Source organism: Georgenia sp. EYE_87, assembly GCF_023148685.1.
GTDB lineage: Bacteria > Actinomycetota > Actinomycetes > Actinomycetales > Actinomycetaceae > Georgenia.
Window position 1 is genome coordinate 342,903 of the sequence record NZ_JAHXNL010000001.1, and the last position, 57,671, is coordinate 400,573.

General features: G+C 73.7%; 46 protein-coding genes and 4 tRNA genes (2 of these 50 cut by a window edge). 17 read left to right on the forward strand and 33 right to left on the reverse strand.

Annotated features, from left to right (window positions below; genetic code table 11):
* A protein-coding gene (locus tag KZX45_RS01560; protein ID WP_248255951.1) for an FAD/NAD(P)-binding protein crosses the window boundary here: on the forward strand, positions 1–1,283 show its 3' portion. Its footprint begins 709 nt before the window's first position; 1,283 of the gene's 1,992 nt are visible here — the last part of the coding sequence; the start codon falls outside the window, past its left edge; the stop codon is at positions 1,281–1,283.
* A gap of 175 nt (positions 1,284–1,458) precedes the next feature.
* Positions 1,459–1,707, forward strand: coding sequence for a hypothetical protein (locus KZX45_RS01565; protein WP_248255952.1), 249 nt, complete (start codon positions 1,459–1,461; stop codon positions 1,705–1,707).
* A gap of 15 nt (positions 1,708–1,722) precedes the next feature.
* Here the strand turns inward: KZX45_RS01565 and KZX45_RS01570 are convergent, their stop codons facing one another.
* From KZX45_RS01570 to aspS, 4 genes are all read right to left on the reverse strand, one after another.
* Positions 1,723–2,343, reverse strand: a complete 621-nt coding sequence (locus KZX45_RS01570) for an L-threonylcarbamoyladenylate synthase (protein ID WP_248255953.1) — start codon at positions 2,341–2,343, stop codon at positions 1,723–1,725.
* A gap of 60 nt (positions 2,344–2,403) precedes the next feature.
* Complete coding sequence (locus KZX45_RS01575; RefSeq protein WP_248255954.1) at positions 2,404–3,648, reverse strand: glycoside hydrolase family 3 N-terminal domain-containing protein; 1,245 nt, start codon at positions 3,646–3,648, stop codon at positions 2,404–2,406.
* A 134-nt stretch (positions 3,649–3,782) separates the two neighbouring features.
* Positions 3,783–4,520 (reverse strand): GNAT family N-acetyltransferase, encoded by a 738-nt coding sequence (locus KZX45_RS01580; RefSeq protein WP_248255955.1) that lies wholly within the window; start codon positions 4,518–4,520, stop codon positions 3,783–3,785.
* 143 nt (positions 4,521–4,663) lie between these two features.
* A complete protein-coding gene (gene aspS, locus KZX45_RS01585) occupies positions 4,664–6,472 on the reverse strand; it encodes an aspartate--tRNA ligase (protein WP_248255956.1) in 1,809 nt (602 codons plus the stop codon).
* A gap of 246 nt (positions 6,473–6,718) precedes the next feature.
* Between aspS and KZX45_RS01590 the strand changes: the two genes are divergently transcribed.
* The 5 genes from KZX45_RS01590 to KZX45_RS01610 all read left to right on the forward strand — a co-directional run bounded on the left by KZX45_RS01590 (position 6,719) and on the right by KZX45_RS01610 (position 15,394).
* Positions 6,719–8,149, forward strand: coding sequence for an MFS transporter (locus KZX45_RS01590; RefSeq protein ID WP_248255957.1), 1,431 nt, complete (start codon positions 6,719–6,721; stop codon positions 8,147–8,149).
* A gap of 328 nt (positions 8,150–8,477) precedes the next feature.
* The gene (locus KZX45_RS01595; RefSeq protein WP_248255958.1) at positions 8,478–10,298 is read left to right on the forward strand and encodes a glycosyltransferase family 2 protein; all 1,821 of its coding nucleotides are present in this window, start codon (positions 8,478–8,480) and stop codon (positions 10,296–10,298) included.
* Positions 10,299–10,308: 10 nt separating this feature from the next.
* Positions 10,309–11,040, forward strand: coding sequence for an efflux RND transporter periplasmic adaptor subunit (locus tag KZX45_RS01600; protein WP_248255959.1), 732 nt, complete (start codon positions 10,309–10,311; stop codon positions 11,038–11,040).
* Between the two features lie 95 nt (positions 11,041–11,135).
* Positions 11,136–13,100 carry a glycosyl hydrolase gene (locus tag KZX45_RS01605; protein ID WP_248255960.1) on the forward strand — a complete coding sequence of 655 codons (1,965 nt, stop codon included), beginning with the start codon at positions 11,136–11,138 and terminating at the stop codon, positions 13,098–13,100.
* Between the two features lie 248 nt (positions 13,101–13,348).
* Positions 13,349–15,394, forward strand: a complete 2,046-nt coding sequence (locus KZX45_RS01610; RefSeq protein ID WP_374112508.1) for a DEAD/DEAH box helicase — start codon at positions 13,349–13,351, stop codon at positions 15,392–15,394.
* Between the two features lie 125 nt (positions 15,395–15,519).
* On the opposite strand, the gene KZX45_RS01615 is transcribed toward KZX45_RS01610, so the two are convergent.
* The 4 genes from KZX45_RS01615 to KZX45_RS01630 form a co-directional block, all read right to left on the reverse strand.
* The gene (locus tag KZX45_RS01615; protein WP_248255961.1) at positions 15,520–17,139 is read right to left on the reverse strand and encodes a GTPase; all 1,620 of its coding nucleotides are present in this window, start codon (positions 17,137–17,139) and stop codon (positions 15,520–15,522) included.
* The gene (locus KZX45_RS01620) at positions 17,136–18,905 is read right to left on the reverse strand and encodes a dynamin family protein (RefSeq protein WP_248255962.1); all 1,770 of its coding nucleotides are present in this window, start codon (positions 18,903–18,905) and stop codon (positions 17,136–17,138) included. Before KZX45_RS01620 ends, KZX45_RS01615 begins: the two co-directional genes overlap by 4 nt.
* Entirely contained in the window at positions 18,902–20,254 is a 1,353-nt protein-coding gene (gene hisS / locus KZX45_RS01625) for a histidine--tRNA ligase (protein WP_248255963.1), read from the reverse strand. The genes KZX45_RS01620 and hisS overlap by 4 nt, the downstream gene beginning before the upstream one ends.
* A 161-nt stretch (positions 20,255–20,415) precedes the next feature.
* On the reverse strand, positions 20,416–21,159 hold the full coding sequence (locus KZX45_RS01630) for an MBL fold metallo-hydrolase (RefSeq protein WP_248255964.1): 744 nt from the start codon (positions 21,157–21,159) through the stop codon (positions 20,416–20,418).
* A 270-nt stretch (positions 21,160–21,429) separates the two neighbouring features.
* Here KZX45_RS01630 and KZX45_RS01635 point away from each other — a divergent pair, with 270 nt between their 5' ends.
* Positions 21,430–23,496: a DUF349 domain-containing protein gene (locus KZX45_RS01635; RefSeq protein ID WP_248255965.1), complete on the forward strand. Its 2,067-nt coding sequence runs from the start codon at positions 21,430–21,432 to the stop codon at positions 23,494–23,496.
* Between the two features lie 153 nt (positions 23,497–23,649).
* On the opposite strand, the gene KZX45_RS01640 is transcribed toward KZX45_RS01635, so the two are convergent.
* The 19 genes from KZX45_RS01640 to thrS all read right to left on the reverse strand — a co-directional run bounded on the left by KZX45_RS01640 (position 23,650) and on the right by thrS (position 43,741).
* On the reverse strand, positions 23,650–25,977 hold the full coding sequence (locus tag KZX45_RS01640; RefSeq protein WP_248255966.1) for a bifunctional (p)ppGpp synthetase/guanosine-3',5'-bis(diphosphate) 3'-pyrophosphohydrolase: 2,328 nt from the start codon (positions 25,975–25,977) through the stop codon (positions 23,650–23,652).
* A 173-nt stretch (positions 25,978–26,150) separates the two neighbouring features.
* Complete coding sequence (locus KZX45_RS01645; protein ID WP_248256291.1) at positions 26,151–26,699, reverse strand: adenine phosphoribosyltransferase; 549 nt, start codon at positions 26,697–26,699, stop codon at positions 26,151–26,153.
* A complete protein-coding gene (secF, locus tag KZX45_RS01650; RefSeq protein ID WP_248255967.1) occupies positions 26,699–27,814 on the reverse strand; it encodes a protein translocase subunit SecF in 1,116 nt (371 codons plus the stop codon). Before secF ends, KZX45_RS01645 begins: the two co-directional genes overlap by 1 nt.
* On the reverse strand, positions 27,814–30,078 hold the full coding sequence (gene secD, locus KZX45_RS01655) for a protein translocase subunit SecD (RefSeq protein ID WP_248255968.1): 2,265 nt from the start codon (positions 30,076–30,078) through the stop codon (positions 27,814–27,816). The genes secF and secD overlap by 1 nt, the downstream gene beginning before the upstream one ends.
* Before the next feature lie 52 nt (positions 30,079–30,130).
* Positions 30,131–30,613 (reverse strand): preprotein translocase subunit YajC, encoded by a 483-nt coding sequence (gene yajC, locus KZX45_RS01660; protein ID WP_248255969.1) that lies wholly within the window; start codon positions 30,611–30,613, stop codon positions 30,131–30,133.
* Between the two features lie 134 nt (positions 30,614–30,747).
* Positions 30,748–31,749, reverse strand: a complete 1,002-nt coding sequence (gene ruvB, locus KZX45_RS01665) for a Holliday junction branch migration DNA helicase RuvB (RefSeq protein ID WP_248256292.1) — start codon at positions 31,747–31,749, stop codon at positions 30,748–30,750.
* A gap of 13 nt (positions 31,750–31,762) precedes the next feature.
* Positions 31,763–32,377 (reverse strand): Holliday junction branch migration protein RuvA, encoded by a 615-nt coding sequence (gene ruvA, locus KZX45_RS01670; protein WP_248255970.1) that lies wholly within the window; start codon positions 32,375–32,377, stop codon positions 31,763–31,765.
* Positions 32,378–32,457: 80 nt separating this feature from the next.
* On the reverse strand, positions 32,458–33,078 hold the full coding sequence (gene ruvC, locus KZX45_RS01675; RefSeq protein ID WP_248255971.1) for a crossover junction endodeoxyribonuclease RuvC: 621 nt from the start codon (positions 33,076–33,078) through the stop codon (positions 32,458–32,460).
* 105 nt (positions 33,079–33,183) lie between these two features.
* Entirely contained in the window at positions 33,184–33,945 is a 762-nt protein-coding gene (locus KZX45_RS01680; protein ID WP_248255972.1) for a YebC/PmpR family DNA-binding transcriptional regulator, read from the reverse strand.
* 9 nt (positions 33,946–33,954) lie between these two features.
* The gene (gene pdxT, locus KZX45_RS01685; RefSeq protein ID WP_248255973.1) at positions 33,955–34,668 is read right to left on the reverse strand and encodes a pyridoxal 5'-phosphate synthase glutaminase subunit PdxT; all 714 of its coding nucleotides are present in this window, start codon (positions 34,666–34,668) and stop codon (positions 33,955–33,957) included.
* A gap of 58 nt (positions 34,669–34,726) precedes the next feature.
* Positions 34,727–35,281: an NUDIX domain-containing protein gene (locus KZX45_RS01690; RefSeq protein ID WP_308221689.1), complete on the reverse strand. Its 555-nt coding sequence runs from the start codon at positions 35,279–35,281 to the stop codon at positions 34,727–34,729.
* Positions 35,278–36,195 carry a pyridoxal 5'-phosphate synthase lyase subunit PdxS gene (pdxS, locus tag KZX45_RS01695; RefSeq protein WP_308221690.1) on the reverse strand — a complete coding sequence of 306 codons (918 nt, stop codon included), beginning with the start codon at positions 36,193–36,195 and terminating at the stop codon, positions 35,278–35,280. Before pdxS ends, KZX45_RS01690 begins: the two co-directional genes overlap by 4 nt.
* A gap of 158 nt (positions 36,196–36,353) precedes the next feature.
* Positions 36,354–37,577: a PrsW family intramembrane metalloprotease gene (locus tag KZX45_RS01700; RefSeq protein ID WP_248255974.1), complete on the reverse strand. Its 1,224-nt coding sequence runs from the start codon at positions 37,575–37,577 to the stop codon at positions 36,354–36,356.
* 117 nt (positions 37,578–37,694) lie between these two features.
* Positions 37,695–38,306: a hypothetical protein gene (locus KZX45_RS01705; protein WP_248255975.1), complete on the reverse strand. Its 612-nt coding sequence runs from the start codon at positions 38,304–38,306 to the stop codon at positions 37,695–37,697.
* Positions 38,297–39,487, reverse strand: a complete 1,191-nt coding sequence (locus KZX45_RS01710) for a glycosyltransferase family 4 protein (RefSeq protein ID WP_248255976.1) — start codon at positions 39,485–39,487, stop codon at positions 38,297–38,299. The genes KZX45_RS01705 and KZX45_RS01710 overlap by 10 nt, the downstream gene beginning before the upstream one ends.
* Positions 39,487–40,494, reverse strand: coding sequence for a phosphatidylinositol mannoside acyltransferase (locus KZX45_RS01715; protein ID WP_248255977.1), 1,008 nt, complete (start codon positions 40,492–40,494; stop codon positions 39,487–39,489). Before KZX45_RS01715 ends, KZX45_RS01710 begins: the two co-directional genes overlap by 1 nt.
* A complete protein-coding gene (gene pgsA / locus KZX45_RS01720) occupies positions 40,491–41,141 on the reverse strand; it encodes a phosphatidylinositol phosphate synthase (RefSeq protein WP_248255978.1) in 651 nt (216 codons plus the stop codon). The genes KZX45_RS01715 and pgsA overlap by 4 nt, the downstream gene beginning before the upstream one ends.
* Positions 41,142–41,723, reverse strand: a complete 582-nt coding sequence (locus tag KZX45_RS01725; protein WP_248255979.1) for an HIT domain-containing protein — start codon at positions 41,721–41,723, stop codon at positions 41,142–41,144.
* Positions 41,720–43,741 (reverse strand): threonine--tRNA ligase, encoded by a 2,022-nt coding sequence (gene thrS, locus KZX45_RS01730; RefSeq protein ID WP_248255980.1) that lies wholly within the window; start codon positions 43,739–43,741, stop codon positions 41,720–41,722. Before thrS ends, KZX45_RS01725 begins: the two co-directional genes overlap by 4 nt.
* Before the next feature lie 448 nt (positions 43,742–44,189).
* On the opposite strand from thrS, the gene KZX45_RS01735 reads away from it, so the two are divergent.
* The 3 genes from KZX45_RS01735 (at position 44,190) to KZX45_RS01745 (ending at position 47,482) form a co-directional block, all read left to right on the forward strand.
* Entirely contained in the window at positions 44,190–45,515 is a 1,326-nt protein-coding gene (locus tag KZX45_RS01735; protein WP_248255981.1) for an ABC transporter substrate-binding protein, read from the forward strand.
* 66 nt (positions 45,516–45,581) lie between these two features.
* Positions 45,582–46,556 (forward strand): carbohydrate ABC transporter permease, encoded by a 975-nt coding sequence (locus tag KZX45_RS20165; protein ID WP_248255982.1) that lies wholly within the window; start codon positions 45,582–45,584, stop codon positions 46,554–46,556.
* Positions 46,553–47,482 (forward strand): carbohydrate ABC transporter permease, encoded by a 930-nt coding sequence (locus tag KZX45_RS01745; protein ID WP_248255983.1) that lies wholly within the window; start codon positions 46,553–46,555, stop codon positions 47,480–47,482. Before KZX45_RS20165 ends, KZX45_RS01745 begins: the two co-directional genes overlap by 4 nt.
* Before the next feature lie 86 nt (positions 47,483–47,568).
* Here KZX45_RS01745 and KZX45_RS01750 read toward each other — a convergent pair.
* A tRNA-Val gene (locus tag KZX45_RS01750) sits at positions 47,569–47,640 on the reverse strand.
* A 227-nt stretch (positions 47,641–47,867) separates the two neighbouring features.
* On the reverse strand, positions 47,868–48,713 hold the full coding sequence (locus tag KZX45_RS01755) for an aminotransferase class IV (protein WP_248255984.1): 846 nt from the start codon (positions 48,711–48,713) through the stop codon (positions 47,868–47,870).
* Between the two features lie 117 nt (positions 48,714–48,830).
* Here KZX45_RS01755 and KZX45_RS01760 point away from each other — a divergent pair.
* From KZX45_RS01760 to KZX45_RS01770, 3 genes are all read left to right on the forward strand, one after another.
* Positions 48,831–48,903, forward strand: a tRNA-Gly gene (locus KZX45_RS01760).
* A 33-nt stretch (positions 48,904–48,936) separates the two neighbouring features.
* Positions 48,937–49,007, forward strand: a tRNA-Cys gene (locus tag KZX45_RS01765).
* Positions 49,008–49,025: 18 nt separating this feature from the next.
* A tRNA-Val gene (locus tag KZX45_RS01770) sits at positions 49,026–49,100 on the forward strand.
* Between the two features lie 179 nt (positions 49,101–49,279).
* On the opposite strand, the gene KZX45_RS01775 is transcribed toward KZX45_RS01770, so the two are convergent.
* From KZX45_RS01775 to KZX45_RS01785, 3 genes are all read right to left on the reverse strand, one after another.
* Complete coding sequence (locus KZX45_RS01775) at positions 49,280–50,059, reverse strand: DUF1206 domain-containing protein (protein ID WP_248255985.1); 780 nt, start codon at positions 50,057–50,059, stop codon at positions 49,280–49,282.
* Between the two features lie 101 nt (positions 50,060–50,160).
* Positions 50,161–50,886: a phosphatase PAP2 family protein gene (locus KZX45_RS01780; RefSeq protein WP_248255986.1), complete on the reverse strand. Its 726-nt coding sequence runs from the start codon at positions 50,884–50,886 to the stop codon at positions 50,161–50,163.
* A 2-nt stretch (positions 50,887–50,888) separates the two neighbouring features.
* Positions 50,889–51,575 carry a phosphatase PAP2 family protein gene (locus KZX45_RS01785; RefSeq protein ID WP_248255987.1) on the reverse strand — a complete coding sequence of 229 codons (687 nt, stop codon included), beginning with the start codon at positions 51,573–51,575 and terminating at the stop codon, positions 50,889–50,891.
* Between the two features lie 158 nt (positions 51,576–51,733).
* Between KZX45_RS01785 and sulP the strand changes: the two genes are divergently transcribed.
* Positions 51,734–53,422, forward strand: a complete 1,689-nt coding sequence (gene sulP, locus KZX45_RS01790; RefSeq protein WP_248255988.1) for a sulfate permease — start codon at positions 51,734–51,736, stop codon at positions 53,420–53,422.
* Here sulP and KZX45_RS01795 read toward each other — a convergent pair.
* Positions 53,392–54,012: a YgjV family protein gene (locus KZX45_RS01795; protein WP_248255989.1), complete on the reverse strand. Its 621-nt coding sequence runs from the start codon at positions 54,010–54,012 to the stop codon at positions 53,392–53,394. The two genes, sulP and KZX45_RS01795, sit on opposite strands and share 31 nt — an antisense overlap.
* A 196-nt stretch (positions 54,013–54,208) precedes the next feature.
* Between KZX45_RS01795 and glgX the strand changes: the two genes are divergently transcribed.
* Positions 54,209–56,329, forward strand: a complete 2,121-nt coding sequence (gene glgX / locus KZX45_RS01800; RefSeq protein ID WP_248255990.1) for a glycogen debranching protein GlgX — start codon at positions 54,209–54,211, stop codon at positions 56,327–56,329.
* A 35-nt stretch (positions 56,330–56,364) separates the two neighbouring features.
* Positions 56,365–57,671, forward strand: the 5' portion of a protein-coding gene (gene treY / locus KZX45_RS01805) for a malto-oligosyltrehalose synthase (protein WP_248256295.1). It continues 1,198 nt past the right edge of the window; only the first 1,307 of its 2,505 coding nucleotides appear in the window; it begins with the start codon at positions 56,365–56,367; its stop codon lies beyond the right edge, outside the window.

Genomic DNA, 57,671 nt, shown 5'->3' on the forward strand with positions numbered 1-57,671 from the left:
CCGCTCACGGGCTGGTCTACGTCGAGCCGGGCATGCCCGCCGAGCGGGACTGGTCCGTCCTGCCCGCGAGCGAGGACGTGCTCGTCGCGGGCCTCGGCGCCAACTTCTTCGACGTCGTCGCCCAGCTCACCGCAGGGCGCGGGGGGCGGTTCGTCGCCGGGTCGTCGCCCTTCGACCTGACGTACCTCCCGTCCGGCCGGGAGCCGCACCTGCTCGTCGGGTCGCGCCGCGGCCTTCCCTACCGCAGCAAGTCGTTCTACGGCGGTCTCCCTCCGCGCTACGTCCCCCGGATCGCGACCCCGGACTGGTTCGAGACCGCGGCCCGCGTACCCGAGCAGGACTTCGCCTCGTGCATCTGGCCGCAGCTCGCCCGCGAGCTGGCCCTCGCCCACCTGGCGACGTTGCGCGAGCGCCGGCCCGCCGCGGTCCGCGCCACGAGCGACGGCGAGCTCGTCGCCCGGCTCGCCGGGGTGCCGCTGGAGGACCTGACCGGGGTGGTCCGCGAGCTCGCCGACCCCGAGTGGTGGATCGATGTCAGCCGACTCGACCGGCCGGACGTCGTGCGGCCCGACGGCGCGGAGTGGGACGCGTGGGTCGATGGCTGGCGCGCCGCCGAGCTGGACTCGATCACCCGCCCGCTGCTCAGCCCCCGGGCCGCGGTCAACCGTGCCTTCGCAGCCCTGCGCGTCCAGGTGGGCCGCCTGGTGAGCGCGGGGGCGATCGACGCGGGGTCGGTCGCCACCGACATCCAGGGCTGGTTCGACGCCCTCGGGCTGGCGCTCGCCTCGGGACCCCCGCCCGAGCGGACTGCGCAGCTGCTGGCGCTGGTCGAGGCGGGCGTGGTGGAGCTGGTCGGTGAGCAGATGACCGTCACCGTCGAGGACGGTGCGTTCGTCGCGCGGTCGGCGGTCCGGGGCCGCGTGCACCGGGCGCGGGCGTTCGCCGAGACGCGCATGTCCAAGGGCCACGTCGACATCACCGGCGACCCCCTGCTGCGGAGCCTGGTCGACTCCGGCCGCGCCCGCCTGCACTCGCGCCCGACCCCGGACGGGCGGTCGGTGACGCTGCGGTCGCTGGACGTCAGCGCGGATCGCTTCCTGCTGCTGGACGCGGCGGGGGACGCCGACGAGCGCGTCGTGGTGCTCGGCATCCCGGCGGGCGACGTCCAGCCGGGCTCGGCGATCGGGGCGACCCCGGGCACGCCGTCGCCGCTCCTCGCGGGCGCCGACCGGGCCGCGGCGCACGCGCTCGAGCTCGTCCGCCCGCACGTCCTCGTCGGCTGAATCCGCGTCCGCCGCGGACGGCGGCGGCAGTTCAGGAGCGCCGAGCCGGCGGGCGCCGGGGACCGAGCCGGCGCTCGTCGAGGGCTGGGCCGCACCGAGCCGGCTCGACCGGCGCGCCGCCGCCCCGCCGGGTACTGTCGGCGCACCACACTCGTGCGCTGCGCGGACGGGAGAGATGGACGACGACGCCACACCAGGACGGCACGCGCGCCGGAGCCGCAGACGGCTCGCCCGTGCGCTCGCGATGCTGTCCGTGCTCGCCGCCGTCGTCGCCGTCCGGGCGCTCGGCGACGGCGACCCGGGTCCCCTGGCACACGTCTTCCTGCTCGTGGCGATGCTGCTCGCCGCTCAGGCGCTGTGGATGGAGCAGCAGCTCGACGCCCCGGCACGCGAGCCGCTGACGCCCCTGCCGGACGAGGACTGACCGAGCCCGTCGGCCTCACTCGAAGCGCGAGGGGTCTCCCGCGCCGGTGCGCAGCACCTCGGGCGCCCCCGACGTCAGGTCCACCACCGTCGTGGGCTCGGCCGAGTCGACGTCGGAGTCGACGATCACGTCGAGCAGACCCTCGAGCTCCTCCTTGACCATCCAGCCCTCCGTCATCGGCGTCTCCTGCCCGGGCATGATCAGCGTGCTGGAGAGCAGCGGCTCGCCGAGCTCCGCGAGCAGGGCCTGCGTGGTCCGGTGGTCGGGGATGCGCACGCCCACCGTGTGCTTCTTCGGGTGGAGCAGCCGGCGCGGCACCTCCTGCGTGCCACGCAGGATGAACGTGTAGGGGCCGGGGGTCGCCGACTTGATGAGCCGGAACACCGCGTTGTCGACGATGACGAACTGGCCCAGCTGGGCGAAGTCCCGGCAGACGAGCGTGAAGTGGTGCTTGTCGTCCAGGCGGCGCATCAGCTTGATCCGGTCCAGCCCGTCCTTGTTCCCCAGGGCGCAGCCGACGGCGTACCCGGAGTCCGTCGGGTAGGCGATCAGCCCGCCGCGGCGCACCACCTCGACCGCCTGGGCGACCAGGCGCGGCTGGGGGTCCTGCGGATGGATCTCGAGGTAGCGGGCCATCCGCACATTGAAGCGGCTGAAGGCGCCCGCGGCCAGCGCGACGGCGAGATGAACGCCGCGTCAGCGCGCGGCGACCCGCAGGGCCTCGGCCGCGGCGGCGCCGTCGCCGACCTCCCCCGGCGGCCCGGCGGCCGCGGCGAGCTCCGCCTGGAACCGCATCATCGCGATGACGCGACCGGCGGCCTCGTCCACCCGGGAACGCTCGAGCGTGCCGTCCTCGAGCGCCGCCACCACCCCGGCGTGGGCCACGGCGTTGTCCGCGGGGTTGAGCAGCAGGTCCGCACCGGCCCGCAGCGCGCCGACGGCGACGTCGCCGGCGTCGCCGATCTGGGCGAGTGCCCCCATGCCCAGGCTGTCGGTCACGGTGACCCCGGCGAACGCGAGGTCCTCGCGGAGGACCCGGTACGCCTCCGGGGACAGCGACGCGGGGACGCCCGGGTCCCAGGCCGGGACGTCGACGTGCGCCACCATGACCATCGGCACGCCGGCGACGACCGCGTCCGCGAAGGGCGGGAGCTCCGTGGCGGCGATGTGCTCGGCGTCGGCCTCGTGGACCGGCAGGGCGAGGTGGGAGTCTGTGGTCAGGGACCCGTGGCCCGGGAAGTGCTTGACCGCCGGCAGGACCCCGCCCGCCAGGAGACCGCGGACAGCCGGGACGACGGCGGCCCCCACCGTGGCGGGGTCCGACCCGGCCGCCCGCGACCCGATGGTGACGTCCTGCCCGGGCACCGTGACGTCCGCGACGGGCGCCCAGTTGACGGTCACGCCCGAGGCGCGCAGCTCGCGCGCCATCGCCGTGTGCGCGTCGCGCACGAGCCGGGGCTCGCCGGCCGCCGCGGCCTCCCCCGCGACGGCGAACGAGGGGAAGGACGTCCACGGCCCGACGGCGCCCGACATCCGCTGGACGAGGCCGCCCTCGTTGTCGGTGCTCACGACGCCCGGCCAGTCGCGGCCCGAGGAGACGACGGCGTCCTGCACGCCGGCGCCGAGGGCACGGACCTGCTCGAGGGAGGCCACCGAGGCGCCGGTGATCATCACGCCGGCCAGGTGGAGGTCGGCGACGAGCTGCTCGGCGGTGGCGGGGTCGATTCCGTGCAGTCGCCCGACGATCACCTGCCCGGCCACCTCCTCGTCGCTGAGCTCCGCCGCGTCCGCGGTCGCGGCGGCGACCTCGGCGGCCGTCGGCCCCCAGGGGTTCTCGGGCTCGGGCGGCGCCGTCGGGGACGGGGCCGCCGTCGGAGCGGGCGTCGTGGCGGCGGTCGGCCCCGAGGCGGGGACGGAGGAGGTGCACGCGGCGAGGAGCATCGCCGCGGCGAGGGCGACGGTGCCGGCGAGGGCCTGTCGGCGCGCGGGCCGGCGGCCGGTCCCGTGCGCTGCCCTGCACCCGGTACGGTCCGCGGTCCGACGCTCTCTCCACGCGGCTGGCGCGCGGCGCCGGCTCACGCCGCCACCCGCAGGTTCTCGACCCGGTGCCGCACGCTGAAGCCGAGGCGCGTGTAGAGGCGGCGCGCGTCGTCGTTGTCGGACCAGATGCCCAGGTGCACCAGCGGTGCGAGGCCGAGACCCCGACGGGTCGACGCCGCCGTCATGGCGGCCGCGACCCCGCGGCGGCGGCGGGCCGGAAGCACGGTGACGGCCTCGAGGTGCACGCCGGCCCCGCGGGCGCGGGCGTTCGCGGACGGGACGTCGGCCCCCGCCACCCCGGCGAGCACGCCGTCGTCGCCGACGAACCCCCACCAGGTGAGGTCGTCGTCGTGGGGCCGCCGGCCGCGCTCGGGGTAGCCGACCTCCAGGCAGGCGTAGACCCGGTCGAGCCGGTCCGGGCCGGAGAGCTCGCCCACGTGCTCCTCGCCCGGCACCGGACCCGGGGGCACGTCGGCGGCGAGCCAGTCCCACGGCCGGCCCTGCTCCAGCGCGGCGCGGGCGCCGTCGGGCAGGAGCTGCCAGGTGCCGCGCGTGAGCATGACGTGCGCGACGCCGGCCGGCGGTCGGGCGCCGGCGAGCGGACCGCGGGCGAGGAGGTCGGCCAGCTGCGCGGGCTCCCCCACGCCCACCAGCGTCCGCCCGGACCCGCGCGGCAGCAGCAGCGCCGCGGCGCCGTCGTCGGCCCAGGACTCCAGCGGCTGCCAGCGGTGGGCGTTCGCGCGCAGGAACGGCCAGTCACCCGCGGCCAGCATTGACTCTGCCGAGGCAGACGCGGTGGAGGACGCGACCGAGCCGGGCGCGGCCGCGGTTGACGCGACCGAGCCGGGCGCGGCGCTCGGCCGACGCGGCGGGCCGGGCGCGGCGGCCGGGGCCGCCGCACCCGGTCGGTGGACCGTCACCGCGCGGGCGCGGCCTGCTTCGCCGCGATCTCCCGGTCCTCGTCCTGCTTCGGACGTGCGTCCACCCCGGCCTCCTTGCGCTGCTGCGCGGTGATCGGCGCAGGCGCCTGGGTCAGCGGGTCGTACCCGCCACCGGACTTGGGGAAGGCGATGACGTCGCGGATGGACTCCGAGTGGGTCAGCAGCGAGACGATCCGGTCCCAGCCGAACGCGATGCCGCCGTGCGGCGGGGCGCCGAACTTGAACGCGTCGAGGAGGAAGCCGAACTTCTCCTGCGCCTCCGCCTCGCCGATGCCCATGACCGCGAACACGCGCTCCTGGACGTCGCGGCGGTGGATACGGATCGAGCCGCCGCCGATCTCGTTGCCGTTGCAGACGATGTCGTACGCGTAGGCGAGCGCCTCGCCCGGGGACTCCTCGAAACGGTCGATCCACTCCGGCGTCGGGGAGGTGAACGCGTGGTGGACCGCGGTCCAGGCGCTGTGGCCGACGGCGATGTCGTCGTCCTCGCCGGTGGGCTTGAACAGGGGCGCGTCGACGACCCAGACGAACGACCACGCGTCCTCGTCGATCAGGCCCACGCGGCGGCCGATCTCGAGGCGGGCCGCGCCCAGCAGGGAGCGGGCGTCCGAGGCGCGACCGGCGGCGAAGAAGACGCAGTCGCCCGGCTCCGCGCCGACCGCGGCGGCCAGGCCCTCGCGCTCGGCGTCGGAGATGTTCTTCGCGACCGGGCCGCCGAGCGTGCCGTCGTCGCCGACGGTGACGTACGCGAGGCCCTTGGCGCCGCGCTGCTTGGCCCACTCCTGCCACGCGTCGAACGTGCGGCGCGGCTGCGAGGCGCCGCCGGGCATGACCACGGCGCCCACGTACGGGTTCTGGAACACCCGGAAGGGAGTGTCCTTGAAGAACTCCGTCAGGTCGGCCAGCTCCAGGCCGAAGCGCAGGTCGGGCTTGTCCGTGCCGTACTTCTCCATCGCCTCGTGGTAGGTCATGCGGGCGATGGGTCGGGGAATCTCGTGGTCGATGAGCTTCCAGAGCTCGGCGAGGACCTCCTCGGCGACGGCGATGACGTCGTCCTGGTCCACGAAGCTCATCTCGACGTCGAGCTGGGTGAACTCGGGCTGACGGTCCGCCCGGAAGTCCTCGTCGCGGTAGCAGCGGGCGATCTGGTAGTAGCGCTCCATGCCGCCGACCATGAGCAGCTGCTTGAACAGCTGCGGCGACTGCGGCAGGGCGTACCAGCTTCCGGGCGACAGGCGTGCGGGCACCAGGAAGTCGCGCGCACCCTCGGGCGTGGACCGGGTCAGTGTGGGGGTCTCGATCTCGACGAAGTCCTTGCCGTCGAGGACGCGGCGCGCGGCCTGGTTGACCTTCGCGCGCAGGCGCAGGGCGTGGGCGGGAGCCTTGCGGCGCAGGTCGAGGTAGCGGTACTTCAGGCGCGCCTCCTCCCCGACCTGGCCGGCGTCCTCCGCGTGCTCGGAGACCTGGAACGGCAGGGGCGCGGCCGCGTTGAGCACGACGACCTCGTTCGCGATGACCTCGATCTCGCCTGTCGGGAGGTTCGGGTTGGCGTTGCCCTCGGGCCGCGCGGAGACCTCACCGGTCACCTGCAGGACGAACTCGGCGCGCAGCTCGTGCGCGACGTCCTCGTCCCGGATGACCACCTGGGAGATCCCGGAGGCGTCGCGCAGGTCGATGAAGGCGACCCCGCCATGGTCGCGCCGGCGGTCCACCCATCCGGTGAGGGTGACGGTCTGTCCGATGTCACCGGCGCGCAGGGAGCCGGCGGTGTGTGTGCGGAGCACAGGGGTCCTTCCGATCGACGACGCGCACCGCGAGACGGGCGGGCGCGTGATCGATCCTAGTTCCCGCGCCGGCCCCTGCTCGCAGACGCGGGCTTCTCGCACCGGGGGGTGGTCGGGTCGGTCGGCCTGGGGACGTCCGTCGGCCCGGGGACGTCGGTCGGGCCCGGACATCAGTCTGCCCGCGGACATCAGTCTGCCCGCGGACATCGGTTGGCCGCGCCCCCGCCGTCCGGGATGATGCAGGGCGTGAGCGCCCAGGACGGCACCGGCGTGGCGGCCGCTCCCGCCGACGCGCGTTCGGCGGGGCCCCGCCCTCCCCGGGATGCGCAGCCGCCCCAGGTGGTCCGGCTGCTGCTGATCGCCTCGGTCGCGCTGATCACCCTGGCCGCGTTCGAGGCGCTCGCGGTGGCGACGGTCATGCCGGTGGTGGTGGACGACCTCGGCGGGCTGCACCTCTACGCCGTCGCCGCCGGTGCTCCGCTCGCGGCGCAGCTCGTGGCCACGGCGGTCAGCGGCGCCTGGTCCGACGCCCGCGGACCGCGCGGCTCCCTCCTGGCCGGCGTTCTCCTCTTCTGCGTCGGCCTCGTGGTGGCCGGCCTGGCGCCGGCCATGGGAGTCCTCGCGGTGGGACGTGCGGTGCAGGGGTTCGGCGCCGGGCTGCTCATGGTCCCCCTCTACGTGCTCGTCGGCTCGATGGTCCCCGCCGCCCGGCAGCCGCGCTTCTTCGCCGCGTTCGCCGCGGCCTGGGTGGTGCCCGGTCTGGTCGGACCCGCGATCGCAGGCACCGTGGCGGACGCTGCGAGCTGGCGGTGGGTGTTCCTCGGGGTACCCGTGCTCACCCTGGCCTCGTCCACCCTGCTGCTGCCGCTGCTGCGGCACGTCCCGCCCGTCCGCCGGGGCCGCCCGGACGCCGTGGCCCGGCGACGCACCCGCACCGTGCTCCTGGCGGCGACCGGCGCGGGGCTCGCTGCCGCCGCGCTGCAGGTGGCCGGGTCCGACGGCGGCACGCCGGGCATCGTGCTCGCGGTCGCCGGGGTGGCCGGCCTCGCGGTGACGATGCGGCTGCTGCTCCCGGCCGGCACCCTGCGGCTCCGGGCCGGGGTGCCCTCCGCGGTGGCGTGCCGCGGGCTCCTCCATGCCGCTTTCGTCAGCGCCGAGACGTTCCTGCCCCTCCTGCTCGTCCGCGTGCACGGCTGGAGCGCACGTGAGGCCGGTCTGGTGCTGACCGTCAGCTCGATCACCTGGGCGGTGGGCTCGGCCGTGCAGGGCAGGGTCCGCGAACCGCGCCGTCGCGCCCTCCTGCTCTGGCTCGGGCCGCTCCTGCTCGCTGCCGGCACGTTCGTGGCGGCGGTGGCAGCTCTGCCCGGCGGGGGAACCTGGTGGGCCGTCGTCGGCTGGACCGTGGCGGGTGGCGGCATGGGGCTCGTGTTCCCCGCCCTGTCCGTGCTCGCCCTGCAGGCCACCCCGCAGGCCGAGCACGGCAGGGTGAGCTCGTCGTTGCAGATGTCCGACGGTCTGGGCGCCGCGCTCGGGCTGGCCGTCGCCGGAGCCGTGTTCACCGCGCTCGTCGGGACCGGCGGCACCGCGGGCTACCTGGCCGGGCTGCTGCTGGCCGCGGTGCTGGCCCTGCTCGCCGTGTGGGCCGGTGCTCGCGCACCGCACCTCGACCGCGGCTGAGTCACCGTCGCCCCGCACCGCCGGGCCCCCCGCCGGTCGGCTTCCGGCGCGCGTCCGGACCGTCCAGAGGCTGCTTCCCCGGGCCGGTGACACTCCTCACCCGGCGCCTGCACAACACCCGCCCGTCGTTCAAACGCACAGGTCCGACCGATATATGGCCTGGCCTGCGAGCACGTCCTCCACCGCCGAGCGGGGCGACCGCCGGCCAGGGGAACCGGCCGCCGACGGTGTAGCCCGCGCCTCACTGTTTCGGGTTGGAGGTGACCGTTCCGTTACCTACGGTCGGCAGAGCCCGCGGACGACCGTCGGGCGAGCCCGTGAGGAACGCATGCCCAAGACGATCAACACACCATCCCGACGCCGCGCCGACCACGGCCGCGGCCCGGCCTGGCGCCCGGTCGAGCACGACCACGTCGGGCCGCGGCGCGCCGACCTGACGACGGCCCCCGTGCTCCCTCGCCGCGTGCTGCGCGAGCGCGACCGCGCCGAGCAGCTCGCCAGCCTGGAGGTGGCGTCGCCCGACCGCCGCGACTGGGAGGCACGCCTGCAGGGCGTCGGACACGGCCAGCGGAACCTCGAGTCGCCGTCGCTGACGATGCTCGTCCTCCTCGCCACGATCGGCGTGCTCCTCTACGCCTCGTTCCTGCTACGCCCCGAGAACTCCGGTGACCTGCTGCCCTGGCTGATCGTCATCGGCTGCGAGTCGGTCATGATGGGCCAGGTCCTCATCTCGCTGTGGACCCAGCTCTCCTCCACGCACAACCCGCGTGACTTCACCTTCAACGAGGCGAGCCGGAACCTCTTCGTCCCGGTCGACTGGGACCTCAACGCCCCGCTCGCCACGGACCAGATGCAGCTCGACGGCGTCCCGGTCACCGTCGACGTGTTCATCACCACGTACGGCGAGCCCGTCGAGACGATCCGTGCCACCGCGACCGCGGCGCGCTCCGTGCGCGGCAAGCACGAGACCTGGATCCTCGACGACGGCCGCTCCCCCGAGGTGGAGGCGCTCGCGGCGGAGCTCGGCGTCCACTACCTCACGCGCCCGGACAACCTGGGCGCGAAGGCCGGGAACATCAACCACGCGCTCAGCAGGACGACGGGTGACTACTTCGTCATCCTCGACGCCGACTTCGTCCCGTCCCCGGACCTGCTCGTCGAGACCATCCCGTTCTTCGCGCAGGAGAAGGTCGCGTTCGTCCAGACCCCGCAGGTCTACGGCAACATCCACAACTTCATCACCCGCGGCGCGGGCTATCTGCAGACGGTCTTCTACTCCCTCATCCAGCCGGGCAAGAACCGGTTCAACTCCGCGTTCTGCGTGGGGACGAACGTGGTGTTCTCCCGCGAGGCGATCGCGGAGATCGGTGGCATGTACACCCGGTCCAAGTCGGAGGACGTCTGGACCTCGATGAAGCTCCACGAGCTGGGCTGGCGCTCGGTCTACATCCCCGACGTGCTCGCCGTCGGCGACACCCCGGAGACCATCGAGGCGTACACGAAGCAGCAGACCCGGTGGGCGACCGGCGCCTTCGAGATCCTCTTCCAGGCCAACCCGCTGGCGAACCGGCGGCTGTCCGTCGACCAGCGTCTTCAGTACTTCGGCACCGCCGGGTTCTACCTCGGCGGCCTGGTCACGTTCGCGCTGCTCCTGCTGCCGCCGCTGCAGATCTTCCTCGACCTCACCCCGATCGCGACCGACCTGCCGCTGTGGGAGTGGGCCCTGTACTACTCGGGCTTCTACCTCATGCAGATCGTCGTGGCGACGTACACGATCGGCTCGTTCCGGTGGGAGACGCTGCTGCTGTCCACCGTGTCGTTCCCGATGTACATCCGCGCGATGGCCAACGCCCTCCTGGGGCGGGACCGCGCCTGGCACGTCACCGGGCGCGCCGGGCAGGCGGCGTCGCCGTTCAACTACATCGTCCCCCAGATGCTGATGTTCCTCGCGCTCGTCGTGACCTCCGTCGTCGGCTTCTGGAAGGCCGAGTGGAGCTCGACCATCACGATCGCGCTGCTGTGGAACACGGCGAACGCCGCCGCGCTGGCGGTCTTCCTCGGCATCGCCGTCCGTGAGGCCTCCGCCCTGCGCCGTGCCCAGCGACCCACCCCGCCCGCCCACGTCGCCGCCCCGGCGCGCGTGGCCTGAGAGGACCCCCGTGAATCTCCGCCGCCTCGTCTCCCTGCTCCTCGGTTCCGCCGTCATCCTCGGGCTCGGTGGGATCGGCCTCGTCTACACCTACGGCCGCGCCCACACCATCAACGCCGTCGAGGCGACCGTCGAGACCGACGTCTCCACCGTCGGCACCCCGTTCGCCGGTCACATCCAGTCGCTCGAGGTCCACGCCGGGGACCGCGTCACCGCCGGCGAGGAGATCGCCCGCGTGCAGAGCCCGAGCCTCGAGCAGTCCCTCGAGACCGGCTTCCCCGAGGAGGGCCTCGGCTACCGCATCGACGGCGACGACGTCATCGTCCTCGCCGCCACCGCGGACGGCGTCGTCGGCAGCACCGAGCTCGCCGTCGGCTCGTTCGTCACCGCCAACACGCAGATCGCCGCGATCGAGGTGGAGGGCACCACGCGGGTGAAGGCGAAGGTGCCGATGAGCGCGTCGGACTTCGCGCGCCTCCCGGCCGGCTCCCCCATGACGGCCAGGCTGCCCGACAGCACCGAGGTCGCCACCGAGGTCTACGAGGTCCAGTTCGAGGAGACCGAGAGCGGCGACTCGATCGCCGTCGTGCGGGGCCGTAGCCCGGAGCTGGCCACGGCCGGCACCTTCACCAACGGCGCTCCGGTCACCGCGCACGTCCAGCTGGACGACGCCGAGGGCCTCGGCTCGTGGGCCGCCCGTCAGCTCGCCGAGCTCATCACGCCGAGCGGCGCCACGATCTGACACCCGCCGGCCCCACCGGGGCGGCGATCGCGGTCGACCACCGCACCCCGCCCACGCACGCACACCACCTCTGGAGCTATGTGACAGTCCGCCGCATGACCACCCTGCTCGCCTCCGCCGTCGTGCTCGCCGGCTGCACCCAGCCCGCCGACGGTGGCGCCTCGACCGAGGAGCCCACCGCGGCGTCCGCGGTCGACGCCACGGCCGCGAGCCTGCCCACGACGTCCGGCCCGTTCGACGGCGAGGTGGCAGTCGCCGACGGCGTGCTGCCGCCCACGAACTCCTGGCTCGCACCCGCGGTCTTCGCGCCGGCGGACCGGCCGGTGTTCACCGGGACGCTGAGCGTGCGGCTCCAGGCCGACGGGCTCGGACTCGGCCTGCCCGAGCCGCAGGCGTCGGACGGCATCCTCATGGGCGCCCACCCGGACCACGTCCAGCTGGACCTGCCCGCCGACGACTACGTGCTCGAGCGGGTCGACGAGCTCTCCGGCACGTTCGCCTACCGCCAGGACGGGCAGACCACCGGCCGGGTCACGATGGCCGAGGGCTGGCCGTATCTCGCGTATGCGGCCGCCACCGCCCAGACGATCCAGCTGCCCGCCTCGACGGTCGCCGCGGACGGCGGGGCGAGCGCCGAGGTCGGCGGGATCATCTACCGCTTCGTCACCGACGGCTCGCTCTCCGGCACCACGCTGGACCTCGTTGAGGGCGGCTCGCTCGTCGTCCACGCCGAGCCCGCCGGCGCCTCCGAGGCCGACCGCGCGGCCCTGCTCGCCGGCGCGGTCCCGCTCTCGGGGACCGACGTCGCGTACGCCGTCGCGGACGGGCGGGCGACCACGACCCTCACCTACGAGACAGGTGGCGCGCCGACCGTGGTCGCGTCCCTGCCGCACCAGGAGACGACGACCGACGGCGAGCCGCTCGCCGCGACCGTCCCGTCCGTCCACGGCGACCTCGCTCTGGCCACCGGGAACGAGGCGACGTTCGCCGTCACCGCCCGGGAGCCCGTGCCCGAGCTCGACCTCGGGAACCTCGACGACGCCGAGCGGGCCCGGGTGACCGAGCAGCTGCGCACCGACGTCGCCTCCGTGTCGTTCGACGCCCCGGACAGCTACTACGCCGGGAAGCAGCTCCAGCGCGCGAGCCAGCTCTACCAGCTCGCGACCGGCCTCGGCCTGGCCGACGAGGCGGCGGCGCTCAAGGGGCAGATGGTCGGCGAGCTCGACAAGTGGTTCGACCCGGAGGGGTGCGCCACCCGCGCCGAGCGCTGCTTCGCCTACGACGACACGCTCAAGGGCCTCGTGGGCATGGAGCCGTCGTACGGGTCCGACGAGTTCAACGACCACCACTTCCACTACGGCCACATGCTGTACGCGCTCGGGGTGCTCGCGGCCGAGGACCCGGCGCTCGGGGAGCGGTACGCCACGGTCGCCGACGCCGTCGCCCACGACATCGCCGCCCCGGAGCAGACCGAGGCGTTCCCGCAGCGGCGCGCGTTCGACGACTGGTGGGGCCACTCGTGGGCGTCCGGCACGGCGCCCTTCGGGGACGGCAACAACCAGGAGTCCTCCTCCGAGGCCGTCAACGCGTGGGCCGGCCTCGCCCTGTGGGCGGACGCGTCCGGCCAGGCGGGCATGGCCGAGCAGGCCCGGTGGATGCTCGCGAACGAGACGGCGACCGCCCTGGAGTACTGGGTGGCCCCCGAGCTGCCCGCCGAGTTCGGGCACAGCAGCGTCGGCATCAACTGGCAGGGCAAGCGGGACTTCGCGACGTTCTTCAACGCCGACCCATCCGCCGTGGTCGGCATCCAGCTCATCCCGATGAGCCCGACCCATGCCGTTTATCTCGCCGAGGAGCCCGAGGCGGTGCAGACGATGGTCGAGGCGGCGGTGCCCGACGGCGACCCGGTCGGGCGCGCTCTCGTCGACTACGTGATCATGGCCCAGGCGCTGACGGACCCGGTGCGGGCCGCCGCGATGCTCGAGCGACTTCCCGCGGAGCAGGTCGACAACGGCAACTCGCCGTCGTACCTGACCGCTTTCGTCCTCAGTCAGGGGTGAACCGCCAGGCCGCGCGGGGCTCGTGAGCAGCGGCTCACGGGCCCCGCGCGGTCGTTGTGCGTGAGGTCACGGGTACCTGACCTGCCGTTCCGCGCACCGGGCCGGTACGCTGGGGTCTCCTGGAGTGCACGTCACCGCCCAGGCCCCAGCGGAAGTTGTCGCATCTCGTCCGGGCCTCACACGAGCGGAACGGTGCTTCGCCGTCCTGGCGTCGTCACCCACACTCCGCCTCGTGAAACGGGTTTCATTTGACCACCCCTGTGACCGACCACGCCCCCGCACGCCTCGCCGAGGACGGCCCCGCCCCTGACGAACTGGTCGCCGCCGCGTCCGACGAGCGCATCGCCGACGCACCTGCCGACTTCGTCGAGCCCATCGCCGACGACGCCCCCGCCGCCGACGACGCCCCCGCCGCGGACGAGCCGCCCGCTGCGGACGAGCCGCCCGCTGCGGTCGAGGCCCCTGCGGCGCCGACGCGCACGTTCGCCGACCTGGGGCTGCCGGCCGACCTCCTCTCCGCGATCGAGGACCTCGGCTTCACCACGCCCACCGACATCCAGGCTGAAGCCATCCCGGTGCTGCTCTCCGGGCGCGACGTCGTCGGCATCGCCCAGACGGGCACCGGCAAGACCGCGGCGTTCGGTCTGCCGCTGCTCGAGGCGGTCGACCCCTCCGAGCGTTCGGTCCAGGCCCTCGTGCTGACCCCCACCCGCGAGCTCGCGATGCAGGTGGCCGACGCCGTCGCCTCCTTCGCGCACCGCACCAAGAACCTCACCGTTCTCCCCGTCTACGGCGGGTCCAGCTACGTGCCCCAGCTGCGGGCGCTGAAGGACGGCGCCCAGGTGGTCGTCGGTACGCCGGGGCGGGTCATGGACCTCATCGAGCGCGGCAGCCTCAAGCTCGGCGGCGTGCGCTTCCTCGTCCTCGACGAGGCCGACGAGATGCTCCGCATGGGCTTCGCCGAGGACGTCGAGCAGATCGCCTCCCACGTGCCGCACGAGCGCCGCACCGCGCTCTTCTCCGCCACCATGCCGGCCGCCATCAAGCGCGTCGCCGCCACTCACCTCACCGACCCGGTCCGGGTCGCCGTCACCCGACCGGCGTCGACCGTCGCGACGGTCCGCCAGACCTACGCCGTCGTGCCGTTCAAGCACAAGACCGGTGCGCTCGCCCGCGTCCTGGCCACCACGGAGGCCGACGCCGCCATCGTCTTCGTCCGCACCAAGGGCACCGTCGAGGACGTCACGATCGAGCTGTCGGCGCGGGGCATCTCCGCGGCCGGCCTCTCCGGCGACGTGGCGCAGAAGGAGCGCGAGAAGCTCGTCGAACGCCTCCGCTCCGGCGGCCTGGACGTCCTCGTGGCCACCGACGTCGCCGCCCGCGGCCTGGACGTCGAGCGCATCGGCCTGGTCGTCAACTTCGACGTCCCGCGCGAGAACGACGCCTACGTCCACCGCATCGGCCGCACCGGCCGCGCCGGCCGGACCGGCACCGCGCTGACCTTCCTCACCCCGCGCGAGCGCGGCCGCCTCTTCCAGATCGAGAAGGCGACCGGCTCCTCCCTCGAGGAGGTGGCGATCCCCACCCCGGCCGACGTCTCCGCCCACAAGGCCAAGCAGCTCTTCACCCAGGTCACCGCACGTCAGGCGGCCGGCCGCCTCGACATGTACCGAAAGGCGATCAACGCCCACCTCGAGGAGACCGGCGCCGACCTGCTCGAGCTCACCGCCACCCTGGTCGCCCTCGCCGTCGGCGACGACGGTCCGCGCCACCGCGACGCGGAGGACGGCGAGAGCCGCCCGCGCGTGCGGCGCGAGGAGCAGGTCGACGACGACGGCGCGTTCGTGGCCGCTCGCTTCGACGAGGGCTTCGCCCCGCGTGACTCCCGTGGCCCCGCCGAGCGTGGCGGGCGCCGCCCCCGGGTGGCGGGCACGCGCTACCGCGTCGAGGTCGGGCACAAGGACGGCGTCCAGCCGGGTGCCATCGTCGGTGCGATCACCGGCGAGGGCGGCCTGCGCGGCTCCGACCTGGGCAAGATCGACATATTCCCCAGCTTCTCGCTGGTCGAGATCAGCGGCGAGATGACCCCCGAGACCACGCGCCGGATCGGTGCGGCACGGGTGGCCGGCCGGCCCCTGCGCATCCGGCCGGACGAGGGGCCGCGCGGGGCCGGCGACCGCCGTGGCTCCGACCGCAAGCCGTTGCGCGCCAAGCGCCTCACCTCGGGTGCCGGCGAGCACCACGCGGAGCGCCCGTACCGGTCCTCGCGGCCCGCGGGCCGACGCTCGTACTGAGCACCCGCCGGGCACGGCGCGCCCGCCAGACACGGCGCGCCCGCTGACACCGCACGACTGACGAGGTCGCCGATCTGGTCGCTGCCCGCGACCGGATCGGCGACCTCGCTGTCTGTCCCGGCTGACTACCCGGCCAGCGCGGTGACCGTCCGGCGGAACGTGACGAACTCGCCGAGCTGCTCCTCCAGCGGCGCGACGATCTGCTCGCGCACCGTCACGTCCACCAGGGCCCGCAGCCGCTGGTCCACCCGTCGGGCGCGCCGGCGAGCGCCGAGGCGTGCCATGACGGAGCCGAGCAGCGCCAGCAGCAGCCCGGCGAGCAGCCCGCCCACCAGCAGCGTGGTGGGCCACGGCACGGGGCCGGCCATCGGGGTGACCGGCTCCGGCAGCCGCAGGTACGCCATCCCGGCGAGGACCCCGAGCCACCCCGCGCCGACAACCGCGGCCGCCAGGAACAGCCACTGCAGCGCGCCCAGGACGCCCCACCAGGCGGGGCGGCGGGTCTGCTCGAGCTCCGCGCCGGCGATGCGCTGGTCGAGCGAGTCGACGAGCCCGGGGATGCGCGCCTCGACGTCCTGGAGGACGTCGTCGCGCCACGCGCCCGGCAGCTGCGTCGTCGACGTGGCGACGAGCGCGTGGGCCGCGGACCGCACCGCGGCCTCTTGGACGGGGGTCGGGCCCGGGAGCGAGGTCCGGGTCAGCGAGCCGTCGTCGCGGGCGGTGTCGAGGTGCAGGCGGCGCATCGGGTCCGGCCGCAGGCGCGAGAGCCAACGCACCGGCGGCCAGCCCACCCGGGCACGGGCCGCCCGCACGTACGAGCCGCGCACCGCCTCGCGGACGGCGTCGACGCCCGCTGCCTGGGCCGCGGAGGCGCTGAGGCGGGCCGCGGCGCGGTCCCCGACCTCGACGGGCGCGCCGTCGCCCTCGATCTCGGCGGCGCGGGCAAGCTCGGCCGCGCTGGTCCGCACGTCCGCGGCCAGGCGCAGCTGGGCAGCGCGGGTGGTCGCCGCGACGGCGGTGATCCGGTCCCGGAGCTCGCCGACCCCTTCGCCGGTACGCGCTGAGACGGCCAGCACCTCCACCCCCGTGAGCCCGTCGCGGGCGAGGATCCCGGCCAGGTCCCGCAGCACGCCGGCGCGCTCGCCCGGGGCGAGCGTGTCGACCTGGTTGAGCACCACGAGGGTCACGTCCGCGTGGGCGGCCATCGGGGCGAGGTAGTCGCGGTGGACCACCGCGTCGGCGTACTTCTGCGGGTCCAGCACCCACACCAGGACGTCCACCGTCCCGGCCATGCGCCCCGCGATGCGGCGGTGCTCCCGGGCGGTGGAGTCGATGTCCGGCAGGTCGAGCAGCACGAGCCCGTCGAGCTCACCCGGACCGGTCGCCCGGGTCCGCTCCGGCACGTCGAGCCAGTCGAGGAGCTCGGCGGCGTCGTCCTCGCCCCACACGGCGGCCAGCGGCCGGGTGGTGGTGGGCCGGCGGGCGGCCGCCCGGGCCACCTGCCGCCCGACGAGCGCGTTGAACAGCGTGGACTTCCCGGACCCCGTCGCCCCGAGGAGGGCGACGACGGTGCGTCCGGCGGCGAGGTTCTGGCGCTGCGCGGCGCGCTGGACGAGGGACTGCGCGCGCTCGAGTGCGGCGGCCGGCAGGTGGCCGGCGGCGACCTCGGCCGCCTCGCGCAGCTTGTCGAGATCCTCGGGCAGGCTCGCGACCGGGTCCGCCCGGCGGCGGCGCAGGAGGCTCACAGGCCAGCCTCCGCCCGGCGCGCGGCCCGCACGGCGGTGATGGCCCCGGCGATCCGCTCCGTCGCCCCGGCGTCGATGCCCAGGTCCGAGAGCGCGTGCCGGTAGCTGTCGGCCTGCTCGGCGAGGAGCGCGCCGGCCCGCGCGTGGAGGTCGTGGCGGGCGGCGGCGGTCATCTTGCGCACGGCGTCGTCGCCGAAGACGGCCTCCAGGAGCTTCTGGGCGACGACGGCGGTCCCGCCGGCGATCGCGATCTCTGCGCCGGTCAGGCCTGCCGTCGAGGCGAACATGACGACCATCAGGGCGATCCCCAACCCGTTGACACCGAAGGACAGCATGCGCGCGGTCAGCCGCTTGTCCGCGCCCTCGCGACGGACCATCCCGAGGAGGTCGTCCTGCCAGCCGCGCACCTCGGCGGCGGCGTCGTCGATGAGGCGCTCCTCGCTGGGCAGGGCTGCGGTGGCGGCGGCGAGGACGCCGCGGGCGCCGGGCTCGCGGCGCCACAGGTGGTCCACCTCGGCGGCGGCGCGCTCGGCCTCGGCGACCAGCAGGGTCTGCAGGCCCGTCTCGATGGCCACCTCGACCTGCTCGGTCGGGGCCGGGCGGCCGCGGAAGAAGTTGCCGATCCGGTCGCGGACCCGGCCGACCTGCGCCTCGACGGAGCGGAAGAAGTCGCCGGTGCCGACGAACTCCTGCCAGCGGGCCAGCACCTCCCCGCGCAGCATGGCGCCGTCCGCGGTGGCGGACATGATGCGGTGGTGCGCCTGGGCGTAGGCCTCGTCGACGTGGCCGGCCAGGCGCACCAGCGTCTGGGTCTGGTGCTGGGCACCCTCGCCGACGAGGGACGCGCGGGCGAGGGCCGCGTCGACGGCCCCGCCGAGGGTCTGGCGGGCCACGGAGGCACGGGAGCCGGCGTCGGCGGCGATGCCGTGCAGCCAGCCCTGCAGCGCGGCGACGTCGTCCGCGGGCAGCAGGCCGTCCTCGGCCATGGTCGTCTCGCTGATCACGAAGAGCGGCGCCCGGCCGAGCCCCTCCTCGTCGAGGCGGGCGGCGAGGTCCTGCCGGACCTCCGCGCTCACCCCGTGGGGGACGCGGTCCAGGACGACGGCGACGACGATGCGGCGGTCGGCCGCCTCGGTGAGCAGCGCCCAGGGGATGGCGTCGCCGTACCGGGCCGCCGTGGTGACGAACACCCACAGGTCGGCGGCCGCCAGGAGCTGGTTGGCGAGCTGGCGGTTCTCGGTGACCACCGAGTCGATGTCCGGGGCGTCGAGGAGGGCAAGACCCCGGGGCAGCGCCGAGGAGGCGCGCAGCTCCAGCTCGCGGTGGACGCCGCCGTCCCCGGTGACGGCGGGCGTCGGCGGCGAGCCGGGCGCCACGGTGACCCGGGCGAGCCCGGGGAAGATCCGGTCGTCGGCGAACCAGGCCGCGTCGTCGGGGTGGTGGACCAGGAGCGGCCGGCGGGTGGTGGGGCGGATCGCCGAGGCGGTGGTGACGTGCTCGCGCAGCAGCGCGTTGACCAGGGTGGACTTGCCCGCCCCCGTCGAGCCGCCGACGACGGCGAGCAGCGGCGCCTCGAGCTGCTCGTAGCGCGGGATCACGTAGTCGGAGAGCTGGTCGAGGACCTCCTGGCGATCGGCCCGGGCCATCGCCGCGTCCTCGATGTCGAGCGGGAGGGTCACCCCCTCGAGCACCCGGCGCAGCTCCCCGAGCGCGCCGAGCACCGCACGGGCGGCGTCGCCCGTGCCCGAGGGCAGCGGGACGGTCATCGCACCCCCGCGCCCTGACCGTCGACGACCCGGGGCCAGCGGTCCTCGGCCGGCGGCTCCCAGGTACCGGCGTCGGCGGGCGACTGGTCGCCGGAGCGGATGTCCTTGACCTCGTCGCCGTCCTCCCCGGGGAACCACACGAACGGGATGCTCCGGCGGTCGGCGAAGCGGATCTGCTTGCCGAACTTCGCGGCGGTCGGGGCGACGTCGGCGGGGATGCCGCGGGCGCGCAGCGCCTTGGCGACCCGGTCGCTGGTGCGCCGGTGCTCCTCGTCGGTCACCGCGACGAGCACGGCGGTGGGAACGGCGCGGGTGGGTTCGGCCAGGCCGTCTGAGAGGACCCGGGCGAGCAGGCGGGAGACCCCGATGGACAGCCCCACGCCCGGGAAGGTCCGCCTCCCGTCCGAGGCGAGGGAGTCGTAGCGGCCGCCGGAGCAGATCGAGCCCAGGTTCTCGTGGCCGACGAGCGTGGTCTCGTAGACGGAGCCCGTGTAGTAGTCGAGGCCGCGGGCGATCTTCAGGTCGGCGACGACGGTGCCCGGCGAGAGCTCCTGCGCCGCCTCGAGCAGGGTGACGAGCTCCTGGAGGCCCGTGTCGAGGAGCTCGGAACGGGCTCCCAGGGCGAGCACCTGGTCGGCCACGGCGGCGTCGCTGCCGCTGATCGAGGCCAGCTCGAGCGCCTGGGCGGCCTGCTCCGGCGTGGCGCCGGCCTCGTCGATGAGCCCCCGGGCGACGCCCTCGGGACCGATCTTGTCGAGCTTGTCGATCACCCGGAGGGCGCCCTCGACGTCCTCCAGGCCGATGGCCTCGTAGAAGCCCTGCGCGACCTTGCGGTTGTTCACGCTGATGCGCACGGGCGGGATCGGCAGCGCGGCGAGGGCCTCGGCCATGACGAGCGGCAGCTCGACCTCGTAGTGGAACGGCAGGGTGTCGGCCCCCACCACGTCGATGTCCGCCTGGGTGAACTCACGGAAGCGGCCGTCCTGGGGCCGCTCGCCGCGCCAGACCTTCTGGATCTGGTAGCGCTTGAAGGGGAACGCCAGCTGCCCGGCGTTCTCGAGCACCCAGCGCGCGAAGGGCACCGTCAGGTCGAAGTGCAGGCCGAGCTGCTTGTCCGCGTCGGCGGCGTCCGGCTCCCCCTCCTCCTGCAGCCGGCGCAGCAGGTAGACCTCCTTGGAGGTCTCGCCCTTGCGGAGCAGCTGGGAGAGCGGCTCGACGGCGCGCGTCTCGATCCCGGCGAACCCGTGGAGCTCGAAGGTGCGGCGCAGCGAGTCGAGCACGTGCTGCTCGACGACGCGCCCCTCGGGGAGCCACTCGGGAAAACCGGACAGGGAGGACGGACGCACCATGGCGCCGATCTTTCCATCCCCGCGGCGTCACGTGCGATTCGGCCCGCCGCACGGACGGTCCGGGTTCGCCGGCGCGGCCTCGGGGCCGACTCACGGGCGAGCTGGCGAGTGGGCTGCGGGAGAGCGTGACCCGATCACCCGGCGCCCGTCCCCGCCCGCGCTCACCGGCCCGAGACGGCGGCGCGCACGTGGGCGTTCATGGCGAGCTCGCGGGAGAGGACCGTCGCGGGGCCGTGGCCGGGCAGCAGCACGGTGGTCGGGGGCAGGGAGCTCGCGAGGGTGCGCAGCGTGGAGATCATCTCGCGCTCGTCGCCGCCGGGCAGGTCGGTGCGCCCGACGGAACCGGCGAAGATGACGTCGCCGCACAGGGCGAAGAGGTAGCGCCCCGTGGCGTCGGCGTGCACGTCCGTCCCCGCCGGGATCACGCCCGGGGTCACCGGTGCACCGCTCACCAGCAGCACGGTGGAGCCGGCGGTGTGGCCGGGCGCAGGGACCGCCCGGAGGGCGACCCCGGGGACGATCTCGGCACCGCCGCCGGAGAGGAGCTCCCCAGGGAAGGGGCGCACGTCCCGAGGCCGTCGCCACGGCTCGCCGGCCAGGTCGGTGAAGAGGGCGGCGAGCGGCTCGCCCAGCGCCGCGGCGGGGTCGTCGAGCCGGTAGCTGTCGGGCGGGGCGACGTAGACGGGGGCATCGCCCGCGACGGCGGCGGCGTCCCAGAGGTGGTCGGCGTGGCCGTGCGTGAGAGCGACCGCGCCCACCCGCAGCCCGTGCTCGGCCAGAAGATGCCGGACCTCGGGCGCCGCGCCCGCTCCCGGGTCGACGACGAGCGCCTCGGCGCCGTCGTGCGGCGCCACCACGTAGCAGTGGGCCTCCAGCACGGTCGTGGTGGTCCTCAGGAGCAGCATGGCCACAGGCTATCCGGACGGCGTCACCGGATCCCCGGCCGTGCCGCCGGTGAGCGCCTCCTGCGGGCTTACGGGGCCCGCCGTGGTCCCCAGGGGTTGCGCAGGTCCCTAGACTGAGAGCCGCGTCACGCGCGCCCGGGTGGGACCAGTGCCTTCCCGGGAGCACGCAACCGTCAGGCTGCGTCGCGTGGGCGACCCGGCACCGCGGTGCCGGGGAAGTACCGAGAACGGTGTGGCAGACGCCAACCCCGTCATCCAAAGGAGCGACCCGTGACCGAGCAGCCGACCCCGAGCGACAGCCCGGAGCCCACCACCCACCAGCATTCCTCCCTGGGCGACGTCCGGCAGCAGGCCGAGCCCGCAGGCGGCACCCCGGCCGCGCCGGTGGACCGGGCCGCCCCGCAGCTGCAGAGCGAGTCGGCTCCGGTCGCCGAGGACGCGGCGGTTCCTCCCTTCGCCGGCGACGGCGTTCCGACGGCACTGGGCGCCGGTGATGCCGAGGCTGCTCCCGCCGTCACCGATCACGTCCCGACGACGCTGGGCACGACCGACGCCGAGGCGCCTGCCGTCCGCGACGGTGTGCCGACGGCGCACGACGCGCACGCGACCCCGGGTCCGGAGGCCGGGGCTCCTTCCGGCGCCGGGCCGACGGGCGTCCCCGAGGACCAGGCTTCGGTGGTCGAGGCCGAGGACACCCCTGCCGGCGTCCCGGTGGCGGAGGAGCACGTGAGCTCCGAGACGCAGACCCCGGTCCCCGGTGGCACCGCCGGGACGCAGACCCCAGCACCGGATTCTCAGGTGCCCGCCCCGGACGTCGAGACGACGCAGGAGGCCCCGGGCGTCGAGGCCGACGAGCCGACGAAGGCCGCGGGCGTCGAGACCGACGAGCCGACGCAGGCCCCAGCCGCCGACGTCGAAGGGACCACGGTGGCCGAGGACGCCGGTGTGACGTCGTCGGCGCCGTCGGCGACCCCCACGCCGCGTCCCGCCCCGGGGCCGCGCCCCCGGCCGCTCCCCCGGCCGGCGCCGACGCCCGCCGTCGTGGCTCCGGCGGTGGCGCAGCCCGCGGTGACGCCCCCCGTGGACCCCCGGGACGCGGCGGAGGCTGCGGCCTGGGGCCGCGTCGACGACGACGGCACGGTCTGGGTCCGGGAGGCCAGCGGCGAGCGGTCGGTCGGCCAGTACACGGGTGCGGACACCGAGGAGGCGCTCGGCTTCTACGTCCGGCGGTTCCTCGACCTCCAGGCGCAGGTGGCCCTCTTCGAGGCGCGCCTGCCGCAGCTCGCGCCGAAGGAGATCGAGCAGACCCTGGCGACCCTCACCGAGGCGCTCGAGTCGCCCGCCGCGGTCGGCGACATCGACGGTCTGCGTGGACGGCTCGAGCGGCTGCGCGGCGTCGCGGAGGAGCGCCGCAAGGAGGCCGCCGCGGAGCGGGAGGCCGCCCGGGCGCAGGCGGTCGCCGAGCGGACGGCGATCGTGGAGAAGGCGGAGCAGATCGCCGAGCAGGACCCGGCCCGCACCCAGTGGAAGCAGTCGGGCCAGCGGCTCCGCGACCTGCTCGACGAGTGGAAGGACGCCCAGCGGAACGGCCCCCGCCTGGACCGGTCCACCGAGGACAAGCTCTGGAAGCGGTTCTCCCACGCCCGCACGGCGTTCGACCGCCACCGCCGGCAGTACTTCTCCGACCTCGACGCCTCGCAGGGGGCGGTGAAGGAGGCCAAGGAGAAGCTCATCGCCCGCGCCGAGGAGCTCTCGTCGTCCACCGACTGGGGCCGCACGGCCTCCGCCTACCGCGAGCTGATGGACGAGTGGAAGGCCGCGGGTCGCGCCTCCCGCAAGGACGACGACGCCCTATGGGCACGCTTCCGCGCCGCGCAGCAGAGGTTCTTCGACGCCCGCAGCGCGCAGAACGCGGAGGTCGACGCCGAGTACGGCGAGAACCTCAAGGTCAAGCTCGCCCTGCTCGAGCAGGCGGAGGCGCTGCTGCCCGTGAAGGACCCCCGGACCGCGCGCGCCGCCCTCCGACCGATCCAGGACCAGTGGGACGAGGCGGGCAAGGTCCCGCGCGCGGACGTGCAGCGCGTCGAGGCGCGGATGCGCGCCGTCGAGCAGGCGGTGCGCGACGCCGAGCAGGCCGAGTGGGAGCGCTCGAACCCCGAGACCCGGGCACGGGCCGAGGGGGCGGCCGCCCAGCTGCACTCCGCCATCGAGCAGCTCGAGGCGGACCTGGAGCGGGCCCGAGCCGGAGGTGACGAGAAGCAGGTCGCCGAGGCCGAGGCTGCCCTCGAGGCGCGCCGCGCCTGGCTGGACCAGATCCAGCGGGCCGCGCAGGGCTGAGCAGGACTGCCGCGAGGCCAGCCGCACGCCCACGCACCCGACGGTGCGTGGGCGTCGTGCTGTCCGGGCGCGGCTCGCTCGGCGTCAGGCCTCGGGACGCGAGCCACAGGCAGGCACTCGACGCTCAGGCATTTGACGCTCAGGGCTCAGGGCTCAGGGCGCCGGCGTGCGGGTGCTCCGCGTGCCGGTCACGCGGTAGGCGTCGAAGACGCCGTCGATCTTCCGCACCGCGGCGAGCACGTGGCCAAGGTGGGACGGCTCGGCCATCTCGAAGACGAACTTGCTCAGCGCCACGCGGTCCCGTGAGGTGCTGACCGACGCCGAGAGGATGTTGACGTGGTTGTCCGAGAGCACCCGCGTGACGTCCGAGAGCAGCGCGTTGCGGTCCAGCGCCTCGACCTGGATCTGCACGAGGAACGAGCTCTGGGCGCTCTTGGCCCAGCTGACGCCGACCATCCGCTCCGGCTGCGCCCGCAGCCCCTCGAGGTTGCCGCAGTCGGCGCGGTGCACGGACACGCCAGACCCGCGGGTGATGAACCCGACGATGGGGTCCCCCGGCACCGGGGTGCAGCAGCGGGCCAGCTTGACCCAGATGTCCGTGTCGGACATGCCCTCGACGATGACGCTGGTGTCGCCGGCCCTCGCACGCGGGCGGTGCTCGCCGGGCATCGTCGCCTCGGCGAGGGTCTCCTCGGCCCCGGACTCGCCGCCCATCGACTGCACGAGGCGGTGGACCACGTTGTTCGCCGAGATGTGGTTCTCACCGATCGCCGCGTACAGGGCGGAGACGTCGGCGTAGCGCATCTCCGTGGCCAGCGCGGAGAGGGAGTCGTGGCTCATCAGCCGCTGGATCGGCAGGTTCTGCTTGCGCATCGCCTTGCTCAGCTGGTTCTTGCCGGCCTCGATGGCCTCCTCGCGGCGCTCCTTGGTGAACCAGGCCTTGATCTTGTTGCGCGCGCGAGGGCTCTTGACGAACGCCAGCCAGTCCTGGCTGGGGCCGGAGCCCTCGGCCTTGGAGGTGAAGATCTCGATCGTGTCGCCGTTCTCCAGCGGCGAGTCCAGCGGCACCAGCTTGCCGTTGACGCGGGCGCCCACGGTGCGGTGGCCGACCTCGGTGTGCACGGCGTAGGCGAAGTCCACCGGCGTGGCGCCGGAGGGCAGGGCGAGCACGTCACCCTTGGGCGTGAAGACGTAGACCTGCGCACCGGACATCTCGAAGCGCAGCGAGTCCAGGAACTCCCCCGGGTCCGCCGTCTCGCGCTGCCAGTCGACGAGCTGCCGCAGCCAGCCCATCTCCTCGGTACCGGGCGCGCCCTCCACCTTGGCGCCCTTGGCGTTCGGGTTCTCCTTGTACTTCCAGTGCGCCGCCACGCCGTACTCCGCGCGCCGGTGCATGTCGTGCGTGCGGATCTGGATCTCGACCGGCCTGCCGCCCGGGCCGACGACGGTGGTGTGCAGCGACTGGTAGAGGTTGAACTTCGGCATGGCGATGTAGTCCTTGAACCGCCCGGGCAGGGGGGTCCAGCGGGCGTGCATCGCGCCGAGGGCCGCGTAGCAGTCGCGCACGGTGTCCACGAGGACGCGCACGCCGACCAGGTCGAAGATGTCGTCGAAGTCGCGGCCGCGGACGATCATCTTCTGGTAGATCGAGTAGTAGTGCTTCGGCCGGCCGGTGACGACCCCGCGGATCTTCGCGGTGCGCAGGTCGTCCTCGATCTGCAGGCGGACGGCGCCCAGGTACTCGTCGCGGGCCGGAGCCCGCTCGGCGACGAGATGGACGATCTCCTCGTACACCTTGGGGTACAGGGTCGCGAAGGAGAGGTCCTCCAGCTCCCACTTGATGGTGTTCATGCCGAGCCGGTGGGCCAGCGGGGCGTAGATCTCCAGCGTCTCGCGCGCCTTCTTCTCGGCGGACGCGGACGGGACGTACTTCCAGGTGCGGGCGTTGTGCAGCCGGTCGGCAAGCTTGATGACCAGGACGCGGATGTCCTTGGCCATCGCCACGACCATCTTGCGCACGGTCTCCGCCTGCGCGGCGTCGCCGTAGGTGACCTTGTCGAGCTTCGTCACGCCGTCGACGAGCAGGGCGATCTCGTCACCGAACTCCGCCCGCAGCTGCGAGAGCGGGTAGTCGGTGTCCTCGACGGTGTCGTGCAGCAGCGCGGCCGCGAGCGTCGACGGCGTCATGCCGAGCTCGGCGAGGATCGTGGCCACGGCGACCGGGTGGGTGATGTACGGGTCGCCGCTCTTGCGCATCTGCCCGCGGTGCGCCTTCTCGGCAACCTCGTACGCGCGGACGATCAGCTGGGTGTCCGCCTTGGGGTGGTTCGCGCGGACGGCACGCAGCAGCGGCTCGATGGCGGGCGGGTTGGAGTGCCCGCGGGAGCCGAGCCAGACCAGGCGCGACCGGACGCGGGAGCCGGGCACCACCGTGTCGGTGCCGCTCGCCTCGCCCGAAGCCGGGACCCGATCACCTGCCATTGGTCGATCCTACGGCGAACGCGGGCGCCCGCACGCATCGGTTCCCTCCGGACGGACGGGCCGACCGATCGTGCGTCCCTCCCGGGCACACGGGCCGACCGACCGTGCGGGGGCGAGATCGCGCCGCCGCGGTCGGACGGCGCGGTGTCCGCGCCGTCCGAACCGACGGCCGCCTAGTAGATGAGGACCGAGTCCACCCGGTAGCCGTCGAGCTTGCGCCGGCCGCCGAGGGCGGCGAGCTCGAGCAGCATCGCGAGGGCGACGACCTCGCCGCCGCTGCGCTCCACCAGCTCGATCGCTGCCGCCCCGGTCCCGCCGGTGGCGAGCACGTCGTCGATGACGAGGACGCGCTGCCCCTCCTGGATGGTCTCAGGACGCAGCTCCATGCGGGCCGTGCCGTACTCCAGCGCGTAGTCCACGCCGATGACCGGCCCGGGAAGGCGCCCCGCCTTGCGGACGGTGATCATGCCGACGCCCAGCTCGATGGCCAGCGGCGCCGCCAGGATGAACCCGCGGGACTCCAGCCCCGCCACCGCGTCCACCCGGCCGCGGTACTTCTCGGCGAGGCCCTGGACGAGCCCCTCGAACGCGGGACCGTCCGCCAGCAGGGGGGTGATGTCGCGGAAGAGCACGCCCGGTGCCGGGAAGTCGGGGATCTCGCGCACATGCTCGCGCACCAGGTCGGTCAGCTCCGCCGGGAAGCTCGGCGCGGATGCGGTCATCATCGTCCCTTCTTGCGGCGGCGCGGCTGGGCCGCGGTGCCGAGGTGGTGCCCGGCGACGATCCCGACGCCGGTGAGGTCCTCCGTGCGGGCGCCGAGGTCCACGGCACCGCCGTCGCCCGTCTCGCCCGCAGCGGCACGCCGGCGCTCGCGCCGGTCCAGCACCATCTTGGTGTGCTTGACCACCGCCTCGTTCCGCTCCCGCAGTGCGACCTCGAGGGGTGCGGCGAGGAAGACCGAGGACAGGGAGGAGAGCAGCATGCCGACGAAGAGCGCCAACGCGATGTCGCGCAGCGTCCCGGCGCCGAGCAGGAAGGCGCCGACGAACAGGATCGCGGCGACCGGCAGAAGACCCGTGACGGAGGTGTTGATCGAGCGGACCAGCGTCTGGTTCACGGCCAGGTTGGAGCCCTCGGCGTAGGTGCGCTTGTCCTGCGTGTACAGGTCGGCGTTGTTCTCCCGGACCTTGTCGAAGACGACCACGGTGTCGTAGAGGGAGTAGCCGAGGATCGTCAGGAACCCGATGACGGACGCGGGCGTGACCTCGAAGCCGACGGCGGCGTACACCCCGACCGTGACCACCAGGTCGTGCAGCAGCGCCCCCACGGCGCCCAGCGCCATGGTCCAGGTGCGGAAGTACAGCGACATGCCGACGGTGATGATGACGAGGAACAGCAGCAGGCCCTGGAGGGCCTTGCCGGTGACGTCGGCACCCCAGCTGGGGCCGACGAAGGTGGCGGCGACGTTCTCGGGCGGGACGTCGTACGCCTCCGCCAGCGCCCCCTGCACCTCGGTGGTCTCCTCGTTCGTGAGGCGCTCGGTCTGCACGCGGACCGAGTCGCTGCCGACGGCGGAGACGCGCGGCGGCTCGCCGGCCCCCAGGTCCGCGAGGACCTGGTTGGCCGGCTCCTGGGCGGTGGTGGACGCGCCCGAGACCGTGAACTGGGACCCGCCGCGGAACTCGATGCCGGGGTTGATGCCCCTGATGGCCAGCACGAGGACCGAGGCGACCATCAGGAGGGCGCCGACGGTGAACCAGAGCTTGCGCCGGCCGATGAAGTCGATGGAACGACGGCCGGTGTAGAGCTCGTTGCCGATCTGGGAGAACGACGCCATCACCGCTCACCTCCGGTGGTCGAGGGGTCGGTATCTTCGCCGGCGGGGTCCTCCACGGCCGGCGAACGGTCGTCGTCCGCGGCCGTGCCGGGGGCGGGACGCGGGAGCACGCTGGTGCCGTCTGTCGCGGCGCCGCCGACGGCGGTCGGGCCGCCGTCGGCGTCGGGAGCGGCAGCCTCGGTCGCGGACGTCGCGCCGTCGCCGTCGCCCGGACCCGCTGCGCCGGCGGCGCCGGCGGCGCCGTTCTCCTCGGCGAGCCTGCGAGCCTCCGCCCGCTCGGCCGCCCGGCGCTCCGCGATCGTCAGCCGGCGACCGCTCTCGTCCACCCGCGGCGCGGGCAGCGAGGGGGTGGGTGCCGCGGTGATGTCCGTGGAGGCGTCGGCGGGCGCACCCGCGCCGGCCGTGGCACCGGCGGACGCTCCCGCGCCGCCCGACGGGGATCCGCCGCGACCGCGCGGTCCCCCGCCCGCGGTCGACCGCGTCGCCGCGGAGGAGCCGACGCCGGCGCCGACGAGCTCACGCTCGCCGTCGTGGGTGCCCGCGGTGACGGCGGCGGGGGCGCGGAACTGTCCCCGTCCGCGGTAGGTGGCCGACGTCGCCCCGAGGCTCTCCGGCGAGAGCCCGGAGAGGCGGTGGCCCTGGCCGAAGAACTGCGTGCGGACGAGCAGCAGCATGACCGGGTGGGTGAACATGAACACGACGACGACGTCCACGAGGGTGACCAGGCCGAGCGTGAACGCGAAGCCCTGCACGCCGCCGACGGCGAGGAAGTACAGCACCGCTGCGGCGGTGAAGTTCACGGCGTCGGAGGCCAGGATCGTGCGCCGGGCGCGCGGCCAGGCGTGCCCGACGGCGGCGGCCAGCGTGCGGCCCTCGCGGACCTCGTCGCGGATCCGCTCGAAGTAGACGATGAACGAGTCCGCCGTGATGCCGACGGCGACGATCAGGCCGACGACCCCGGGCAGCGACAGCCGGTAGCCCACGAGCCAGGACATCAGCGCGATGACCCCGTAGGTGATCACACCGGCGAGCACCAGGCTGGCCACGGAGAGCAGGCCGAGCCCCTTGTACTGCCACAGCATGTAGAGCACGACCAGCCCGGCGCCGATGAGGCCGGCGAGGATGCCCTTGGACAGCTGCTCCGAGCCGAGGGTCGCAGAGATCTCGTCCTGCGACTGCACCTCGAAGTTCAGCGGCAGCGAGCCGAAGTTGAGCTGGTTGGCCAGGTTCGCGGCGGTCTCCGAGGTGAAGGAACCGCTGATCTGCGCACGGCCGTCGTAGATCGCGTTCTGCATGGTCGCGTTGGAGATGACCAGGCCGTCGAGCACGATCGCGAACTGGTTCTGCGGCGGCTGCAGGCCGAGCAGCCGCTCGCTGAACTCGCCGAAGCTCTTGGTGCCCTCGCTGTCCATCTCGAGCGAGACGACCCACTCGCCGGTGGCGGCGCCCTGGCTGTTCACGCCCATGCCCGACGACGCGGAGTCGATGTTCGTGCCCTCGAGCGAGGTGGGGCCGAGGATGAACTTCGCGCTGCCGTCCTCGAAGCAGGCGACGAGCGGGGCAGCCGGGTCGTCCTGGACCCCGCCGACGAGGTTCTCCGGGTTCGTGCAGTCGAGCGTGTAGAAGTCGTAGCTGATCTGCTCGGTGATCCAGTTCAGGTCCGACGTGTTCGCGGGCTCGGTCGCCGGCTCGGTGGCGAGCTCGCCGTCGCCGTCGGTGTCCGAGGCCTGCAGCGCCGCCGCCTCGATCTCCTCCTGGGTCGGCGGTGTCGTCGGCTCCTCGGACGCCTCCGCGGTCGGCTCCTCGGTCGCGCCGTCGGTCGGCGTCTCCTGGGCCTCCTCCAACGCGGCGGGGTCGATCGTGCCGGGACCGGCGACGGTCAGGACGGGCCGGAAGCGCAGCTGTGCCGACCGACGCACCAGGTCGAGCGTCTCCTCGTCGGGGTTGCCGGGCAGGGCGACCACGATGTTCGAGCCGCCCTGGCTGGTGATCTCCGCCTCGGCGACGCCCGAGGCGTCCACGCGCTGGCGGATGATCTCGATGGCCTGCTGCACGTCCTCCTGCGTGACCTCCGAGTTGTCGGTGGTCTTCGGCGTGAGGATCAGCTGGGTGCCGCCCTCGAGGTCGAGGGCCAGCCGCGGCGTCATCGAGGCCTCCTCGGTCAGCCTCGAGCCGGCGAACAGCGAGCCGAACAGGGCGATCAGGAGAACGGCGAGGAGGCCGAGCGTGCGGCGGGGGCGTTCTCTCGTCTGGCGTTGCGCCACCGGTGTCTTCTCTCGTGCAGGGCGCGCCGGGGCGCGCTCGGGGTGGGCCGGGTCAGGCGCGGGGGGCGGTGCCGGTGCCCGGCTCGCCGCCCTCGTCCTCGCGGGCGAGCCGGCCGGTGCCGTCGACCTCCGGGCCGCCCGGGCGGAACTCCCGCTCGGGGCCGGTGGTCCCCGCGTCGAGCGCGGAGGCGTCGTCGGGGACGACGGCGGAGGAGCCGTCGGGGACGACCGCGGAGGAACCGCCCTCGGCCAGGTCCTCGTCGTCGACGACGGCGAACGGGGGCTCCTTGACCTCCTTGATGGCGCTCCTGAGCCAGATCGTCTCGACGCCGGAGGGGCTCTCGAGGGTCACCACGTCGCCGTCGATGTCGACCACACGACCGAAGAACCCACCGATCGTCATCACGGACGCACCGGGCACGACGGTGTTGTTCAGCATCTCGCGCTGAGCGGCCGCCTGCTTCTTCCCGCGGCTCGTGACGAACCACATCATGCCGATCATGAGGGCGAGGAAGATGATGATTGTGGGATCCATCGGGTTCGGGCTCCGGTCGCGTTCGGGGGCGGTAACCACACGAGTCTAGGCGCACCGCCGGGAGTGCCGGTACCAGCGCCCGGTCCCCGGGCGCGGCGCGGTTCCGCGTGGAGCGGCGCCGGCGCCGGTGCTCCTCAGCCGAACAGCGTGCCGTCGCCGGGGCGTTCGAGCCCGAGGTGCTCGTACGCGGCGGCGGTGGCCATCCGCCCGCGCGGGGTGCGCACCACGAGCCCCTCGCGCACCAGGAACGGCTCGGCGACCGTCTCGACGGTCTCGGGCTCCTCGCCCACTGTCACCGCCAGCGTCGTCAGCCCCACCGGGCCGCCGCCGAAGCGTGAGCACAACGCCTGCAGGACGGCCCGGTCGAGCCGGTCCAGGCCGAGACGGTCCACCTCGAACACGTCCAGCGCGCCGTGCGCGGCGGCGAGGTCGAGCAGCCCGGTGCCGCGCACCTGCGCGAAGTCCTGGACGCGGCGGAGCAGCCGGTTCGCGATGCGCGGGGTGCCGCGGGAGCGCGAGGCGAGCTCGCGCGCGGCGTCGTCGTGCAGGGTCGCGCCGAGGAGGCCGGCGCTGCGGTGCAGCACCCGCTCGAGCTCCTCGGGCGTGTAGAAGTCCAGGTGGCCGGTGAACCCGAACCGGTCGCGCAGCGGCGCGGGCAGCAGACCGGCCCTGGTGGTCGCCCCGACCACGGTGAACGGCGGCAGCGAGAGCGGGATCGACGTCGCACCGGGCCCCTTGCCGACGATGACGTCGACCCGGTAGTCCTCCATGGCCAGGTAGAGCATCTCCTCCACGGGGCGGGCGAGGCGGTGGATCTCGTCGATGAAGAGCACGTCGTGCGCCTGGAGCGAGGACAGGATGGCGGCGAGGTCCCCGGCGTGCTGGATCGCCGGCCCCGACGTCAGGCGCAGGGCGCCCTCGACCTCGGCGGCGATGATCATCGCGAGGGTGGTCTTGCCCAGGCCGGGCGGGCCGGACAGCAGCACGTGGTCCGGCGGCGTGCTGCGCGCCCTGGCGGCGTCGAGCACGAGTGAGAGCTGGTCGCGCACCACCTCCTGGCCGACGAAGTCCGCCAGCCGGCGCGGTCGCAGGGCCGCCTCGGCGGCGCGCTCGATCTCGTCGGCGCCGGCGTCCATGACCTCCTGCTCCTCAGACACGGGCGTGACCGCCGAGGTGCTGGAGCGCGGCCCGCAGGATCCCCGGCACGTCGGCCGGCGGCTGCTCCGCGCCCGTCACGGACTCCACGGCGGCGGCGGCTACCTTCTCGCTCCAGCCGAGCTGGACCAGGGCCTCGACCACCTCGGGGGCCTGGGTCGCCGCGGGGGCCCCGGGCGGCGCCGTGCCCGGGCCGAGGCCGTCGCCGGGCGCGCCGAGCTTCTCGCCGATCTCGAGGACGATGCGCTGGGCGCCCTTCCGGCCGATGCCGGGGACGCGCTGCAGGGCGGCGAGGTCCTCCCCCGCGACGGCGCGGCGCAGGCCGTCCGGGGTGTGCACGGCCAGCATCGCCAGCGCGAGCCGCGGCCCCACGCCCGAGACGGTCTGGAGCGTCTCGAACACCGCGCGCTCGTCGTCGTCGGCGAAGCCGAACAGCGTGAGCGAGTCCTCCCGCACCACGAGCGACGTGGCGAGCCTGGCGTCGCGCCCGACCGTCAGGCCGGCCAGCGTCGTCGGCGTCGCCTGGACGAGCATGCCGACGCCGCCGACGGCCACGACGGCGTGGTCGAGCCCGACGGCCTCGACCGTCCCGGTCACTGACGCGATCATCTGGGTCCTTCCTCGGCCGCGCTCACGCGGACCCTCTCGGCCGTCCCCGGCCGTGAACACTTGTACGACTGCGGTCCAAACTACCCCTTGGGTGCGACAGCCCCGGCCCGGCGCGCCGAGCGCTCCGCCTCCGCCCACAGCCGCTGGGCCGGGGTGAGGCCGGGACCGACGGCTCGGGGCAGCGTGTCGGCGCCGCCGTACTGGGCCCGCACCGCGCTGCCCGCACCCCCGCCCCGCCAGGCGTGGCAGATCGCGAGGGCGAGCGCGTCCGCGGCGTCGGCGGGCCGCGGCTTCTCGGTCAGGCCGAGGATCCGCCGGACCATCTCCTGCACCTGCGGCTTCTCCGCCCGGCCGTTCCCGGTCACGGCCGCCTTGACCTCGCTGGGGGTGTGCAGGGCGAGCGGCAGGTGCGCCCGCGCGGCGGCGAGCATGGCCACCCCGGCCACCTGGGAGGTCCCGGTGATGCTCCGGACGTTGGCCTGGGCGAAGACGCGCTCGACGGCGACCACGTCGGGACGGTGTCGTTCGAGCCACCGGTCGATCTCCTCGGCGACCTCGAGCAGCCGCAGGTGCGGCGAGAGCTCCGCGGGGGTCCGCACGACCCCGACGTCCACGAGCCGGACGCGCCGGCCGCTCCCGGTCGTCTCCACGACGCCGAGCCCGCAGCGGGTCAGTCCGGGGTCGACTCCGAGGATGCGCACGGTCCTACTCTCGCACCGGCCACCCGCACGCGGACGCAGCGGCCCGCCGTGCGGCGCGGCGGCGTGGGTCACGCCGCAGCGCCCCGCCGGCGCTGCCGGACGGTGTCAGTCCTCCTCGTCGAGGGCGGCCATGACCTCGTCGGAGGCGTTGAAGTTGGCGAAGACGTTCTGCACGTCGTCGCTGTCCTCCAGGGCGTCGATGAGCCGGAGGACCTTGCGGGCCCCGTCGACGTCGACGTCGACCTCCATGGACGGGACGAACTGCGCCTCGGCGGAGTCGTAGTCCAGACCGGCCTCCTGCAGGGCGGTGCGGACCGCCACGACGTCGGACGCCTCGCTGAGGATCTCGAAGGACTCGCCCAGGTCGTTGACCTCCTCGGCCCCGGCGTCGAGGACGGCCGAGAGGACGTCGTCCTCGGTCAGGCCGTCGGACTTGGGGACGATGACGACGCCGCGCCGGTTGAACAGGTACGACACGGAGCCCGGGTCGGCCAGGTTGCCGCCGTTGCGGGTGAAGGCCACCCGGACGTCGGAGGCCGCGCGGTTGCGGTTGTCCGTGAGGCACTCGACCAGGACGGCGACGCCACCGGGGGCGTAGCCCTCGTACATGATCGTCTCGTAGTCGGCGCCGCCGGTCTCCGCGCCGGAGCCGCGCTTGACGGCGCGGTCGATGTTGTCGGCCGGGACGGAGGACTTCTTGGCCTTCTGGATGGCGTCGAAGAGCGTGGGGTTGCCCGCCGGGTCGCCGCCACCGGTGCGCGCGGCCACCTCGATGTTCTTGATCATGCGTGCGAAGAGCTTGCCGCGCTTCGCGTCGATGGCCGCCTTCTTGTGCTTGGTGGTGGCCCACTTGGAGTGACCGGACATGTGTGCTCCTCAGGTGCTCGACTGCGTGGCGGCCACGGCGTCCTCGCGGACCATGTTGACGAAGAACCGGTGCACCCGCGTGTCGTCACCGATCTCGGGGTGGAAGGCGGTCGCGAGCAGCCTGCCGTGGCGGACTGCGACGATCCTACCGGTGCCGCCGGGCGCGCCGCCGTCGGCAGGTCCGGAGCGTGCTCCGGCGCCGGCGTTCGCGGAGGCCACGGTGGCGGCGTGGGCGGGGGCGACGGTGGTCGCGAGGACCTCGACACCCGGGCCGACCTCCTCCACCCAGGGTGCGCGGATGAAGACGGCGTGCAGCGGTCCTTCGCCGCCCTCCAGCCCCGGGGCGCGGAGCGGCTGCTCGAAGGAGTCGACCTGCCTGCCGAAGGCGTTGCGGCGGACCGTCATGTCGATTCCGCCCAGCGTCCGCTGGTCCGCGGGGCGGTCCAGGACCCGGTCGGCGAGGAGGATCATCCCGGCGCAGGAGCCGAAGACCGGCATGCCCGCCGCGATGCGCTCGCGCACCGGGTCGAACAGGCCGAAGGCGCGCAGGAGCTTGTCCATCGTCGTCGACTCCCCGCCGGGGAGGACGAGGGCGTCGACGGCGGCGAGCTCGCCGGGCCGGCGGACCGGCTCGGCGTCCGCTCCGGCCGAGACCAGGGCCGCGAGGTGCTCGCGCACGTCGCCCTGCAGGGCGAGCACGCCGACGGTGGGGCGAGATGTCACGGCGGGCAAGTCTAGTGCCTGCCCCCACCGGTGAGATGACGGGCCGCCGCGTGGGTGGTCAGAGGGAGGACTCGTCCAGGTGCTCGACGGAACCGTCCCAGCCGTCCAGGAGACGGCGGACGAGCGCGGGCAGCGCGAGCGGGTAGACCACGGTGCCCGCCGCGACGGCGGACTCGAGCTCGTCGATCTCCCACCAGCGCATCTCGTCGAGCACGTCCCGCTCGAGGAGCGTCCAGCCCTCGTCGGTGACGGCGTCCGCGGAGTCGACCCTCGCGAGGAAGAACTCCTCGTCCTGACGGCAGGTGACCCGGGCGAAGTCGAAGAGGGCGCTGCGGGTGAGCACCGGCCCCACCAGCGCGTCGTGCGCGACGGACAGGCCCGTCTCCTCGCGCACCTCGCGGACGGCGCCGTCGTGGGCGCTCTCCCCCGCGTCCAGCCCGCCGCCCACGGTGAACCACCAGGTGCGGGTGACCTCCCCGGCGTCGTGACCGCGCACGAGAAGGACGCGGTCGTCGCCGTCGAGGAGGATCACCCGGGCGGCCCGGCGGAACGGCACGCCGTCCGGTCCCGGCTCCCACTCGGGGCCGAGCCCGTAGGTGAGCGGTTCCGTCACCAGCCGCGCTCGGCGAGGCGGTGGGGGACGGGGATGTCGTCGACGTTCAGGCCGACCATGGCCTCGCCGAGCCCGCGCGAGACGTCGGCGATCACGGTGGGGTCGTCGTAGAACGTCGTCGCCTTGACGATGGCGGCCGCGCGCTGGGCGGGGTTGCCGGACTTGAAGATGCCCGAGCCGACGAACACGCCCTCGGCCCCGAGCTGCATCATCATCGCCGCGTCGGCCGGGGTCGCGATCCCGCCCGCGGTGAACAGCACGACGGGGAGCTTGCCGGCCTCCGCCACCTCCTTGACGAGGTCGTAGGGTGCCTGCAGCTCCTTGGCGGCGAGGTAGAGCTCGTCCTCGGGCAGGTTCTGCAGCCGGCGGATCTCGTCGCGGATCTGGCGCATGTGCGTCGTGGCGTTGGAGACGTCGCCCGTGCCGGCCTCGCCCTTGGAACGGATCATGGCCGCGCCCTCGGTGATGCGGCGGAGCGCCTCGCCGAGGTTGGTCGCCCCGCACACGAACGGGACGGTGAACTTCCACTTGTCGATGTGGTGGGCGTAGTCGGCCGGCGTGAGCACCTCGGACTCGTCGACGTAGTCGACGCCGAGGGCCTGGAGGACCTGGGCCTCCACGAAGTGGCCGATGCGGGCCTTGGCCATCACGGGGATCGAGACGGCCTCGATGATGCCGTCGATCATGTCCGGGTCGCTCATGCGGGAGACCCCGCCCTGGGCGCGGATGTCGGCCGGGACGCGCTCGAGTGCCATCACGGCCACGGCGCCGGCGTCCTCGGCGATCTTCGCCTGCTCGGCGGTGACGACGTCCATGATGACGCCGCCCTTGAGCATCTCCGCCATGCCGCGCTTGACCCGGGCGGTGCCCTGCTGCGCAGTGCGGGCGTCGTTGGCGAACTCGTTCTCTGACACGTTTGACCTCGGTGGATGCGGGGAAAGGGTCGTGGGGCGGACCCGACGGCCATTCTAGTCGCGCGGGAGCGGCGCCCCCGCCGGGCTCCAGCTGCTGGGACCGGCCGCGGCACGGGCGCTCTCGGCCGCCGGGCCGGACCCGCGCCGACCCGCGGCTCCTAGGCGGCGGCCAGGAATCCCGCGCGGGACCGTACGACGGCGTCCAGGAGGTCGCGCTCGTCCGCATGGGTGCGCAGGTCGTACCGGCCGGTGAGGGATCGCTGCCGCGCGAAGGCCAGCGTGGTCGCCGAGCGCTGGAAGTCCTTCATGGCCCGGCCGGCGCCGGCGCCCCGCGACGCCGCCCAGCGCCGGGCGGCCCGGCGCCCACCCATCGAGGTGAGCATCCGGATCTCGTACGGCGCGAACCAGCCGGCCTGCGCGTACTCGGACAGGCGGTGGCCGATCGTGGCCTTCTCGTCGTTGCGCAGCCAGACCACCAGGACGATGCCGGCGGCGAAGAGCGGGACCTGGAAGAGCCAGTACAGCACGTCGTAGAGCGCCAGCGCCGCGGACCCGTTCCACACCGCGTGGAGCATCACCGCGCCCAGCCAGCCGACCGGGAAGAGCCACAGCCACGAGTGGCGGTCGGCCGACCTCGAGGCGAAGCCGAGGGCGATGCCGATGACCGCCGTGAAGGTCACGTGCGCGAAGGGCGACTGGACCGCCCGCGCCACGAACACCTCGGTCAGGACGTCGCTGTACTGGACGAAGTAGAGGATGTTCTCGGTGAACGCGAACCCCGCCGCGACCACGGCCGCGTAGACGATTCCGTCCACCGGCCCGTCGAAGTACCGGCGGCGCAGCAGGAAGATCAGCAGGACGCCCAGGCCCTTGGCGGTCTCCTCGACCAGCGGCGCGCCCACCACGGTGCCGAGCACGGACGCGACCAGCGAGCTGCCGGTGGCGCCCATGACGTAGAACGCGAAGGCCTCGTTGAGGATCAGGGAGACGGCCGTCGAGACCCCGACGCCCCACAGGAGCGCGGCGAGGAGGAGCCAGCGCGGCTCCGGCTCCCAACGGTCGACCCACGCGATGGCGGCGAGCACCCCGACCAGCGGCAGGAGGGCGAGGAACCCGGCGAGCACGGTCGCACCCACGCCCCCGCCCTGGCCGAGGATGACGGCGAGCAGCCACACGGCCCCGGCGAGGCCCAGGGCGATGCCGACGACCTCGACGACGAGCGTGGCCGTGCGGCGCCGGGCAGGCTGCGGCCACTGCGGGGCGGCGGCCAGCTGCGGCGCGTGCTGCCCCGGCACGGGGGACGGGCGGTACCCGATCGTCTCGTGGTCGCCGCGGCCGTCCGGACCACCGGGCGCGAAGGGGGACGGGCCGCTCGACGACATGGGCGCCAGCCTAGGGGCTCGGCCTCCCGCCGCGCCCGCGGCCCGGGCGGTCCGCGCCGCGCCCGCGGCCCGGGCGGTCCGCGCCGTGCCCGCGGCCCGGCGTCCCGCGGCGCAGGCTCAGTCCCCGGGCAGCTCGTCGTCCATGTCGAACGGCTCGGGCAGCGGCGCCCGGCCGGCGAGGTGGAACACCCGGACCAGCGGGTCGGCCCGCAGGCGGCGCACCTGCTCGACGTGGGAGTTGTGGAAGCGCCGGGCGAGCTGGAGCCGGTACCAGGACTGGTGCAGCTGCGTCATGACGGCGGCCGCCCGCGGGTCGGCTGCGAGCTCGTCGCGCTCCGCCCGTGCGCCGAGGACCGCACGCAGCGTCCGGCTCAGCTCGCTCTCGAGCAGGGCCCGGCTCGTGCCGTCGCCCGCGCTGTCGTCCACCCCGGCGAGCGGACCGGTCTCGGGGCTGCCCGCGAGACCGTCCGGCACCAGGTCCACCGGGGCGGCGTCGCTGGCGCGCAGCGCGACGTCGGCGACGACCATCGCCTCGGCGGGGTCCAGGGCCCCCGACGCCGCCAGCTCGGTCGCGGCGGCGGCGCGGCGGGCGAGCTGCGCCTCGAGGGTGGCGCGCGAGCGCAGCACGGTCCGGTGGAGCCGGTCCACGCGCACCGCCTGGCGCCAGAGCACGACGAGGACGACCGCCAGCACGGCGACGGCCACGAGCACCCACTCGGTCAGGCCCACGGCCGCTCCGTCGCCGCGGCGCGCAGCCGGCCGAACATGGTCCGCGAACGCGGGTCCTCCCGCACGCGGGCGTGCGCGGTGGACAGGACCATGTCGTAGACGGCGAGCACCTGGCTGGTCACGGTCGACCAGTCGTAGCGGCGCACCGCCGTCGCGGCCCGCTCCCGCAGGGGGAGGCCGTCGCCGCGGTGGGTCAGCACGTCCACGAGGGTCCGAGCGAGGCTGGTGGGGTCCCCGCGGTGGAACAGCCGGCCGACGGCGCCGTCCTCGAGCACCGCCTGGAAGGCGGGGATGTCGGCGGCCACGGTGAGCGCGCCGCCGCTCATCGCCTCGACCAGCACGATCCCGAAGCTCTCGCCGCCGGTCTGCGGGGCGACGTAGACGTCCACCGAGGCGAACAGGCTCGCCTTCTCCTCGTCGCTCACGCCGCCGAGGAAGGTCACGGAGTCACCGAAGCGGGCGAGCTGCGCCCGTTCGGCGGACGCCTCGCCGCGCCCCGCGACGAGGAACCGCGCTCCCGGCACCTCGGCGAGGACCGGGCCGACGGCGTCGGCGAGGATCGGCAGGCCCTTGCGCGGCTCGTCGAGCCGGCCCAGGAACGCCACCGTCGGGCGCTCCTCCGTCCCGATCCACCGGGGGTCCTTCGGCGCGGTCGCGAACCGGTCGACGTAGACGCCGTTGGGCACGATGACGGCGTCTCCGCCGAGGTGCTGGACCAGCGTGCGGCGCGCCTCGGCGGAGACGGCGATGCGGCCGCTGATCTTCTCCAGCATCGGCACGACGACGGGCGAGATGGCCTGCAGGCCGCGTGAGCGCTCCATCGAGGTGTGGAACGTCCCGACGACGGGCCCGTCCGCCGCCCACAGCGCGAGCATGCTCAGCGACGGCAGGAACGGCTCGTGGATGTGCAGCAGGTCGAAGTCGCCGTCCTCCACCCAGCGGCGCACGCGGGCGCCGACGACGGGGCCGAAGTTCAGCCGGGCGACGGAGCCGTTGTACGGGATGGCCACCGTCTTCCCGCTGGGGACGACGTAGTCGGGGACGGGCGTGGAGTCCTCGGCGGGGGCGAGCACGCTGACGTGGTGCCCGAGCCGGATCAGCTCCTCGGCGAGGTCGCGGACGTGGAACTGGACCCCGCCCGGCGCGTCGAAGGAGTAGGGGCAGACGATGCCGACGCGCATCAGCGGTCCTCCCCGGCCCGGCCCTCGGGGCCGGCGCTGGCCGACGCCCGCGCGAGGCGGTCGGGGTCGAGGTCGGCGAGGAACACCGGCTGGAGCATGTGCCAGTCGGCCGGGTGCGCGCGGATGCGGGCGCCGAGCGCGTCGACCCACCGCTGCGTCAGGGTGGCGACGTCCGCCCCGCCGTCGTCCGCCCCGCCGTCGTCCCCCCCCACGCCGTCCCCCGCCCGGTCCACCGGCGGGAGGAACTCGATGACGATGCCCCAGCGGGAGCCGGCGGCGCGGCGGCGGGCGCCCGTGAGGCGCTCGTGGCGGATCATCGTCGGGTGGAGCGGCAGCCCCGTGGCCAGAGCCAGCGCGGCCGGCCCGGGTGCGACGCGGGCGCGGTGTCCGAGGAGGTCGACCTCGACCCCGGTGGCGGTCAGGTCCCGGTCGGCCAGCAGCGGGACCATGCTCGCGGAGGTCCGCGCGTGCCGGATGAGCTGGCGGAAGACGCCGCTGCCCTTGTCGAACGGGATGATCGTCATGCCGAGCGCGGTGCGGAAGTCCAGGAACCTCTGGAAGACCTCCTCGGGCTCGAGGTGCTCGGCGACGGTGACGACGGGGCCCAGGTTCTTCGCGCCCCACGCCCCGGCGAGGTCCCAGTTGCCGTTGTGGCCGAGGGCGCACACCACCGACCGGCCGGCCGCGAGGGTCTCCCGCACGGCGCCGTCGCCGACCGCACGCACCCGGGCGCGGACCTGGTCCTCGCTGAGCCGCGGAAGCTGGAACGCCTCGCAGTAGTAGCGCAGGTACGCGCGCATGCCGCGGCGGGAGAGCCGGCGCAGCCCGCGGCGGTCGAGGCCCGGGCGCACGCGGGCGAGGTTGCGCTCGAGCTGGTCCACGCCCCCGGCCCGGAGCGCCCAGACCGCGTCCGCGACGAGGGAGAACAGTGCCCGGGCGACCGGCTCGGGGAGGTGCTCGACGCCGGTGCTGGCGAGGGAGAAGACCTTGGCGACGTCGACCCTCACCTGGCGTCCTCCGCGTCGGCCCCCGCGGTGCGCGGGCCGCGCGCCTGGTCGTGGACCGCCCGCATGCGCTGGAAGACCGTGTACGCGCTGGCGAGCGCGAGCAGCGCGAGGGCGACGGTCAGCACCTGTGCGGGCAGGCCGAGCCCGGTCAGCAGCACGGCGGCGAGGACGACCACGATGCGGTCGGCCCGCTCGGCGAGTCCGACGTTCGCGGTCATGCCCAGGGACTCGGCCCGCGCCTTGGCGTAGGGCACGACGCTGCCCAGGACAAGGCACACGAACGCGAGCCCGGCGGTGAGGTTGCCCAGCGCGCCGTCGAGGTGGCGCAGCGCCCAGACACCCACGCCGGCGAAGATCGCGGCGTCGGCGAAGCGGTCCATCGTGGAGTCGAGGAACGCGCCCCATCGCGACTCGGTCCCGGTCAGCCGGGCCATCTGCCCGTCGAGGTTGTCCGCGACCACGAGGGCACCGAGGACCAGCGCCCCGGCGGTGAGGTGGCCGGTGGGCAGGAGCGTCAGGGCGGCCGTCGAGGTGAGCACGGTGCCGGCGACGGTCACCGCGTCGGGGCTGACGCCGAGCCGGACGAGCAGGCGGGCGGCCGGGCTGAAGACGGCGCGTGCGAACCCGCGCGCGTTGGTGCTGAGCAACTAGATCCCCTCCGGTGCGGCGGCCGCCCACGCCGCGGCGAGGAGGTCGCGGGTCTCCCCCAGGACCTGGGGCAGTGCCTTCGTGCGGGCGACCACGGGCAGGAAGTTCGAGTCGCCGTTCCACCGGGGCACCACGTGCTGGTGCAGGTGGGCGGCGATGCCGGCGCCGGCGACGGCGCCCTGGTTCATGCCGAGGTTGAAGCCGTCCGGCGCGGAGGCCGCACGCACCACCCGCATCGCGGTCGCCGTGAGCGCGCCGATCTCGTCTCGCTCGTCGTCGGTGAGCTCGGTGAGGTCGGCGACGTGGCGGTAGGGGCACACCAGCAGGTGGCCGGGGTTGTACGGGTACAGGTTGAGCACCACGTACGCGCTCGCGCCGCGGTGGACCACCAGGCCGTCCTCGTCGTTGCGCGAGGGCGTGCGGCAGAACGGGCAGGCCGCCTCGCCGTCGTCCTCGGGCTTGTCCTGCCCGCCCACGTAGACCATCCGGTGCGGCGTCCACAGGCGCTCGAACGCGTCGGGCACGCCGGGATGCTCGCCGGCGCGCTCGGCCCGGCGATCGTCCAGGTCTCCCGAGGTCACACCTGCTCCCGTGCGGCGATCTTGCCGACGATCTCCTCGACCGCGTCGGCCACGGGCAGCGTCTTCCCGCTGCCGTCGCGGTAGCGGAACGTCACGGCACCGGCCTCGACGTCCTCACCGCCCGCGATGAGGACGAACGGCACCTTCTCCTTGGCGGCGTTGCGGATCTTCTTGCCGAACCGGTCGTCGGAGGTGTCCAGCTCCACGCGGACCCCGCGGGCGCGCAGCTGGTCGAGCACGCCGCGCAGGTAGTCGTCGAAGACGTCGGCCACCGGGACGCCGACCACCTGCACCGGGGCGAGCCACGCGGGGAACGCCCCGGCGTAGTGCTCGAGGAGCACGCCGAAGAAGCGCTCGATGGAGCCGAAGAGGGCGCGGTGGATCATCACCGGCCGCTGCCGCGTGCCGTCCGGGGCGGTGTACTCGAGCTCGAAGAGCTCCGGCTCGAAGAAGTCGAGCTGGATGGTGGAGAGCTGCCAGGTGCGCCCGATCGCGTCCTTGGCCTGCACGGAGATCTTCGGGCCGTAGAACGCGGCGCCGCCCGGGTCGGGCACGAGCTCGAGCCCCGAGGCGGCGGCGACCTCCTCCAGGGTGCGGGTCGCCTCGTCCCACGTGGCCTCGTCGCCCACGGACTTCTCCGGGTCGCGGGTGGACAGCTCGAGGTAGAACTCCTCCAGCCCGTAGTCCTTGAGCAGGTCGAGCACGAAGGTCAGCAGGCTCGACAGCTCGTCCTTCATCTGCTCGCGGGTGCAGTAGATGTGGGCGTCGTCCTGGGTGAACCCGCGGGCGCGGGTGAGGCCGTGGACCACCCCGGACTTCTCGTACCGGTAGACGCTGCCGAACTCGAACAGCCGCAGCGGGAGCTCACGGTAGGAGCGGCCGCGCGAGTTGAAGACGAGGTTGTGCATCGGGCAGTTCATGGGCTTGAGGTAGTAGTCCTGGCCCTGCTTGGTGACGTTGCCCTCGGCGTCGCGCACCTCGTCCAGGTGCATGGGCGGGTACATCCCGTCGGCGTACCACTCCAGGTGCTTCGAGGTCTCGAAGAGCTGCGCCTTGGTGATGTGCGGCGTGTTGACGAAGGAGTAGCCGGCCTCGACGTGGCGGCGGCGGGAGTACTCCTCCATCTCCATCCGGATCATGGCGCCCTTGGGGTGGAAGACCGGCAGGCCGGAGCCGATCTCGTCGGGGAAGGAGAACAGGTCGAGCTCGGCGCCCAGGCGGCGGTGGTCACGGCGCTCGGCCTCGGCCAGTCGCTCGGTGTAGGCCCTGAGCTCGTCCTTGCTGGGCCAGGCGGTGCCGTAGACCCGCTGCAGCTGGGGGTTCTTCTCGCTGCCGCGCCAGTAGGCCGCGGCGCTGCGCATGAGCTGGAACCCGTTGCCGATGAGCTTGGTCGAGGGCAGGTGGGGGCCGCGGCACAGGTCCTTCCAAGCCACCTCTCCCCCGCGCCGGACGTTGTCGTAGATCGTCAGCTCGCCGCCGCCGACCTCGACGGACGCCCCCTCGGCCACCTCACCCTCGGCGGACCCGCCGGGGCCCTTGAGGCCGATGAGCTCGAGCTTGTAGGGCTCGCCGGCCAGCTCGTCGCGCGCCTCGTCCTCGCTGACGACCCGACGGCGGAAGGTCTGGCCCTCCTTGACGATGCGGCCCATCACCTTCTCGAGCGCCCGGAGGTCCTCCGGGGTGAACGGGGTCTCGACGTCGAAGTCGTAGTAGAACCCGTTCTCGATCGGCGGACCGATACCGAGCTTGGCGTCCGGGTTGATCTGCTGGACCGCCTGCGCGAGGACGTGCGCGGCGGAGTGGCGCAGGATCGACAGGCCGGCGGGGCTGCCGATGGTGACCGGCTGGACCTTGGCGCCCACCGGGAGGTCGGCCAGCTCGGTCGCGAGGTCCTTGAGCTCCCCGTCCACGTCCATGGCGACGACGTCGCGCCGGTCGGCGAAGAGCTCGGTGCCCGTGGCGTGGCCGGTGACCGTCTGCTCGACGCCGTCGATGGTCAGGAAGTGGTCGATGGTCACCGGGATAGCTCCTCGCAGGTGCGGTCAGGACCAGTCGATCGTACCGACGCACGATCCGGGTGCCGCACACCGCGGCGGGCGGCGCCACGGGGCGCCGGGCCTCCTTCGGGTGACCGTGACCCGATCGTGTCGTGACAGTCATTGACACGTCTCATCACGCGGGACGAGCATGAGATCACCGACCGGTCGACGTGGACCGTGCGGGTGACCGCCCCGTGCGGCCGCCCAGTCGCGCGATCCCGCGGCCGACCACTGGGAGGCGCCGCGTGAGAGGCCACGAACCGGCGAGGGAGCCGGGCACGCCGCGGACCGCGCCCACGGCCGGCCACCGGCCCGCCGGTCGCCACGACCGCACCCCGACCGTCCGACGGCGGTCCCCGTGCCGTGGCGCGACAACCCGCAGGGCCCCCGTGCGGCACCCCGGCCGCGGGCGGACACGAGGAGAGACATGAGCATCCCGAAGAGGTCACGGGTCGCCGGCGTCTGTGCCGCGGCGGCCGCGCTCGTTCTTGCCGCGTGCGGCGGCGGGGACGACGACGGAGGAGGCGGGGGCGGGGGCGGCGGCACCGGCACCGGCGCGGCGGAGGACATCAGCGGCGAGTCGGTGAGCTTCATCGGCTCGTGGTCGGGCGACGAGCAGGACTCCTTCCTGGCCATGGTCGCGCCGTGGGAGGAGGAGACGGGGGCGTCGGTCGAGTACACGGGCACCCGCGACCTGAGCCAGCAGCTGACCACGGGCATCGCCTCCGGGAACCTGCCGGACGTCGCCGGTCTGCCGGGCCCGGGCCCGATGCAGGACTGGTACGACCAGGGCGCGCTGCAGCCGCTCGACTTCGTCGACATCGACAGCTACGAGCAGGCCACGCCGTCGGGGTTCGCCGATCTGGGGCGCGCGGAGGACGACACCCTCGTCGGCGTCTTCACCAAGGCCGCGGTCAAGGGACTGATCTTCTACAACACCGGCGTCTGGACGGCGGAACCGCCGGCGACGTGGGACGACCTCGCGTCCGAGGCGGGCTCGATGGCCTCGGGCGAGACGATGACGTGGTGCATCGGGCTGGAGTCCGGCGCCACGTCCGGGTGGCCCGGCACCGACTGGATCGAGGACATCGTCCTGCGGCAGGCGGGCCCGGACGTCTACGACCAGTGGGTCAGCGGCGAGCTGCAGTGGAGCTCGGACGAGATCAGGAGCGCCTTCGAGACCTTCGGCGGGGCCCTCGAGAACTCCTACGGCGGCTCCGACTACATCGTCAACACCGCCTTCGGCAGCTCCGCCAACCCGATGTTCGAGGACCCGCCGGGGTGCCTGCTGCACCACCAGGCGTCCTTCATCACCGACTTCTTCGTCAACGAGGCCGGTGCCACCGCCGACCAGTTCGACTTCTTCCCGTTCCCCGACATCGACCCCGAGTTCTCGGGCGGCGTCGTGGGCGGCGGTGACCTGATCGGCATGTTCAACGACACCCCGGCGGCCCGCTCGCTCGTGCAGTACCTGCTCACCCCCGAGGCCCAGCAGATCTGGGTCGAGCGCGGCGGGTTCATCTCCGCCAACTCCGGCGTCGCCCTGGACGCCTACCCGGACGAGACGTCGCGGCGGTCGGCGGAGATCCTCCAGAACGCCGAGACGTTCCGGTTCGACGGTTCCGACAACATGCCGGCCCCCATGACGGACGCCTTCAACCGGGCCATGGTCGCCTTCGCCCAGAACCCCGGCGACCTCGACTCCATCCTGTCCCAGCTGGACGAGACCCAGGCCGACGCCTACGGCGAGTGAGCGGCCCGCCGGGCCGCCCGCCGTCGTCGGTGCCCGCGGCCCGGCCACCCCTGTGAGGAGGTCGGAGTGCTCGTCGACCTGTTCGAGAACCGGCTCGCCCTGGCGCTCGTCGTCGTCCTGGGGGTCCCGGCCGCCCTGGTCGTCTACGTCGTCGCCGTCGAGGCCGTCATCTCGCGGCTCCCACGGCGGGTCTCCGCCGGGATCAGGCCGTGGCTCTGGCTGGCCCCGGCGCTCGCCTTTCTCGGGGTCTTCCTCGTCTATCCGACGCTGGCGACGATCTACCGCAGCTTCCAGAACCGGCGCGGTGACGCCTTCCCCGGGCTGGAGAACTACCAGTGGTTCTTCACCCGCGACGACACCCTGAACGCGCTGCGCAACAACGTGCTGTGGGCGGTGCTGCTGCCGCTCCTCGTCGTCGGGCTCGGCCTGCTGATCGCCGTCCTCGTCGACCGCGTGCGGTACGAGGTCGTCGTCAAGTCGGTGGTCTTCCTGCCGATGGCCATTAGCTTCGTGGCCGCCGGGGTGATCTGGCGGCTGATGTACGACATCAATCCGCGGACCGGCACGCTCAACGCCGCCCTCGACCTCGTCGGCGGACCGCGAGTGGGGTGGCTGAGCACCGCCCCGTGGAACAACCTCATGCTCATCCTCGTCGGGGTGTGGATGCTCACCGGGCTGGCGATGGTCATCCTGTCTGCGGGCCTGAAAGGCATCAGCCCCGAGCTGCTGGAGGCCGCTCGCATCGACGGCGCGAACGAGCGGGAGGTCTTCCGCTACGTCGTCCTGCCCCTGCTGGCCCCGACGATCGCGGTGGTGACGACGACGGTCGTCATCTTCGCGATCAAGACCTTCGACATCGTCTACGTGATGACGAACGGGAACTTCCGGACCGACGTGATCGCGAACACCATGTACAAGGAGCTCTTCGCCAACGGCCAGCCGGCACGGGCGGCGGCGGTCGCCGTGGTGCTCCTCCTGGCGACGGTGCCGGTCATGGTGCTCAACGTCAAGCGGTTCAAGCAGCAGGAGGAGGTCCGATGACGCAGGCACAGGCCCCCGTGGCCGTGGGGACGGACCTGCCCGCGACGCGCGAGCCAGGGCGGGAGCAGGTGTACCGACGGGGACGGGGCCGGCCGGTCCTGCACCTCGTCCTGGTCCTGATCATGGTGCTGTGGGCGGTCCCCGCCGTCGGGCTGTTCGTCGCCTCGTTCCGCACCGCCGAGGCGACGAACCGGTCGGGCTGGTGGACGGCGCTCGTCCCGCCGTGGGAGTTCACGTTCGCCAACTACGACTACGTGCTCAACCGGGCCGGGTTCTGGGACTCGTTCCTGAACAGCCTGTTCATCACCGTGCCGGCGACCGTGCTCGTCGTCATGATCGCGGCCTTCGCCGCGTACGCGTTCGCCTGGATGACCTTCCCCGGCCGCAACGTCATCTTCGTCGTCGTCGTCGGGCTCCTCGTCGTCCCCCTGCAGGTCACTCTCATCCCGGTCCTCACCCTGTTCCGGGACGCGAGCGTCGGCGGCTACGACCTCAGCGGGACGATCCTGGCGGTGTGGCTGGCGCACACCGGGTACGGCCTGCCGTTCGCCGTCTACCTGCTCCGCAACTACATCGGCGGCCTGCCGCGTGAGCTGTTCGAGGCCGCCGAGATCGACGGCGCCGGGCACGCGACGATCTTCTTCCGGCTCGTCCTGCCCATGAGCGTGCCGGTCCTCGCCTCGCTGGTGATCTTCCAGTTCCTCTGGGTGTGGAACGACCTGCTCGTCGCCCTCGTCTACCTCGGTCCCGTCCCGGCGAACCATCCGCTCTCGGTGACCCTGGCGAACCTCACGACGAACTTCGGGGGCAACTGGCAGTTCGTGACGGCCGCGGCGTTCGTCTCGATGGTCATCCCGATCATCGTGTTCTTCGCGCTCCAGCGGTACTTCGTCCGCGGCATCACGGGCGGCGCCGTCAAGGGGTGACACGGGCGGTGGCGCGTGAGCGACACGGGACGACGAACGGCAGAGGCCCCGGGCCGGCTCGTGAGCCGGCCCGGGGCCTCCTGCGGTGGGCGATACTGGGTTCGAACCAGTGACCTCCTCGGTGTGAACGAGGCGCTCTACCACTGAGCCAATCGCCCGCGTCCGCCGCGCCTGCCGGGGGACCGGCGCGTCCGTTGCGAGATGTGATCGTAGCGAACGTGACGCCGGATCGTGAAACCGGCGGGCCCGCACGGGCTGAGAGGAAGGACACACCTTCTCCGCCGCGCCGCGTGCCGTCACTCGGGGGCGGACGCCGACGACCCGAGGGGGACGCCGACGACCCGAGGGGGGACGCCGACGACCCGAGGGGGGCGACGCCGACGACCTAGGGGTCCGGCGTCTCGACGTGCCGCCGGGCGTAGATGTCAGCCACCTGCTGGGTGAGCGGTCCGGGACGGAGCTCGCGCCCGTCCACCGCCACGACGGGCACCATCCCGCGGGTGGAGGAGGTCAGCGCCACGTGCTCGGCCTGGTGGATCGCCGCGAGCGGCAGTCTCTCCTCGCGCACCTGAACGCCGGCCTCGCGGGCCCACTCGATGACGATCGCGCGGGTCACCCCGGCCAGGCAGCCCGAGTCGAGCGGCGGGGTGAGGAGGGCGCCGTCTTCCTCCACGAACACGTTCGTGCCCGTGCCCTCGCACAGCTCGTCCCGGGTGTTGCCGAAGATGGCCTCGTCGGCGCCGCGCTCGTGCGCCCAGGCGAGGGCGCGGACGTTCTCGGCGTAGGAGGTGGTCTTGAGACCGGCGATGGCCGAGCGCTCGTTGCGGACGAACGGCACGACGGCCACCGACGCGGCACGTGGGGCGGAGACGGCCGCGGCGGCGACGAGGAGTGTCCCCGGCCCCCAGGCTGCGTCGGAGCCCAGCGGCCCCGGCCCCCCCGTCCACAGGATCCGCACCCGGGCGAGCGACTCGCCCCACGCCTCGGCCACCTCGGCGACCGCCGTCCGGACGACGTCCCGGTCCGGCAGCGGCAGGCCCAGCCCGGCGGCGGAGCGCTCGAGCCGCTCGATGTGCCGCGTCAGGGCGAAGGGCCGGCCGCCGAGCAGCTCGCAGGCCTCGAAGACGCCGTCGCCTACCGTCAGTCCGTGGTCGGTCGCAAGCACCAGGGGCTCGGCGTGTCCGCGCAGGCGTCCGCCGAACCACACGATCACGCGGTTCTCGGGTGTCATGGACGCACTGTGTCACTGATCACGAGGAGTTCACCACCTCGTGGTTTGGACTTTCCCCGGTGCGGTGGTTAAAGTTCTGGACGTTCCACCGGATCGGAGACGAGCCGGATGGCACACGCGGATGTGGCTCAGTTGGTAGAGCATCACCTTGCCAAGGTGAGGGTCGCGGGTTCGAGTCCCGTCATCCGCTCGGAGGCACCACCACCCGGTGGGCATCCCTCAGGGTGGCGTGGCCGAGAGGCGAGGCAGCGGCCTGCAAAGCCGTATACACGGGTTCGAATCCCGTCGCCACCTCTCTGCGGTGCATGACCTGGGCGATTGGCGCAGCGGTAGCGCGCTTCCCTGACACGGAAGAGGTCACTGGTTCGATCCCAGTATCGCCCACCACGAAGAAGGGCCCGTCCGGAGACATCCGGACGGGCCCTTCTCGCGTCGGCCCGCACCCGGGACGGCACGGTCGGCAGCCCGGACGGCTGGTCGTCCCCCAGTCTCCAGGACTATCAGCCTCCAGGACTCATCGGCCCTGGCACCGGGTGTCGCCTCCGCCACCGGGCGACTGCGGCGAGTCAGACCTTCGCGTAGCGGGCGCGGCCGAAGGAGTAGACGCCGTATGCGGCGAGGCCCAGCGCGACCGCGGTGAGCAGCGCCTTGCCGAACGGCAGCTGCTGGAGGGAGCGCAGCGCGCCGTCGAGCCCCGATGCCCGCTCGGAGTCGGCGGTCGCGGCCGCCGTCACGAACAGGGCACCCACCACGGTGAGCGCGACGCCCTTGGCGACGTAGCCGATCTGCCCGGCCCTGACCACCCACGGACCGGGGTGCTCCCGCAGGTCCTGGAGGAACTTCTTCTTCCAGCCCTTGACCACGTGATAGACGGCGACGGCGATGACGCCCAGCCCGACCAGCGCCACGAGCGCACGGCCGAACGGCTGGGCCATGAGCGTGGCGGTGGTGCTCTCCGTGCTCCCCGATCCTGACGACGACGATCCCCGCACCACGGACACCGCCGTCCAGGCGAGCGCCAGGTAGAGGACCGCCTTGCCGGCGCTCTTGAGCCGGGTGCCGGTGTCCGACCGGGCGATCGCCTCGGTGATCTGCCACAACGCGAGCAGAGCGAAGCCCACCGCGAGCACCCACAGCAGCGCCGCGCCGAGGGCGTTGCCTGCCAGCTGCTGCATCGCGCCCGTCTGGTCGGCCGACTCCCCGGACTGCCCCCATGCCACCTGCAGCGCGATCCACGCGATGAGCAGGTGGAGGACGCCGCTCGCGGCGTACCCCACTCGTGCACCCGTCTCCAGCAACCGGTGATTCCCCGCCTGTGCCGCAGTTCCCCGCACCGTCGCATCCATGGCGAAACTGTGGCACCGCGCGGAGCGCTGCGCGCGTCGGAGTGCGCGCGACTCAGCTCGAGGCCGGGCGCCGCGCCCACGGGCCGCACGGCGACCACGGCTCAGCCGGCCGCCACCTCGGCCGCGGGGCCGGCCTCGCGCTGCGCCCGCCGGTCACGGCGGAGGTAGTGCCAGGCGATCAGGGCGCACGCGATCCCGTTGAGGAACCCGACGGCGACGTCCGTCGCGCTGTGCATCCCCCGGTAGAGCCGCGCGGTGGCGACCAGCGGCGGGACGAGCACGCACGCGATCGTCGCCGTGCGGCGCAGAACGGGCCGGCGGATGCGTTGGGCGAGCATCGCCATCGTCAGGTAGAAGGCGGTCGAGGCGCCCGTGTGGCCGCTCGGGAAGGACGAGGTGGGTGGCGCGACGTCGAGCTGCTCGACGTCCGGGCGTCCCCGGCCCACGACGGCGGAGGAGGTGATGAACACCAGCGCCTGCAGCGCGACGGCGATCCCGGGCACCACCGCCAGCCACCACTGTCGGGTCCGCCACCAGAGGACGGCGATGGCGACCAGACAGGCGCTGATGATGAACAGCGTGCCACCGATGTTGGACAGCACGGACGTGACCGTGTCGAGCAGGGGCGTGCGCTCGGAGACGAACGCCTCGTTGACCGCGTCCTCCTCCGGGAGGGAGTTCAGCGGGCCGACGATGAGGAAGCCGGTGCCCACGACGAGTGCCCACAGCGGCACGACGGGGAGAAGGGCCCTGCGGCCGAGGTCGGTGAGGGCCGCCCGCACGGTCGGCCGGCTCGTGTCGCGCTCCCAGCGGTGCAGGAACCCCATCGTCAGGTCTCCGTCGGCAGCTCTGTCGGGTGGACGGGGCTCCAGCCGACATAGCCCAGGTACGAGCCGCCGGCGGCCGCACAGCCCAGCACCACACCCGCGACGACGTCGGACGGGTAGTGCACCCCGAGCAGCACCCGGTCGAGCCCGGTGAGCACGACCAGCAGGCCGGCTACCAGCGGCACGACCGCCCGGGCACGCGGCCCGAGCAGGGGCCAGACGAGCGCCGTGACGACGATCCCCGCCGCGGCGGTGTTCATGGCGTGACCGGAGGGGAAGCTGAAGCCGGGCGCGTGGGCGACGGCCTCGTCGACGACCGGCCTGGCGCGCTGGACGCCGGTCTTGACCACGAGGTTCAGGCCCCAGGTCAGCATGAGGGTGACGAAGGCCCACAGGGCGCGGGTGCGCAGAGCGTGCCGGCGCCAGACCCACAGGCACAGGATCGTCACCGCGAGGTTCACCCAGCGCGCCTGGAACGCGGTCTGCCACGTGAGGAGCACGACCCGGACCACGGGCTGCTCCCGGGTGAGGTCGGTGCCCGCCCGGACGGCGGAGTGGTCGAGGTCCACGACCGGACCGGACTGCGCCCGGACCAGGTAGGCCAGGACGGCCACGGGCACCGTCAGCGTGGCGGCGACGACGACGGCGCGCAGGATCCTGCGCGCTCGGGACGGGACGACGACGGCCACGGCGGAAGGCTAGGCCCGGCACCGCTCCGCCGCCCGCCGGACGGCGGTCGGACGCGAGCCGCCACCGCGGGAGCGCGGGCGTGAACTCCCGTCCGCCGCCTGCGCCTCGCCGGTACCGTTGACCCGCCGGGCGTCCAGACCCGGGGAAAGAGGCGGCCATGGCTCCGCCGGCGGGGCCGGAGACGGGCCTGCACCTGCTGCGCCGCTACCGGCGCGCGTGGTGGCGCGGCGACGTCGTGGCGGGCGTGACGGTCACCGCCTACCTCGTCCCCCAGGTCATGGCCTACGGCGCCCTGGCCGGGCTCCCGCCCGCCGTCGGGCTCTGGACCATCCTGCCCTCGCTCGCGCTCTACGCCGTGCTCGGCTCGTCCCGCCACCTCTCGGTGGGCCCCGAGTCGACGACCGCGCTGATGGTCGCCCTCGTCGTGGGTCCGCTCGCGGACGGCGACCCCGCGCGGTACGCGACCCTCGCCGCAGCCCTGGCGCTCCTCGTCGGCGTCCTGGCGCTCCTCGCCCGGCTGGCGCGGCTGGGAGTCGTGTCCGACGTCGTCTCCCGGCCCGTGCTCATCGGCTACATGGCGGGCGTGGCCGCCCTCATGATCAGCGGGCAGCTCGAGAAGGTCACCGGGGTGAGCGTCCCGGACGGCACCTTCGCCGAGCAGGTCCTCGCGTTCCTGCGCGGCCTCGGCGAGGTGGACCCGGCGACCACGGCGCTCGCCGCCGTCACGCTCCTCGCGCTCCTCCTGCTCAAGCACTTCGTCCCCCGCGCGCCCGGTCCCATCCTCGTGGTCCTGGCGGCGACCGCCGCTGTCGCGCTCGCCGGGGCGCGAGCTGGCGACGTCGCCGTCGTCGGGCGCATCCCGGCGGCCGTGCCGACGCCGGGGCTGCCCGCGGTCGATCTCGCGGACCTGGGGTCGCTCGTCCCCGCGGCGCTGGGCGTCCTGATCGTCGGGTTCACGGACAACGTGCTCACCGCGCGGGCCTTCGCGTCCAAGGGCGGGTACCGGATCGATCCCGACCAGGAGCTCCTCGCCCTGGGGGCGGTGAACGTCGCCGCCGGCCTGGTGCACGGCTTCCCGGTCTCCTCCTCCGGGTCGCGCACCGCGATCGGGGTGGCGTCCGGCGCCCGGACGCAGATGTACTCCCTCGTCGCCGTGGTCACCGTCCTCGCCGTCCTCCTCCTCGGCCGGCCGCTGCTCGCGCAGTTCCCGATGGCGGCCCTGGGCGCGCTCATCGTCTTCGCCGCGCTCCAGCTGATCGACGTCCCCGGCTTCCGCAAGCTCGCCTCCTTCCGGCGTGCGGAGCTCGCCCTCGCGGTGGCCACCCTCGCCGCCGTCGTGATCCTCGGGATCCTCCCCGGCGTCCTGCTGGCCGTCGCGCTGTCCTTCGTGGAGATGCTGCTGCGGGTGGGCCGTCCGCACGACGCGGTGCTGGGTCAGGTGCCGGGGCTGGCCGGCATGCACGACGTCGACGACTACCCCGAGGCGACGACGATCCCCGGCCTCGTCGTCTACCGCTACGACTCCCCGCTCTTCTTCGCCAACGCCGAGGACTTCCGGCGGCGGGCCCTGCGTGCGGTGGAGGACCAGACCGACCGGGTGCGCTGGTTCGTCCTCAACGCCGAGGCGAACGTCGAGGTCGACCTCACGGCGCTGGACGCCCTGGAGGCCCTCCGTGCCGAGCTGACGGACCGGGGCGTCGTCGTCGCGATGGCCCGGGTCAAGCAGGACCTGTTCGCCGAGCTCGAGGCGTACGGCCTCGTGGAGGCGCTCGGGCGGGACCGGTTCTACGCCACCCTGCCGACGGCGGTCGCGGCCTACCGGGAGTGGGCGAGGTCGAGCTCGTAGGCGTCGCCCACGAGCGTGAAGCCGATCCGTCCGTAGTACGGCTCCTTCACCCCGGGGGCCGTGCGCACGCGTCGGTAGCCGTCCTCGAGCAGGATGTCGCTGGCGTTGAAGACGAACTCCCCCGGGGTGAAGTCGCGGTACCTCTCCACCACGTGGTCGAGGTCGATCTGCGCGACGCCGTCGCCGGCGTCGTGCAGCAGGACGTAGCCCACGGTCTCGTCGCCCCTGACGATCAGGTAGGCGGCACCGCCCGGGACGGGGCCGCGGAAGCCCGGGTCGAACCGCTCGATGTCCGCCCGGTGCCGGGTGAGGAGGTGGTGGAGGTACTCCCCCGCCGGGTCCACGCGCAGCACCTCGTAGGCCTCCTCGGAGTGGCGCGACCCGAGCAGCCGGTAGAGGTTGACCACCTGGATCGCGGCGAGAACCACGTTGAGCACCACCACCGGCCACACGCCGAGGACGCCGTTGTAGAGGATCTGCAGCAGGCAGCCGACGAGGTTGATGAACCGGAGCCGGAGAATCCGCTGCTGCATCATCGACCAGACCACCACGGCAGAGCCGATCCACCCGATGACCTCCAGGACCGGCATCGCCGACACCTCCCGCTCCCCGGGCGCGGCACCGGTCGCCGCGCCGACGTCGTCGCGATCCTGCCACGGCCCACGACGGCGATCGCGGGACTCCGGGGACCGCCGAAAGGCCCCCGGGCGTGAGGCATGTCACGGCGGGGCCGCGCAGGGGTCTGCCGGAGGGCCGTGCAGCCAACGGCATGCCAAGGTATCCCCCATGCAGATCTGGCCCGGCCGCCCCTACCCGCTGGGTGCCACCTTCGACGGTTCCGGCACCAACTTCGCCCTCTTCTCCTCCGTCGCCGAGCGCGTCGACCTGTGCCTCCTCGACGACGACGGCAACGAGGAGTGCGTCGAGCTCACCGAGGTGGACGCGCACGTGTGGCACGCCTACATCCCCACCGTGCGCCCCGGGCAGCGCTACGGCTACCGCGTCCACGGGCCCTACGACCCCGCGAACGGCCACCGGTGCGACCCCTCGAAGCTCCTTCTCGACCCGTACGCCAAGGCGATCGACGGCCAGATCGACGGCGACCAGTCGTTGTACTCGTACCGGTTCGACGACCCCGAGGAGCGGTGCGAGGACGACTCGGCCGGCCACACCATGGTCTCGGTGGTCATCAACCCGTTCTTCGACTGGGGCTACGACCGCCCGCCGAACCTCGAGTACCACGACACCGTCATCTATGAGGCCCACGTCAAGGGCCTGACGCAGCTGCACCCGGACGTGCCCGAGGAGCTGCGCGGGACGTACGCGGGCATGGCGCACCCGGCCGTGATCCAGCACCTCGTGGATCTGGGCATCACGGCGATCGAGCTGATGCCGGTGCACCAGTTCGTCAACGACCCGCACCTGCAGGAGAAGGGCCTGAGCAACTACTGGGGCTACAACTCCATCGGGTTCTTCGCCCCGCACAACGGGTACGCGGCGTACGGCACGCGCGGCGAGCAGGTCGACGAGTTCAAGACCATGGTCAAGGCCCTGCACGAGGCGGGCATCGAGGTCATCCTCGACGTGGTCTACAACCACACCGCCGAGGGCAACCACCAGGGTCCGACGCTGTCCTTCCGGGGCATCGACAACAAGTCGTACTACCGGCTGGTCGAGGGCGACGAGGCGCACTACTTCGACACGACCGGCACCGGCAACTCGCTGCTGATGCGCTCGCCGCACACCCTGCAGATGATCATGGACTCGCTGCGGTACTGGATCGAGGAGATGCACGTCGACGGGTTCCGGTTCGACCTGGCCTCGACGCTGGCGCGTGAGCTGCACGCGGTGGACCGCCTCTCGGCGTTCTTCGACATCATCCAGCAGGACCCGGTCATCAACCAGGTCAAGCTCATCGCCGAGCCGTGGGACGTCGGCGAGGGCGGCTACCAGGTGGGGGGCTTCCCCCCGCTGTGGACGGAGTGGAACGGCAAGTACCGCGACACCGTGCGCGACTTCTGGCGCGGGGAGCCGTCGACCCTCGGCGAGTTCGCCAGCCGCATCACCGGGTCCGCCGACCTCTACGAGCACACCGGGCGCCGTCCGGTGGCCTCGATCAACTTCGTCACCGCCCACGACGGCTTCACCCTGCGCGACCTCGTCTCCTACAACGAGAAGCACAACGAGGCCAACGGCGAGGGCGGCGCGGACGGGGAGTCCCACAACCGGTCGTGGAACTGCGGCGTCGAGGGCCCCACCGACGACCCGGAGATCCTCGCCCTCCGCGGGCGGCAGCAGCGCAACTTCCTCGCCACGCTCCTGCTGAGCCAGGGCGTGCCGATGATCGCCCACGGGGACGAGCTCGGCCGCAGCCAGCAGGGCAACAACAACACCTACTGCCAGGACAACGAGCTCTCGTGGGTCGACTGGGAGCTGGACGAGGAACGCTCCGACCTGCTCGAGTTCACGCGCAAGGTCATCGCCCTGCGCAAGGACCAGCCCGTGCTGCGCCGGCGCCGGTTCTTCGCCGGCGCCCCCTCGCACGGCGGCGAGTCCGAGATCGGCGACATCGAGTGGTTCACGCCCGGGGCCGAGCACATGGGCGACGAAGACTGGGACACCTGGTTCGCCAAGTCCGTGATGCTCTTCCTGAACGGCCAGGCCATCCCCGAGCCGGACGGGCGCGGCGAGCGCATCGTCGGCGACTCGGTCCTGGCGCTGCTCAACGCCGCGGCGGAGCCGATCGAGTTCCAGCTGCCGGGGGCCGACTACGGCACCCACTGGGCCGTCGTGCTGGACACGACCGGCGCCGAGACCGCGGGCGACGAGCACGAGCCCGGTGCGCGGCTGACGGTCGAGGGCCGCGGCGTCGTCGTCCTGCTCACCTCCGCGGAGGCGGGCGAGTGAGCGAGGTTCGCCCCGACGACGCGTCCCTCGCCGCGGTGCAGCACGCCGGCCCGGCCGCCGCGCACCTGCCGGGACCGGGACGACGCCTGCCCGTGAGCACCTACCGGCTCCAGCTCGGCCCGGACCTGACGTTCGCCGACGCCGAGGCCGCACTGCCGTACCTCGACGCGCTGGGCGTGACGGACCTCTACCTCTCCCCCGTGCTCCAGGCGGCCCCGGGCTCCACCCACGGCTACGACGTCGTCGACCACAGCCGGATCAGCGACGTGATGGGCGGCCGGGCGGGCCTGGAGCGGCTCGCCGCCGCCGCCCACGCGCGCGGCATGGGCGTCGTCGTCGACGTGGTCCCGAACCACATGGCGGTCCCCACCCCGGTGTGGCACAACCGCGCCCTGTGGTCGCTGCTGCGGCTGGGGGCGGCCTCCCCCTACGCCGCCTGGTTCGACGTCGACCTCGAGGACCGCGACGGCCTCCTCATGCCGGTGCTCGGCTCGCGCATCGGCGACGTCCTCGCCTCGGGCGAGCTCGTCCTGGACCGCATGGTCGTCCCCACCGAGCCCGATGCCGGCGAGCAGGCGGTCCTGCGCTACTACGACCACGTCTTCCCGGTCCGGCCGGAGACCGAGCAGCTCCCGCTGGCCGAGCTGGTCGAGCGGCAGCACTACCGGCTGGCGTACTGGCGGGTCGCGGACGAGGAGCTGAACTACCGGCGCTTCTTCGACGTCGGCACCCTCGCCGCCGTCCGTGTGGAGGACGCGCAGGTCTTCGAGGCCACCCACGCGCTCCTGCTCGAGCTTTTCCACGCGGGCGTGATCGACGCCTTCCGCATCGACCACCCGGACGGCCTCGCCGACCCGCGCGGGTACCTGCGCCGGCTGAGCGAGGCGACGGGCGGGGCCTGGATCGCCGCCGAGAAGATCCTCGAGGGCGAGGAGGAGCTGCCCGAGGACTGGCCCGTGGCCGGCACCACCGGCTACGACGCCGCCTGGCGGCTGCACGCGCTGCAGGTGGACCCGGCCGGGGCCGTGCCGCTCGCCGGCCTGATGCAGGAGCTCACCGGTGACCCGGCGAACCTGCCCGCCATGATCGAGACGGCGAAGCGGCAGATCGTCTCCACCTCCCTCTACGCGGAGACCGACCGGCTCGCCCGGCTGCTGGCGGACATCTGCCACGACGACATCCGCCTGCGCGACCACACCTACCGGTCGCTGCTGGACTGCGTGGTCGAGCTCGTGGTCGCCTTCCCCCGCTACCGCGCCTACGTCGTGCCCGGGGAGGACGCCCCCGCCGCCGCCGAGCGCCTCTTCCACGAGGCCGCCGACGTGGCCCGGGCCCACCTCGA

Bases quoted from the DNA above. Each gene is read 5' to 3' on its own strand.
- KZX45_RS01575 (WP_248255954.1), bottom strand. From the start codon at position 3,648: ATGCTCCTCGCCGCGTGCACCTCCTCCGTCCCCGCCTCGGGGCCGACC.
- KZX45_RS01735 (WP_248255981.1), top strand. From the start codon at position 44,190: ATGAGCATCCCGAAGAGGTCACGGGTCGCCGGCGTCTGTGCCGCGGCG.
- KZX45_RS01620 (WP_248255962.1), bottom strand. From the start codon at position 18,905: ATGACCGTCCCGCTGCCCTCGGGCACGGGCGACGCCGCCCGTGCGGTG.
- KZX45_RS01680 (WP_248255972.1), bottom strand. From the start codon at position 33,945: ATGTCCGGTCACTCCAAGTGGGCCACCACCAAGCACAAGAAGGCGGCC.
- KZX45_RS01570 (WP_248255953.1), bottom strand. From the start codon at position 2,343: ATGGCCCGCTACCTCGAGATCCATCCGCAGGACCCCCAGCCGCGCCTG.
- KZX45_RS01630 (WP_248255964.1), bottom strand. From the start codon at position 21,159: ATGCTGCTCCTGAGGACCACCACGACCGTGCTGGAGGCCCACTGCTAC.
- KZX45_RS01640 (WP_248255966.1), bottom strand. From the start codon at position 25,977: ATGGCAGGTGATCGGGTCCCGGCTTCGGGCGAGGCGAGCGGCACCGAC.
- KZX45_RS01795 (WP_248255989.1), bottom strand. From the start codon at position 54,012: ATGCCGGTCCTGGAGGTCATCGGGTGGATCGGCTCTGCCGTGGTGGTC.
- KZX45_RS01595 (WP_248255958.1), top strand. From the start codon at position 8,478: ATGCCCAAGACGATCAACACACCATCCCGACGCCGCGCCGACCACGGC.
- KZX45_RS01645 (WP_248256291.1), bottom strand. From the start codon at position 26,699: ATGACCGCATCCGCGCCGAGCTTCCCGGCGGAGCTGACCGACCTGGTG.
- KZX45_RS01755 (WP_248255984.1), bottom strand. From the start codon at position 48,713: ATGACACCCGAGAACCGCGTGATCGTGTGGTTCGGCGGACGCCTGCGC.
- secF (WP_248255967.1), bottom strand. From the start codon at position 27,814: ATGGCGTCGTTCTCCCAGATCGGCAACGAGCTCTACACCGGCCGTCGT.
- glgX (WP_248255990.1), top strand. From the start codon at position 54,209: ATGCAGATCTGGCCCGGCCGCCCCTACCCGCTGGGTGCCACCTTCGAC.
- yajC (WP_248255969.1), bottom strand. From the start codon at position 30,613: ATGGATCCCACAATCATCATCTTCCTCGCCCTCATGATCGGCATGATG.
- KZX45_RS01605 (WP_248255960.1), top strand. From the start codon at position 11,136: ATGACCACCCTGCTCGCCTCCGCCGTCGTGCTCGCCGGCTGCACCCAG.
- KZX45_RS01580 (WP_248255955.1), bottom strand. From the start codon at position 4,520: ATGCTGGCCGCGGGTGACTGGCCGTTCCTGCGCGCGAACGCCCACCGC.
- hisS (WP_248255963.1), bottom strand. From the start codon at position 20,254: ATGGTGCGTCCGTCCTCCCTGTCCGGTTTTCCCGAGTGGCTCCCCGAG.
- ruvB (WP_248256292.1), bottom strand. From the start codon at position 31,749: ATGGACGCCGGCGCCGACGAGATCGAGCGCGCCGCCGAGGCGGCCCTG.
- KZX45_RS01745 (WP_248255983.1), top strand. From the start codon at position 46,553: ATGACGCAGGCACAGGCCCCCGTGGCCGTGGGGACGGACCTGCCCGCG.
- KZX45_RS01780 (WP_248255986.1), bottom strand. From the start codon at position 50,886: ATGGGGTTCCTGCACCGCTGGGAGCGCGACACGAGCCGGCCGACCGTG.
- KZX45_RS01565 (WP_248255952.1), top strand. From the start codon at position 1,459: ATGGACGACGACGCCACACCAGGACGGCACGCGCGCCGGAGCCGCAGA.
- sulP (WP_248255988.1), top strand. From the start codon at position 51,734: ATGGCTCCGCCGGCGGGGCCGGAGACGGGCCTGCACCTGCTGCGCCGC.
- ruvA (WP_248255970.1), bottom strand. From the start codon at position 32,377: ATGATCGCGTCAGTGACCGGGACGGTCGAGGCCGTCGGGCTCGACCAC.
- KZX45_RS01700 (WP_248255974.1), bottom strand. From the start codon at position 37,577: ATGTCGTCGAGCGGCCCGTCCCCCTTCGCGCCCGGTGGTCCGGACGGC.
- KZX45_RS01710 (WP_248255976.1), bottom strand. From the start codon at position 39,487: ATGCGCGTCGGCATCGTCTGCCCCTACTCCTTCGACGCGCCGGGCGGG.
- KZX45_RS01775 (WP_248255985.1), bottom strand. From the start codon at position 50,059: ATGGATGCGACGGTGCGGGGAACTGCGGCACAGGCGGGGAATCACCGG.